Origin of the sequence: Flavobacterium sp. (assembly GCF_965277525.1) — a bacterium.
GTDB lineage: Bacteria > Bacteroidota > Bacteroidia > Flavobacteriales > Flavobacteriaceae > Flavobacterium.
The window spans coordinates 1-57,671 of sequence record NZ_CBDIDC010000009.1 but is presented as its reverse complement, the minus strand read 5'-3'; the positions used below and the strand labels follow the sequence as shown (position 1 = coordinate 57,671).

Genomic DNA, 57,671 nt, shown 5'->3' with positions numbered 1-57,671 from the left:
GCAACATAGCGATGTCTATTGCGTACCTACGGCACGCCTAATTAACTTCAACATGTATTTTCTACCAACATTTAGTGCCTAATGGCACATTGCATATATTTTTCCTTTTGATTTTTACAAAACCTTACAAGAAATTTTAATTTAGAAGAAAAGGTTTCATATTTTCCTCCGGAATAAACTCTACGCGATAAGGTGGAATTTCAGATTCTAATGCCCAGATTAAAACACCTTTTTTATTGGTTAAAACTGTGATATGTCGTTTTGAGCAACAGACTAAAATATTTTCTTTGTCAATCCTATAAGCGCTTCCCATTCTGTCATTGTAAATATCTTTTGGTAATTTTATATGGAAATCCAGTGTTACTGATTTTTCTTTTTCATTTACTTTTAATGCAAAGACAGAAGATTGTTTTTTGTCAACACCATTATCAAAAAATAAAAGACTTCCTTCTGTGTTAATATGTGCGGCATGGGCTTGCGAGAAATTACTATCATCAGACATTTTCATGTTTCCTCCTTTTCCTAATTTCCAAAGCGCTTTTCCGGTTTTGGCATCAATTTTCCAGATTTGACCGTTGTTGTAAAAAGAGAGTAAAAAATTGCCGTCTTTATCATAATTAAGGCTGTTGGCATGCGTCCAGTCCTTTTTGTTTTTCAGTAAATTCTTATCTTTCATTGGATCTAGATCATCAAAAACGCTCCATTTCCAGAGTTGTTTTCCTTTTTTATCTAAAATAAGAATCCCGTCTCCGTTGATCGTATCGTTCTTTTTTCCTCCAATAGAAGTTAAATCCATTATCTTTTGATCAACAGTGATGGTGACAATTTCGTTAGCCGATTTTTTGATGATTTCGTGATGAATCACTTGTTTAAAATCGCCTTGTCCTTTTTTAATGTGAGTTAAAGTATCTCCTTGCAAATTGATTTCAAGAATCTCGGTGCCGTAACTTGTAGGTTCATCATTTTTCCCCAGAATAGCAATAATACTTTGTTCTTTGGTAAAATGAGTCACTTTAAATCCTGTTCCTTCTACAGTATGATACCATCTTAAATTGCCTTTATAATCAACAATATAAGCCACTCCCGGAGTTTCTCTTTTCGCCAAAAGCATAAAACCTTTTTTGAAATTTTGAGGTAATAGTTCCGGTTTTGGGCAATTTGCTTTGAATTGCTTTTGCAGCCATTCTGGTAATTGTCTGGACTTAAATGTGTATACTTTACTGGTAACTTTTTCTTTGTTTTGAACAGTAACCAATTGATAGCTATAACTGGTTTCAGGAATAATATTGCAAAGTACCAAAGAGTGGGAGTGACCTGTTTTTGATACCGGAGAAGTTATTTTGTTTTTGATTCCATCTTTATCAGACCAATATTCAGCATATACCTGTACCTCTTCATTCGTAGTAACATCGATCTGAATCTTCAATTCGTTGTTGCTATGAGTTCCAATAATGATATTTGTGATAGTATTATCTTGATTTTTGGAACAGCTTACGAATGCAAGCAATGCCAAAATAAAACTTCCGTTTATTATTAATTTTTTGATCATCTGAAAGGCTTCTTTTATGAAACAGAAAGTACTTCTTTTGTATAAAAATCAGGAATAGACATTGTAAAAAGCCTGTCTATTCCTGATTGAACTTCTTTATTGCCTGTCGGCATTGCTTAATTTAGGGTTAAGATCAACCTGACTTTGCGGATAAGTGTAATATTTGTTTTGTGGCATCTTGACTTGTGCAGCTTCACCCACTCTCAAGTGATAGGCATTGACAAGAACATCGTATTTGTTCATCCTGATTAAATCCTGACGACGTTTTCCTTCAAAGAAAAATTCCCATCCTCTTTCCTGCAAAATAGCATCTCTTAAAGAAGATTGCGTGTAATCTGATAACACTAATAGTTTAGCATGTGATCTTGCTTTTACTTTATTGATAAGATCTATCGCTTCAGTTGTTGGACCGCTAATTTCGTTCAGAGCTTCGGCTCTGCTTAATAAGACATCTGCATAACGCAATATGTTTACACTATGACCATCATAATAAGTAGTCGTTTCATCATCTGCGTATTTTCTGGTCGATACATCCGGCATATAAAGTTCTCCTTTTGGTGGTTGAGCACCTAAAGACGGAGCTTGTTTGTGCAATAAACCATCGCTGCCCATAAACTCAGGAAAAAAGCATTCTTTTCTTTCGTCTTCATCACCAAATGTATTGTAGAAATCCCAGTTTACCGTATAATACTGCCATCTGTTCTGTACAACAGGATGATCCGTTGGACCAAAGTGATTCAGTAATTCTGTTCCGTTTGTATTGGCGTCACTCAAAGAAGAAAAGATATTTTCACTGCACCATTTGTTGCTTTCTTTGAACAATCCTAAGTAGGTGGGGAAAAGACTGTACTCATTTAGACTCATTACTTGCTGAGTCAAAGTAGCTACTTTTTGCCAATCGTGACTGCGCAGGTATAATTTTGCCAATAAAGTAAGTGCAGCACCTTTTGTAGCACGTCCCACATCATTAGTTTCATAAATAGGATTTGCTTTGTAATTAACAGGAAGTACATTAGCTGCTTCATTTAATTCTTTAATGATAAAAGTGTCAATTTCTTCAACTGACGACGGAGGTGTCTGTTCTAAATAATTAGGATTTCCCAAATTAGCTTCGGTAATTAAGATTACAGGTCCCCAGGCATCCGTTAAATCCATATAGGCAGAAGCTCTTAAAAATTTGGCTTCGGCTATAAATTGTGCTTTTTCTGCCGCTGTAATTCCACCCATTTGGGCAATATTGAAGATCGCAAAGTTAGCATTTGCAATTAGTTTGTACATGGCATTCCAATCTTCTTTAAGCAATCCGTTTGTCGAGCTCCAGGTTCCCAGAGACAATTGTCCCGGATCTCCCCCAAATTGACAATGCCCGAGATCTGTTGCAATATCTGTCAAAGCAAAGTGTCTTGTTGCCCAGTACGAAAAGTTATCTCCCACAGATGGCCCTTTTAATCTGCCATAAATAGAATTAACGGACGCTATGGCATCTGATTTTGTCTGAAATCCATTGGTATTGGTCAGATTACTGTAAACCGTAGGCTCAAGATCCTGATTGCACGAAAATTGTGTACCGGCGGTAAGTAAAAGGAATAGTATTGTATATTTTTTCATTTTAATAAATTTAATGTTACTAAAAAAGCTCTTTAGACTAGTGGATTGCTACTTTAATACCCAGAATGAATGTTCGTGAAGCCGGGAATGAGTTAAAATCGATTCCTCCACCCAGGTTTTGTGATGTAACACTAGAGGTATGGGCATTTACTTCGGGATCATTTCCGGAATAATTAGTGATCGTCAGCAAATTTTGTCCTATAGCATACAGCCTTATACTGTCAATAAATTTAGCTTGCTTTAATACGCTTTCCGGAATAGAATATCCAATAGAAACATTTTTTAAACGGATATAAGAAGCGTCTTCAACAAATTTTGAGTTTACATAACTTCCGTATTTACTTTTGTAATAGCCGTCTCTGGGAATGTCTGTGTTTTCATTGACACCGGCCACCCAACGATTCAAAGCATCTGTACTTGTAGACGATTCGCCAACCATTTTAGTCATATTATAAACTGAATAATCGAAAGCTCCCTGAAAGAAAATATTCAAATCAAAATTTCCGTATTTAAAATCATTGTTTAATCCTGCAATATAATGTGGAGTAGAATTTCCTAAATACGTTCTGTCGTCAGCATTAATAACTCCATCACCATTAACATCCACATATTTTGGATCTCCGGCCACAGAAAGAGGCTGTGCGGCATAAGTTTCTCCGGTTTTGATTACTCCGGCATATTTATAACCGTATAATTCTCCCATCTCTTTTCCTGGAACCAGTCTTGTGAATTCCTGACCCGAGACAGTTCCGCTTGGGTTAGAAGTGTTGGTACTAATAATTTTGACATTGTCAGCAAGTGATATTATTTCTTGTTTATTATAAGCAACATTTAAGGATGTGGTCCAGGAAAATTTATCGTTTCTGAAATTGGTACTGCTGATACCTAATTCGATTCCTCGGTTTTGAATTACTCCCGAGTTCACTCTTTGCACATCAAATCCCCACCATCCTCCAACAGGAACATTCAAAAGGGCATCTGTCGTTCTTTTTTCGTAAACATCTATTGTAGCAGTCAGTTTATCGTTGAAGAATCCCATATCCAGACCCAAGTTGGTTTGAGCGGTTTGTTCCCATTTTAAATCCGGGTTGGCTAAGTTGTTTGGTTCTGTACCACCCACAAAACTTCCCGGAGCAATTGTTACTCCCCATGAAGTTAGTCTGTTCATGTAGGCATAGTCTCCAATACCGTCATTTCCGGTAATACCATAACTGGCTCTTAGTTTTAGTTCAGAAAAAGTAGTTTGGTTTTGCATAAAAGATTCGTTAGATATTTTCCAGGCAATGGCTCCGGAAGGGAAAATCCCGAATTTATTGTTTGGACCAAAACGAGATGAACCATCTTTTCTGATGGTAAACGAAACCAGATATTTATCATCAAAAGCATAATTTAATCTACTAAAATAAGACGTTAGTTTAGTCTCCGTTTTTTCAGTTTCCGGTTTCAAATAAACCGCAGCACCCTGAAGGTTGTAGTACGTCAATAAATCGTTAGAAAAACCGGAACCTGAAGCTTTCATTCTTTCGTAACTATCTTTTTGATTGGAGGTTCCTATCATTACAGAAAACGAATTTTTCTCTTTGATATTGAATTTATAAGTTAAATATTGTTCTGTACTCCACCTAAAATAGGTTTTGTTTTCCTCAGATCCTGTTCCGTTCAGGGCAGCTCCTGCAACCAGTGTTCTTGGAGTGTATTTTCCCTGAATGTTTTCCTGCCATTCAGCACCTGCTCCAAAATGATAGGTAAGACCTTTGATGATTTCATAATCTAAAAACATATTTCCGTTGACCAATCTATTGATCGTGTGGTCTGTTGGTTCCAATAAAAGTGCTAAAGCATTGTCTTTTCCCTGATATTTATAATACGATCCGTCAGCATTATAAATAGGAAGATTAGGGGCAGCGGTTTGAATAGAATACATTGGAGATAAAATATTGTCTCCAAAATCACTATTATGTCCGTCGCTTGAAGCACCATACACATTGGTTCCCATATTTAATTTTTCATTAAATCTTTTCTCACCACCCATTCTCACCGTATATCGGGTAAAATCAGTATTCTCTAATGCTCCGGTTTGTTTTAGATAATTTCCGGAAAGAAAAAATTTAGATGTTTTATCGCTTCCGCTAAAAGTAATTGTTCTGTTGATTACTTCTCCGGGACGCGTTGCCGCCTTAAACCAGTTGGTATTTGCAACAGGAAAACTGGATGGAAAAACCGGAGGTCTGCCGTTTTCAATGGCAATTGCATTCTGGATATTGGCATATTGTTGTCCGTTTAATAAAGAAGGCTCTTTGATTATATTCTGAAAACCATCTGAAATTTCAGCTTCAACCTGCATTTTACCGGATTTTCCTTTTTTGGTTGTAATCAAAATTACCCCGTTTCCTCCTCTGGCACCATAAATAGCAGTAGAAGAAGCATCTTTTAGAATCTGAATATTCTCAATATCATTTGGGCTAATCTGGGCACCGGTACTGGTAATAAATCCGTCAACCACATACAATGGCGCGTTAGAAGTGTTCAGTGAGTTTCCTCCTCTAATCACAATCGACGGGCTGCTTCCCGGGGCATAACTGTTTTGTTGTACCTGAACTCCGGAGGCACGTCCTTGCAAAGCCTGACCAACGTTAGATATAGTTCCGCCTAAGTTAAGGTTGTCCTTACCAATAGAACTTACGGAACCGGTAAGATCTTTTTTCTTGGCTTTACCATAACCTACAACCACTTCTTCTAATTTTTGTCCAACCTCTTTCATGACAATTTTTAGAGAAGCACTTCCAATGGTTACTTCCTGATCTTCCATACCAATGTAAGTCACGATAAGTTTGGTAGCATTATCAGCGACTGTAATGGCAAAACTTCCATCAACATCAGTTTGTACACCATTAGGGCTGCCTTTTACAATAACATTTGCACCAGCTATAGGAAGTCCTTTTTGATCGGTTACTTTTCCTTTTACGATTTTCTCAAAAAATATCGAAGTACTGTTTTTGTATGATGTATTTATGGATGAAGCCGCTGAAGCCTGAAATGTAAAAACTAACAAGGAAAGAATGGTGAGTTTAATTTCTTTACTGGATAAATTGTTAATCCGAAAATCTCTAGGTTTTTTTTGGGTTAATAATTTCATACTTTAAATGGTTTTGGTTAATGATTAATTTGTTTTTTTTCGTTTGTAGGTTTTAGATTTCTTTTTTGATTGGGAAATTCATGTTGTGTATTATTTGGTTTTTAATTGGGTTGTTTTTCTTTAGAAAAAAGTGACTTCATTTTTGATTCAATTGGGTACTATTTATTCTTTTTTTGTTTGTTTTTGAAGCACTACATAAGCTTAAAAATTTCCTTAATTAACTTAGTTTTAAGATTAATACCTGACGAAACTATTGATTATATTTTTATTAAACAAGAAAAAACACGAAAAATGTGCTCGAACACACAATATTAATGTTCTCGAGCACATAAAATTACTCAAAACGTTTTTTTTGACTTAAAATCGTGAGATTCGTTTAAAATATTTTAGAAATAAATGACTTACTTTATTTGAGTTTTTTTTATGCTAAATTGTCATTTGGTTTGATTATAATTGAATTTTATGTAAAATGTTGTGAATTTATCAGTGGTAAGATTGAATTATTTATAATTAAGCAGGTTTTTCTTATGGGTTTATTTAACAGCAAAAGGACTTTTAATAGATTTTATTTAAGAGATTGAAAAGCTTAATTTTCATTAACACGAAACCTCCTAAAAACAGATGGGAAACAGGACTGTTTTTTAAGCCATTTTGAAATTTAGAGAATTAAGAAATAAGACTCAAAATAAGGCAGAACCATAAAGTTATTTTAGTAGAAAAATAATTTCGAAATTCTAAATTGATTTTTGGAATATGAAGTAAATTATTAATGGATTTTTTTGTTTTTATTTCATTTAAAAAAAAGTGATATTTAAAAGCTTCTTTATTCTTTAAATCAAAAAGACGCATTCAAAAAAAGGGAAAGGATACTAATTTAAGTATCCTTTCCCTGCATTAACTAACCAATAAAATATTTACTCTGAAAACTCTAATTTTTTTAATTTGTTCCATCCACCACGAGTGAAATCAGGAATTTCTACAGGAGAAGAATTATTGTCAAGAGAGATTTCTGTCAATGGACCTAAACAAGACCATTCGGCTAAATCGTAAACATCCATATCCAGCGGAAGCCCTTTTTGCAGACAGTGAATCAAACGATAATCCATTACGAAATCCATTCCGCCGTGACCACCCACTTTTTTAGCCTGCTCTTCAATATCTTTTACAATGGGGTGTTTGTATTTTGCCATCAAGGCTTTTTTAACATCCTCAGGAACAAAAGAATGCGCACTTAATTTTTCGTGATTTGGTTTTACATCATCGCCTAATTCTTTACCGTCTAAGGCATAACCTTCTAACGGATATTTGTTAGCAAAACCTTTTGTACCGCTCAACTGATACATTCTGCTGTAGGGACGGGGAGAAGTAACATCGTGCTGAATCTGGATTGTTTTTCCGTTTTCGGTACGAATCATAGTCATGGTATGATCTCCGTTTCTAAAATCTTTAATTTCCTGACCTGATTTTTCTTTAATATAAGCCGGATTTCCAACCGCCTTTGTATCCATAGAAACTAAGAAATTCATTTTGTCACCACGGTGAATATTCAAAGCCTGACAAGCCGGTCCCATACCGTGAGTTGCATAGACATCACCACGATGTTTGATGTTGTAATCCATTCTCCAGTTGTTCCAGTACTCACCCCAAAATGGTTGAAGTCCGTGAATATAAGATCCTTCGGCATGGAGAATTTCACCAAACAAACCTTGTTGGGCCATATTTAAGGTTGTCAATTCGAAGAAATCATATACACAATTTTCGAGTTGCATACAGTGTTTGCGTGTTTTTTCAGAAGTATCAATAAGATCCCAGATTTCTTTCATGGTCAAAGCTCCCGGAACTTCGATTGCCACATGCTTTCCGTCTTTCATCGCCTGAACGCCAATGATAGCATGGTGTTTCCAGTCCGTTGCGATATAAACTAAATCGACATTTGGCAACGCAGTAACTTTTTTCCATGCATTTTCATCACCAAAAAATTCCTGCGCTTTAGGAAGCCCTTGTTTCGTTAAAATCTCATTAGCCGATTGTGTGTTTTTTTCCAGCATATCGCAAAGTGCTACGATTTCTACACCAGGAATATGTGTCATACGTTCTACTGCTCCCGGGCCACGCATTCCTAAACCAATAAAAGCAACACGAACGGTTGGAATTGGATCAGTTGCCAAACGCAAAACATCCTGCTGTCCTTTTGCACGGGTTGGTGTTTTGGTTTTGATCATTTGTGCCGATGCAATGGTTCCTCCAAACAGAAGACAGGCGACTAAGATGAATTTTAAAATACTAGTTTTCATAATTTAATTAATTTAATTTGAAATGAGGTTAATCAAAATGCTGATTATCCGGAATTATTGTTTGCTGTAATTGTTTTCTTAAGTGCCTTTTTTAAGGTAATGTATCGAAATTTATTTCTGGTTTTTTATTTTTTAAAGGCCTTGTAAAAGTGGTTTTGGGTATTGTGTAGTTGTTGAAAAAACCTCCGTTTTTTAGATAAAAAGAAGTATTGTCAAGTCCGCCTGCAAAATCCATTCGGTATTCTTTTACTCCTGTGTTATCAGTAGTAAAACGTGCTGAATCTATTTCTGTCCAAATCCCTTTATCATCGCAAATCCATTGATTATCGAATAAAACCTTGCGGGATAAGTCGCCTTGTTCCGGAATAAAATTCTCTAGAAAGGAATGAAATCTTTTTAGATAGGTATTGGTTTCAGGACGATTAAAACTAGCGATCAGGAGCCATTTGTTCAGTTCTGGTGCATAAAAATAGGCCGTATAAGTGGTGGTATTATTGTTTAAAGGGAAACCCTGTAGTAAAAACTTATAAGTAGTTCCGGTTTTCCAATTGTATTTAAGGTAGCTTTGGCCACCGGATCCTTCATTTCCAAATTCGCCTGTATGTACATTTTCGCCCTTTTTGAGCATTTTGATTTTATGGGATTCCGGAATACTGGCAGGATCATCTGTGTTAAACGGACTCCATACTGAAAACAAAACTCTTCTTTCAGTTGATGAGTTGACCTGAATACCAAAGTAGCCCTCTCCAAAACCATTTGCCATAAAATAAGAACCAATTTTGTCTTCATTTTCAGGAACAGTAAGTTCGTTATAATACCATCTGGCATTTACGCTTTCAGGAACGATATAGTTTAAATGTACTGATGGTCCGCGGCGTCCCCAATGATAAAAGCTGCCTTCGTTATTGGGAACATATCCTATTTTTGCATCATAATCTTCACTGGAAATCGTTAGACGATCAATAGACGGGAAACGATCTCCTGTTTTACTGATTGCTTTTATTTTTAGCGCAACATAACCTTCCTTATTTATTTTCCAGGTTCCAATGGTGATTGGCTTTTTTGAAGTATCAAATTTTATTTTTTTGGCTTCATTATTAATCGAAAATTCCAATTCTGATTTTCCAAAAACCTGCACAGATTCTTCTATAGTAATTTGAAATGTTCCTGCTTTATAAACTCTAAAATAAACGGTGAAAAATTCTTCAGGACTTGTCCAGTTTTCGATACCGTTATCAGTAATTGTATGGCTTTCTTCGGTATGCTTAGAACTAAAAGCATTTCCGGCCAATGGCAGCGAAATTTTGGTTTTAGGATTTTGTACTGGATCTTTTTCAGTATTTGATTCGCTATTTTTCGCACAGGAAAAAGAGACTAATAACGAAGCAAAAAACAGGTAAAATAATTTTTTCATTTTATGAGGAATTAGGTTGCTTACTTGAAATTTTCTCTCTAATTGATTTAACCAGAGAGGTTTTAAAAACAAAATACTTCCAGGTAACTATGGGTTTTGTGTCAGGGTTCCCGGATAAGCGTTAATTTCAGACTGCGGAATGTATTGTACAACTCTTAAGTTTGAAGCGGGCCAATCGATCATTGGCAGGTGCGGACCAGGGTAATGACGTGTCATAGTCTGGCCATTTCGATATACATCATAACCGCGATGTGCTTCAAAAGCTAATTCTAACTGACGTTCTTCATCAATACGTTGTACAGCATTTGTACTGTTTAATGATGTGTAACCTCCTCCAATAATAGCTCTTTCGCGAATAATGTTCAGGTTGGTCAGGGCATTGTTGTAATCTCCTTTTTTAGCATAAGCTTCGGCCATATTCAGGTACATTTCGGCCAATCTGGAAATAGTAGGCGAGTGCAGGTGAGAATCATTGTTCTGTAAAGAACACTTGGTGATATAATACATTGGATATACACGATTTAATAGCATCATATAATCTTTTTCACCCGTGTAGGTTTTGCCTTCGTATACAATCGAATATTGATTTTCGGCTGCATTTACTGCCGTTAAATTGTAATCTGTAGTTCCTATTGTGATATAAAATGAGCCATTAGAATTGGTTTTGATTGGCTGTTGCATATAGTTGTATCCTGTTTGTGTACCACCTGTATTGTAAACATCATAAACAAAACGGAAAGCCTGAGTTTTGTTACCGGCGGCATCTGTCGTGTATTGCGGATCAATAAAAGCCCAACGGGCATCTTTCTTCAAACCGGATTTTCTTAGTAGATCCAGGTATTTGGCACTGGCATACATTTCGCCCCAGCCCTGACCCTGAATATTGGCATACATACCACCAATTCCGTAATAATGGTCATAACCTGAAAACTCTGATGCGACTTGTTTTACGGCAAAAATAGTTTCTGTTTGCTCATTAGAATCAGGGGCATAAGTATTGAATTTCATAAAACTATCTCTGCTCAACAAACTGTATCTTCCGCTTGCAACTACTTTATTTGCATATTCTATCGAGAGTGTTGCATTTTCCTGATTGGGAGTTTCATAAGTTCCGCTCATGTACAAATATACTCTTGAAAGCATGGCCTGAGCAGCTTCTTTTGTAGCATAAGCTGCTGGTCTGTCAGCTGTCATTAGAGATTCTGCTTTTTTCAAATCGCTGATGGCTTGTGCATAAGTGTCTTTTACAGTTGCTCTGTCCGGAAGAGCAAGATTATTTAAATCTGCCGGTAAACCATTTACAATGGGTACACCTAAATTAGTTTCAGGTGATTGTGCGTAAGGTCTTCCGTAGGTGCGGCAGAGGTAAAAATATATCATACCTCTTAAATAATAGGCTTCACCAAGCTGCTGGTTAACAGCAGGACTTTCCCCTTCTGAAATCATTTTGATCAAATCACTGGATTGCGAAATAATTTTGTAGCTGTTGTTCCAAAAAACAGACAATCTATCGTTGTTCGGAATATGTTGATAGGAAATAAAAGAGTAAAAGGAGTCTGTAGAAGTTCCTCTAATCATGATGTTATCACCCGGATATTCTCCAACTCTGTGCATCACATCAGACCAGGCTTTTAATTGGGCATAACATCCGTTTAATAGAACCTCTACTGCAGCTTCTTTATCTTCTTGAATTTTGTCTTGTGTGTAGGCATTAAAAGGCTCTCTGTCTAAATCACATGAGGACAGGAAACTAATTGCCAGGCATACTATAAATATCTTTTTCATGATTTTACTTTAAAGAGTTAAGTTAAGTCCCAATACAATTTTTCGGGTTGAAGGATACACTTGTGTGGCAACACCTGAAATAATGTATTGCTGAGTTGTACTGTTATAAATAGGAGGCAACTCGGGATCAACCCCCGAATAATGACTGATGGTAAACAGATTTTCTCCGGCGATGTACAATCTTAAATTTGAAATATGCAGGCGTTCAATTGGTACATTATACCCTAAAGTAATGCTTCGCATTTTTAAGTATGTTCCGGTTTCTAAAAAGCGTGATGATGCTTTGTTAGACTGACTATTGTTATCATAAAGTGCCTGCGGATGTGTTGCAATATCCCCCGGTTTCTCCCAACGGCTCCATCCGTTATGAAGTTTCATTTGGTTTCTGTCGTTATAAGCACCATCTGAATCGAATTCTGCTCTGGCATAATTGTAGATTTCACCTCCAACAGAGTAGCTGAAAATTGCAGCAAAATCAAAATTCTTATAATTTAAGCTTGTAGAGAATCCTCCAAAAAAATCAGGAGTATAAGATCCTATAACTTTTTGATTTTTAGAAGCATCGCCATAATCACTTGTTTTTACGCGCTCACCGGCTGCATTTGTAGTAAACCATTGTGGTTTTCCGTTTTCAGGATTAACACCGGCCCATTCTGTCAAATACCAGCTATCAACATCTTTTCCCGGAGTTAGTAGTTTTGATGCAGATCCCGCAACACCGCTGCCATCTCCCACAATAATTCTTTGTTTATCTCCGTAAAGACTGGTTACTTTATTTTTATTGGTACCAATATTTGCGTCTACAGACCATTGCAGTTTTTCATTTTTAATGATATCTACATTAACAGAAGCTTCAAAACCTCTATTGTTTACCGCTCCAACATTTCTCCAGATACTGGTGACTCCAATAACACCCGGAAGAGGTACCTGATATAATAAATCAGAAGTATTTTTATTGTAATAATCTAAAGTAATATTAACTCGTTTAAAAAAACTAACATCCAGACCAACGCCACCTGTAAAAGTTTTTTCCCAGCTTAAATCAGGGTTAGCCAATTGCGAAATCAATGCCCCCGGATTCTCATTGTAACTTTGCGAGAAAGAGTATAGCGGAAGGTGAGGGTACAAGCTGTTTGGTCGGTTACCTACTGAACCATAACTAGCCCTAAGTTTTAAGTTGTTGATATAATCTGCATGAAAAAACGCTTCATTATGAACATTCCAGCCTGCACTTAGAGAGAAGAAATTTCCGTATTGCGAGTTTTTACCAAAATTTGATGCTCCGTCACGACGAAAAGAAACTTGTGCCAAATAACGGTTATCATAGGAATAATTTATATTGGATAATAAGGATTGTACCGCCCATTGTTGTCTGCCACCGCCAACTTTTTCAGGAACTGCTGCAGCATCAGGAGCGACAATTCCAGGAGGAATTCCGGTTGCAATTCCCTGACCAAATTTTCGGTTGTATTCATTCCACTCATAACCGGCAACAGCATTAAAAGCATGATTACCAAATGATTTATTAAATTTTAATAACTGGTTGGTATAGATTCTATTATAGGAATCAGTGTTATCTTCGATTCTGCCTTTTACAGCTAATCCGCTAGAAGATCTTGGATCTGTGTAATAGGTTGAATTTGAATTGCCAAAAATGTAATTGTTTACAGAGGAGAAAGTCAGCCAATTTGTAAGTCTAACATCAAAATCAAGATTAGCTCTCACCGTATAGGATTCAGACTCGCCATAATTCCATTGCAAATCATATAAATAATTAGAACCTGTTGTATTTACCCAAGTTGGGTTTGGAGCATTTCCTACCAGGGATCCGTCTTCCAGATAAGGGCTGTCCCAAGGCATATTTCCGTAAAGAGCACCAACAGAATGTTGTCTGTCGTAGGTAGATTCCCTGGTCAAATTTACTTGTGGTCGTAACGTAAACCAACTGCTTGGTTTGTATTCAAACTTCATGAGACCATTGTATTTTTTGTAATCGTACCCTTTAATAGCTCCGGTTTCTGTATAAACGCCAACAGAAACATAACTTTTAAAGTTTTCCCCACCACCGCTGATCGATAAATTATAATCCTCAGCAATACCTGTTTGAGTTGCGTTATCCCACCAGTCAAAGTTTTTGTTTCTTAATTCAGGATTCCACCACCAAACGTTTTCAAAATTTTGTTTGTTTGCAAAGGAATCATATAGATCATATAATTCGGCACCATTCATAATTTTAAAGTTCCCGTTGTTGACAGTAGTCATGGCAGTTTTTGCAGAAAAGCTAATAACCGACTTTCCGGCTTTTCCACTTTTTGTTGTAACTACAATTACACCATTTGCACCTTGAGAACCATAAACTGCTGTAGAAGCAGCATCTTTAAGAACCGTCAGCGTTTCGATATCAGATGGATTCATGTTGGCAGAACTATTCCCCACAATAACTCCGTCAATTACCCACAAAGGATCTGTACTTCCGTTGACGGTTGTTCTTCCTCTAATGATTATTTTTGCCACTGCTCCCGGTTGGCCGCCACCTGTATTGACATATACTCCGGATGCCTTACCAGCTAACATATTTTCGACAGAAGGAGTAGTTACATCAACAATTTTTTTACTGTCTAAGGTTTGCAATGATCCGGTTAAACTTTCTTTTTTAATTTTACTATAACCCACTACTACAACCTCATTCATTTGTTCGCCGGCTTCCTTCATTACAATATTAAGATGGCCTTTTCCAGCTGGTACTTCCTGATTTTCCATCCCTATAAAGGAAAAGATCAGCAGTGCGCTTTCACTTAGAGCTTCAATAGCAAAACTTCCGTCCATATCAGTTTGTACTCCTTTTGTTGTGCCTTTTATGATAACATTTACTCCGGGAATCGGAATGCCTTTTTGATCTACAACCTTACCCTTTACTATTTTTTGAAATACAGATAAATTGGTTTCGTTTACCGGAATTTCATTAGATGGGGCAGCCGTTGTAATTTGAAAACTTAAAGACAACATTGAAAGTAATGTTACCTTAAAACTCTTTTCAAATACAACATGTAACCTAAAGTTTCCGTTTTTTTTTGAGAATGCTTTTTTCATACTCTTTGTTTGGTTTTGGTTAATGAATGTGTTTTAGTTTGGTTTCTTTTAAAAATATTTTTTTGCATTTTTTACCTGTAATTTTCTTCTGTTGTAAAGTCTAAAAATGAGATTAATAGGGTTAAAATAAGGAAAATGAAAGCGAAGAATATTTTTATAATGAGACGAAACTATTGATTATATTTTTATTAACCAAGAAAAAAACATAAAAATGTGCTCGAACACATAAAATTAATGTTCTCGAGCACATAAAATTATACATCTTATATTTTTAAACATAAATGTATGATATTCTTTCTAAAACAGGGCACAAAAAGCACACCGCTGTATTTATGCTTAATGACAGGTATGTTGATTTATTTTTAAATAATGAAAATTACTTGTTTAAAATTATAGGAATATCGCAATTGCATTTTGATTTATTTGATAATAAATCAAAGTTTCTAATTTTTAAATAATAGGTTTTTTCTTATTTTAAATGTTTTTGAAAAAATAAAAAGACAATAAAAAAAGGGATTATTCTTTTACTAAAGTTTATCTTATATTAGCACTTAAAAAAAGAATAAAAAGAGACATGATTTTTCCGGTTTTTTAAATTTTAAAAATGATCTATTGTCTATTTTTACACAATTAAATTTTTATAAAAATTATGGGCTTAATTTCTAAAAATTATCTGGTACGTTTCATCACTATAAACGAAAAAAATAATACCGATTTTTCTAATTTGTCTTTTTGGAAAGATGCAAATTGTTTGACCGATTTTTCATCACCCTGGAAAAATAATCCGGTTTTAAAAATTGAATTTAGGGCACTTTATGATCATGAAAATTTCTATTTTAAATTCAGGGTTTTCGATACGGATATTTATAGGGATCAAAAAGACAATAGTTTTGAGAGTATCGGAAACTCAGATCGGGTAGAATTATTTTTTAGAACTAATGAATCACTAGATCCCTATTATTGCCTAGAAATCGATACGGCCGGGAGAATAATGGATTTTAAAGCACGTCCAGGCAAGAATTTTGATTTTAACTGGAAATGGCCCAAAAAAGATATAGCAGTACAAACTTCTAAAGATGAAACTTCCTTTGTTGTTTCAGGACGTATTAGTATCCAATCTTTAAAAGATTTAAATTTAATTCACAACAATACTATTGAAGCCGGGGTTTTTAGGGCTAAATTTTCTCTGGTTGAAAATCTGCAATATGAACCCACCTGGATTTCCTGGGTAGATCCGAATACTGAAACACCTAATTTTCACATCGCTTCTTCGTTTGGGAAGTTTGTTTTGTTGTAAGAATGAATGAAATTAATCTCGCAAAGATGCATAGGTTTATGCACAATGTTGTCATTTCGAGGAACGGGAAATCACACGCATAGATCGACAAAGATTAGTGAATTGCTTGCGAAGTTTCGAGTGTGATTTCTCCTTACGTCGAAATGACAAACTAGTCTTAAAACATAAAAAATTGCGCCTTTGCGAGAAATAAAAAACAGAAAGATCTTAGTGCTTTCGTAGCAAATCTTTACGATACATAAAACGAAGCATTTTCCACATTGATAATGTCAATAGGCAACATAATCGTTTCAGGGATATCCTTGCGGAATAAAAAATGCTCGACTAAAGTACTGACACCTAAATAGGCTTGTCTTTTCTGATTTTGATGAATTAGGAAATGAACCAATCCCTGATTTAAGAAATTGACGTTCTTTTCGATCAAATCATACCCAATAAGCGCAACTTTTTTATTTTTAAGGGGAGCCAAAATAGAAGCAATTTGATATGCTTTAGAAGTCGTTATGAAAATCCCTTTTAGATTTGGATTTTCTTCTAAAAAAATAGAAAACTTAGTTTCAACATTAGGATGCTTTAATTTTAAAGTGGTCATAGAAAAACCTATAATCTTTTTTTCATCAAAATAATTTCTAAAACCTTTTTCCTTCTCCTGCATGTGAACCGCATTTTTAAGGCTCTCGTCAATATGGATAATGGCAATTTGTCCGTCAGTTAGAATAAGATTCATAAGGCTTGCAGCTACACGACCGCTTTTGTACAAATCCTGCCCAACGAACCCTTTAATAGATGCTGTTTCGATTTGATTGTTAAAAGTGTTCACTATAATACCTAATTCATCGTATTGCTTTACGATTTCTAGTGTTTCTTTATGAAATAACGGGGCAATTAAGACAGCATCAGGCGATTGATTGATTACAGTTTCATTTGTGCTCAAAAACGATTTGGTACTTTCAGGATTAAAATAATGTGTTTCAATAACGACACTATAGGCTTTAAATTCTGTTATTGCTTCCTGAATTCCGTTGACACAAGGAAGCCAGTAAGGATCAATTTCCGGATCCGGGAGTAAAACACAGATGCGATAAACCTTGGTGTTTTTTAAGTTTCTGGCAATTAAATTGGGTTCATAATCAATAACGTTTAAAACTTCATTGATTTTATCTAATGCCGCTGGAGAAACTTTTCCTCTATTATGCAAAACCCGGTCTACAGTTCCTTTAGAAACTCCGGCCATTTTTGCTATATCCTTAATGGTGTACTTTTTATCCATACGAGCAAATATAGAAACTTTGATTTAATATTTTGAAAATCTTGTAAGAATTGTTAAGTGTGCTCGAGAACATTTTTATAGTGTGTTCGAGCACATTTTTATTTTTTTTCTTGTTTTATAAAAATATAATATATAGTTTCGTAGAATCAAAACCAAAAAAACAGAATAAATTCTTAACCAATTAATGTTGTAATTGTTTGTTTTACAATGTTTTATTATAAAATTTTTAAGTGAAAAAAATTACTTCATTAGCCCCTGGCCGGACATGTCTCTTTGGAGATCACCAGGATTATTTAGGATTGCCGGTTATCGCCTGTGCAATTGATCGAAATATAAAACTAACCGCAGAACAAAATGATACCCGGACATTTGTTCTAAATATGATTGATATCGATGAAATCCGGATCATTGCCATTGATGCTACTTTTGATGCATTAGAACCTCGGGATTATTTTGCTTCTTCATTAAGAGTATTGCGCAGGTATGGTTGTGTTCCTAATGTGGGTTATACGATCACAATTACAGGAGATATTCCAATTAATTCAGGAACATCAAGTTCGTCAGCTTTATTAATGGCGTGGATTCGTTTTTTAATTTCAGCTTTTGGAGTTGATCAAGAAGTTACTCCTGAATTTATAGCAAAAGTGGGATATGAATCTGAGGTTTTAGAACACGGAGAACCTGGCGGAATGATGGATCATTTTAGCATTGGAGTAGGAAATGTGGTCTATATTAATACCAAAGAACCTTTCTCGTTTAAAATAATCAGAACTGATTTAAAAGGTTTAATTACGGGAGTTTCAGGAGTTCCCAAAGAGACAATTGGTTTAATAGGTGAAATAAAAGGAAATGCACTAATGTCTATTGGCATTGTAAAACAAAATTTCCCTGATTTTGATTTGAATACATCTGAGATAGAAGATTTAGATCGCTACAGAAATTGTTTACCGGATCGCCTGATTCCGTTTTTTGAAGCCGCTTTAAAAAATTTCCATTATACCAAAGAAGCTTTAAAAGAATTTGAAAAACCAGTTCTAGATCTTCAAAAAATAGGTGCATTAATGAATCAGCACCATGAAGTTTTGCGTGATTTATTAAAAATTACAGTTCCGCGGATTGATGACATGATCAATGCGGCATTACGCGCAGGAGCTTACGGAGCTAAAATTGTAGGTTCCGGAGGTGGCGGCAGTATTGTTGTTATTGCAAATCCTGAAAAAGAGGATTTGATCATCCAAGCTATTTTAAAAGCCGGAGCCGAAGAAGCTTATGCAGTTTCTGTAGATCCGGGCGTGAGAATTATTGAAAATATTGAAATTTAAAAAATAAATATGCACAACAATTTAATTATTCTTGCGGGCGGAGCATCTTCCCGAATGAAAAAAGAAGCCGTTCTTGATAATTTATCGCCGGAAGAAATCGCGCAGGCAAACGAAAGAAGCAAAGGTTTAATTGGCGTTGGAGCAAGCGGAAGGCCTTTGTTAGATTATCTTTTATTGAATGCTAAAAAAGCAGGATATAAAAATATCTATATTATTATAGGAGAGCAGGGAGAGTTGTTTAAGGAATTTTACGGAAATCAAAATACGAATAATGATTTTCACGGACTCAGCATTTCCTTCGCTATACAATATATTCCGGCAGGAAGAATAAAACCTTTTGGTACAGCAGATGCGTTGTTTCAGGCTGTAGAACAATTTCCGGAATTAAACCAACAGCAATATTCGGTTTGTAATAGTGATAATTTATATTCGGCTGCAGCTTTATTGGCATTAAGAGAAACCGATAGTCCAAATGCTTTTATTGCTTACGATCGGGATGCATTAGAATTTCCTTCTGAAAGAATCTCGCGTTTTGCCATTGCCAAATTGGATAAAAACAATCAATTGCTTGATATATTAGAAAAACCATCTGCTGATGTTTTACAGGATTATAAAGATGTTGAAGGTAAGATAAGAGTAAGTATGAATGCTTTTAAATTCAATGGAAGGGCTTTATATAGCCATCTTAAAAATTGTCCCGTTCATCCCGAAAGAGACGAAAAAGAACTCCCAACAGTACTTTTAAATGCGGTAAAAAAACATCCAAATACAACTTTGGGAATTCCGTTTTCAGAACATGTTCCTGATTTAACTGCCAAGGAAGATATTGCTGATGTAAAACGATATTTGCAGCAATTTTACCCGGTTTTAGACTGGGGTATCTAATAAAATTAACAAAAAATTGATATCTAATTTACGAATAAGTACAACTTATTAGACTACTTTTGTTTTAAAATTGCAAAAAAAATGCATTTAATTGTGTTTTAATTGCAATATATTTGCAAAAAAAGTTGATGTTATTTTAGATAGAAAAAATAACTAATCTATTAACAATCAACCAAAAGTATTATGTCAAACATTGAAAGTGTATTACAAATAGAAAAAAGGAGTACCATTATTCCGATGGTCATTTTAACCGCATTATTTTTTATTTTGGGTTTTGTTACCTGGCTTAACGGACCTTTGATTCCATTTTTTCAACTGGCGTGTGAGTTGACTTCTTCACAAGCTTATTTTGTAACTTTTGCTTTTTACATTGCTTATTTTGTAATGGCTATTCCGTCATCGTGGGTGATCGAAAAAGTAGGATATAAAAACGGTATTTCGTTAGGATTATTAATCATTGCTGCCGGGGCATTTATGTTTTATCCGGCTGCTGAAACTCGAACTTTTCTATTGTTTTTAATGGCATTATTTGTAATGGGAACCGGTTTGGCAATTTTGCAAACAGCATCAAATCCTTATGTAGTCGTAATTGGTCCAAGAGAAAGTGCCGCAGCCAGAATCAGTGTTTTGGGAATTGCAAATAAACTAGCCGGATTCGTGGCACCATTGCTATTGACAGCTTTGGTTTTGTCTAATATGCAGGAGTTTACAGCAGATAAAATCGCAATGTTAGATTCGGTTTCAAAATCAAATGCTTTAAATTCTCTTGCATTGCAATTGCAAAGACCTTACCTTTATATGGGATTGATTATAATGGTTTTGGCGCTTTTAGTAAAGCTGTCACCATTGCCTGAAATTGATTTGGATGAAGATGGAAATGTGACGCATTTGAGTATTTTTAAGCAAATCAGAAATGCATTCAGACGTCCTCAATTGGTTTTAGGAGTGATCACGTTAATGCTGTATTTGGCTGCCGAAGTTCTGGCGGGAGATTCTATCGGAGCTTTCGGAAAAGAATTAGGAGTGTATGGAACGGATGGAAATTTTTATCTAAAATTAACTTCTTTTACCATGTCGGCAATGGTTGTGGGGTATATATTAGGTATCACATTAATCCCTAAATATCTTTCGCAGGTAACGGCGTTAAAAGCATCAGGAGTTTTGGGTTTAATTTTAGTAATGATAATCGTATTGATTTCGCCTAAGATAATGATCCAATTACCCGGAATTCCAAATTTGCCTGTAGTGATACTTTTAGTCGCATTATTGGGTTTAGCAAATGCATTGTGTTGGCCGGCGATTTGGCCGATGGCACTGGAGGATTTGGGCGGATATACTAAAATAGGAAGTGCTATTTTGATTATGGGGATCATTGGGGGAGCCATCTTTCCTTTATTATACGGATTGATCACAGAAAATATAAATGCATCAAATATGGCAAACGGAACCGCAAACGTATCAAAAAGCGGCAATCAGATTGCCTATTTAATGCTGTTGCCATCTTATTTAATGATTCTTTTTTATGCAATAAAAGGTCATAAATATCGAAGTTGGAAAATGTAACGAGAGGAATTAAAAAAAACTATATCATGTTAAAAAGTAAAATAGACAAAGCGACAGGTTTCGAAAAACGATTTGAAAATATCAATACGGTTGTTTTCGAAAATTCTGGCGATGCATCAAAAGCAGTAGCACAGGAAATTGCAGCTTTAATTCAATCCAAAGAAAAAGAAAATAAGCCTTGTATTTTAGGTCTTGCAACAGGATCTTCTCCAAAAGGATTATATGCCGAGTTAGTGCGTTTGCATAAAGAGGAAGGCTTGAGTTTTAAAAATGTAATTAGTTTTAATCTGGATGAATATTATCCGATGGAACCCAACTCAATCAACAGCTATGTTCGCTTTATGAAAGAATTGTTGTTTGATCATGTCGATATTTTACCTGAAAACGCTCATGTACCGGACGGACTTTTGACAAAAGAACAAATCGCAGATTATTGCCATAATTACGAAGCTAAAATTGAAGCTTTAGGTGGAATCGATTTGCAAATCCTTGGAATTGGAGGTAACGGACATATTGGTTTTAATGAATCGGGTTCACTGCAAAACTCTAAAACACGTTTGGTCGCTTTAGATCATATTACAAGAGTAGCAGCAAGTAAAGATTTCTTCGGATTGAGTAATACACCAAGAACAGCAATCACGCTTGGAGTAAAAAAAATCATGGAAGCTAAAAGAGTCATCTTATTGGCTTGGGGAGAAGGAAAAGCAAATGTGGTAAAAAGATCCGTAGAAGATGAGGTTACCAATAGAGTACCCGCTTCATTTTTGCAGGAGCATAACAATGCTGTTTTTGTTTTAGACAAAGAAGCGTCTTCAAAACTGACCAGAATCAACAAACCGTGGTTGGTAGAAAAAGTGATCTGGACAGACAAATTGACCCGTAAAGCGGTTTTAGGATTGGCACTTCAGCTTAAAAAACCAATTTTAATGTTGACTGATGCTGATTATATCGAACACGGAATGAGCGATTTATTAGCGGATTCTGGTCCTGCATACGACATCAATATAAAGATATTCAATAAATTACAAAATACAATTACAGGCTGGCCAGGCGGAAAACCAAATGCTGATGATTCTAATCGTCCCGAAAGAGCTGAACCGGCCAGAAAACGTGTATTGATTTTTAGTCCACACCCTGATGATGATATCATAAGTATGGGAGGAACTTTCATGCGTTTACAAGAGCAGGGACATGAGGTGCATGTGGCCTACCAAACTTCTGGAAATATTGCTGTTGCTGATGATGAAGCGTTGCGTTTTGCAAGATTTGTTATTGACTACAATGAAAAATTCGGGATAAAAAGCCCGGAAGCAGATGATATTTACAAAAAAGCACAAACTTTCCTGGAGAATAAAAAGAACAGTGAAATTGATATTCCTGAAGTTCGATACATCAAAGGATTAATTAGAAAAGGAGAAGCGAGAGCAACAAGTCATTTTGTTGGTTTAACAGACGATCAGATTCATTTTATGGAATTACCATTTTATGAAACCGGAACAATCGAGAAAAAACCAATCGGACAAGAAGACATCCAATTAACAATGGATTTAATCGAAAAAATTAAACCACATCAAATATATGCAGCAGGAGATTTAGCAGATCCACACGGAACGCACAAAGTATGTCTGGATGCTATTTTTGAAGCAGTAAAAGCGTTAAAACCAAAATCATTTATGGATGATTGCTGGTTATGGTTGTACCGCGGAGCATGGCAGGAATGGGGAATTGACGAAGTTGAAATGGCAGTACCAATGAGTCCTGATCAGGTATTGGCAAAACGTCACGGAATCTTCAAACACCAATCGCAAAAAGACGGTGTTGTTTTTCAGGGAACAGATGCCAGGGAATTTTGGCAGAGAGCCGAAGACAGAAATGCAGAAACAGCAGCTTTGTACCAGGAATTAGGTCTGGCAACTTACGCAGCGATGGAAGCTTTTGTGAGATGGCATTACTAAGTTGCTAAGGTTCTGAGTTGCTATCCCGATAGCTATCGGGACTAAGTTTTTTAGGGCTTTAAAAATATTCGCCACGAATTCACGAATTATATTAAAACTAATTCGTGAATTCGTGGCGAAGTCATTTTAATTTTATATTCTTTGGCAAAAAAAACAAACAGATAAGAAAATCATTTTAATCCTTTTATCCCGATAGCTATCGGGAGTGGCAAAAAAAGAATAGCTTTGTACCAACAAGAAGCAAGAAAGAGAATGAATCTGTATTCTCTTCTCTTGCTTCTTTCTTCTTAAAAAAAAATGGAACCAGACAAAAAACTTCTCATAAAATTAGCACATACCAAAATGCCTTTCGGAAAATACGAAGGAAGATTTTTAATCGACTTACCGGAATATTATGTGGTTTGGTATCATAATAAAGGATTTCCTAATGGCGAATTGGGGCAGCAATTAGCGCTTGTTTACGAATTAAAATTAAATGGATTGGAGGAATTAATCAGGAATATTAAAAAACAATATCCCAAACCGATAAAATAGTAAGAAAAATCTTTTGCTATTTCATTTTTTTTATTTAAGTTTGGTATATAAAAATATTACAATTTTTAAAAACTAATTGATACCACAGAATTCCAGACTGAATTTGCAAATGTGTACAAGTCAATATTTTGAAATTATAATATTTGATACATAAAAATATTATAATTTTTAAAAACAATTGATACCACAGAATTCAAGACTGAATTTGTAAATGTGTACAAGTCGATGTTTTAAAATTATAATATTTTTTTTTATGTCAAAACTTTACTTAACAAGCTGGTACTACAGCAGGTTTTATAGTCACCTTTTTTATAGGATCCCAAAACTTAAATAACAAGAAATCCCTTTTTAATTTATTTGTTAATAACTTTGAACTATTCTCTGTTGTTCGCGTAAGTGTTTTTATATTTTTGTAATAATTAACATAAAACACGATATGGAAAACAATTTACAACCGTCAAATGCTGGTCAGGGAATGGGTATTGCAGCCCTGGTATTAGGAATAGTAGGTGCTATCGCTGCATTTATTCCTTGCTTTGGTTTAGTTGCAGTAATTTTTGGAGTACTTGCAATAATTTTTGGAGCAATTGGTTTATCTCAGGCAAAAAGAGAAAATGCTCCTACCACAATGCCCAAAGCAGGTTTGATATTAGGAATCGTTGCAACAGCCTTTGTTCTGATATGGGTATTGGTTTTTGTTGGATCAGTAGGGTCCGCTGTATTGTCTCATAAAGATGAAATAACGAAAGCTATAGATTCAGCAAATGCAGATTCAGTAAAAATACAGGATTCTTTAGACGCTGTCGAAATAACAACTGATACTGTAAAAGTTGAAGTAAAAAAATAATAAATCTTTTTTGTGGAAATAAAATCCTCTTACGAAATTGATTCTTATAAAAAGATAAACATGATTTTTATTGCAATAATTATGTTTATCTTTTTTTATTGCTTTATAGTTCCATATTTAAATTTTGGTTTTAGCTCCTCTTGCGAAGGAATGCCTTTGGCCTATTGTAAAAGCAGAGGTCTAACGAGAGCTTTTGCTCAAATACTGAGATTCAACTTTGATGAAGCTATTCTTTATAATCCGTATAGTATAAAAGTTTTTTCTTTTTTTTTAATTCAATTGATAGTTCGTTTCCTTATCAATAAGATAGTTCGTCTATCGAATTTAAAAACAGTATTGACTACTGATATTATTTTTAGCTCAGTATTCTTTATTTTTTCATTTTATAATTTGGTAATAATTGGAACATAATTAGGGGAATATTCAAAAAAACATCTAATTAAAAGTTAAAATTATCGATTACGGAAACATGTAATCGTTCTATTTAAAAATTTGCAAATTATCTCATTCTCTAATTGATAAATTATCTAATTAAATTTGTACTTTTGCCAAGTTTTTTACACAACTACAATACAAACAACAACAGAATGAATCAAACAAAATATATTTTTGTTACAGGCGGTGTGACTTCTTCATTAGGAAAAGGGATTATCGCAGCATCTTTAGCAAAATTGTTACAAGGAAGAGGGTATCGTACAACAATTCAAAAATTTGATCCCTACATCAATGTGGATCCTGGTACGTTGAATCCATACGAACATGGAGAATGTTATGTAACAGATGACGGTGCAGAAACAGATTTAGATTTAGGTCACTACGAGCGTTTCCTGAATGTTCCTACTTCTCAGGCGAATAATGTTACCACAGGAAGAGTTTATCTTTCTGTTATTGAAAAAGAAAGAAGAGGAGAGTTTTTAGGAAAAACGGTTCAGGTTGTTCCTCATATTACAAACGAAATCAAAGACAGAATGCAATTGCTGGGAAAATCCGGCGATTATGATATTGTCATTACTGAAATTGGTGGAACTGTTGGTGATATAGAATCCTTACCTTATATAGAGTCTGTTCGTCAATTGGTTTGGGAATTAGGAGAAAATAACGGAATTGTTATTCACTTGACATTAGTTCCTTATTTGGCCGCTGCAGGTGAGTTAAAAACAAAACCTACACAACACTCTGTAAAAACATTGATGGAAAGTGGTATCAAAGCTGATATTTTGGTTTGCAGAACTGAACATGAGCTTTCTGATGAATTGCGTAATAAATTAGCATTATTTTGTAATGTAAAAAGAGAAGCAGTTATTCAGTCTATTGATGCTTCAACAATATATGAAGTTCCAAATTTAATGCTTGAAGAAGGATTAGATGTTGTGGCTTTAAAGAAATTAGATTTACCTAAAAAAGCAGCTCCGGATTTAAAAAACTGGAATACTTTTTTACGCAGATTAAAAAATCCAAAGCATACCATAAATATTGGTTTGATTGGAAAGTATGTAGAAATGCAGGATTGTTACAAATCTATTTTAGAAGCGTTTATTCATGCAGGCGCTTCGAACGAAACTAAAGTAAATGTTATTTCGATACACTCAGAACACATCAATAGTGATAATGTTGAGGAGAAATTAGGCCCTCTTGACGGAGTTTTAGTGGCTCCGGGTTTTGGAGAAAGAGGTATTGAAGGAAAAATCGAAGCAGTTCGTTTTGCACGTGAAAATGATATCCCGTTTTTCGGAATTTGTTTAGGAATGCAAATGTCTGTTATTGAGTATTCAAGGAATATTTTAGGTTATGCGGATGCCAATTCTACTGAGATGAACGAGAAAACGCCTCATCCGGTTGTAGATTTAATGGAAGAGCAAAAAACGATTACAGATAAAGGTGGTACAATGCGTCTTGGAGCTTGGAAATGTGATATTAAACCAAACACTTTAGCGCATAAAATTTACGGACAAAAGACAATTTCAGAGCGTCACCGTCACCGTTATGAGTACAATAATAAATATGCCGATGAACTACAAAAAGCTGGATTAATTGCTTCAGGAGTAAATCCGGATACAGGTTTGGTTGAAATTGTAGAACTTGAAAATCATCCGTTTTTTATTGGAGTACAATACCATCCTGAATATAAAAGTACAGTTGCAAACCCACATCCAATTTTTGTAAACTTTGTGGCTGCAGCAGTAAATAAGCATGTAAATACGCATAAAAAATAATAATTAATATTCTGGAGGATGTAACTTTTGAGTCAAACTCATTACTAATAGCCTTAATGAATAACCTTTTTTAAATTATAATGGAAGAAAAAAAATTTGATCTTAATTCAATCATTGGTTTTGTATTGATATTTGGAATTTTGATTTGGATTATGTACCAAAATCAACCTTCTGAGAAAGAGATTGCTGCTGAAAAAGCCAAGAAAGAATTAGTTGCTAAGCAAGAAGCACAAGCTCAGGCTGATAAAACTAAAACAGCTGTTTTACCAGTTACTGCTGCAACTCCAGGCGACACGGTTCAATTAGCGCAATTACAAAAAACATTAGGTGGTTTTGCTTATTCAGCGACACTTCCTACTGCTAAAGAAGGTTTTACAACTCTTGAAAACGATAAGATAAAACTTAAAATCGCTAATAAAGGAGGTTATATTGTTGAAGCTACTTTGAAAGAATTCAAAAGATTTGAAAAAAATTCAGGACAATTAGTAGAATTGATTAAAGACAATAATTCTAATTTAAACATTCAGTTACAAACAACGGATAACAGGACTTTAAACTCTAAAGATTTGTTTTTTGAACCAACGTTAACTAAAAACGGTTCAGATCAGATATTGACCATGCGTTTGAAAGCGGGTGCTAACGAATTTTTAGAATACAAATATGTATTAAAATCAAATGAATATTTAGTTGGTTTTGATATTCGTTCCCAAGGATTGAATAAAGTTTTAAATTCTTCTAAACCATTGGATTTAGTTTGGGATTTAAAAACTTACAGAAACGAAAAAAGTATTTCTTATGAAAACCGTTATGCTCAAATTGAGTATGAATATGGGGATAAAAAATATAGTTCTGTAAGTCAAACTGGTCAGGGAAAGGAAGAAACTCCTGAAAAAGTTAGTTATGTAGCTTTTAAGCAACACTTTTTTACCACTATTTTATCGACAGAGAAACCGTTTGAAAAGTCTAGATTACAATCAGATGATTTGGTTAAAGATGAAAAAATTGATACCGTTTTTACTAAACAATTCAAAGCAACTGTTCCTTTAGCTTTTTCTAATGGTGAAGTTGATTATAAAATGAGTTTGTATTTTGGACCGGCTGATTATAAAATTTTAAAGTCATACGATAAAAACTTCGAAAAAATTATTCCACTAGGTTGGGGGATTTTTGGTTGGATCAACAAATGGATTTTTATTCCATTATTCGGATTTTTAGCTTCATTTATTCCTTACGGAATTGCGATTATCATCTTTACGATAATTATCAAAATAGCGATGTCACCAATTACTTATAAGTCGTTCTTATCTCAGGCTAAAATGAAAGTATTGCGTCCGGAGATTACAGAGTTGGGAGAAAAGTTCAAAAAAGACCCAATGAAGAAACAACAAGAAACGATGAAATTGTACAACAAAGCAGGGGTGAACCCAATGGCAGGATGTATTCCGGCATTGATTCAGCTTCCGTTTATGTATGCGTCATTCCAGTTTTTCCCTTCGGCTTTTGAGTTAAGACAAAAAAGTTTCCTTTGGGCAGACGATTTATCCTCTTTTGATGCTGTTGTAAAATTACCATTCCATATTCCGCTGTATGGAGATCATATCAGTTTGTTTCCGATTTTGGCAGCAGTTGCGATTTTCTTCTATATGAAAATGACTTCTGGAGATCAACAAATGGCAGCGCCTCAGCAAGAAGGTATGCCGGATATGGCAAAAATGATGAAAATCATGATTTATGTTTCACCATTAATGATGTTAATTTTCTTCAATAGTTATGGTGCTGGTTTGAGTTTGTATAACTTTATCTCTAACTTAATTACAATTGGAATTATGTTTGTAATTAAAAACTACATAGTAGATACAGATAAAATTCATGCTCAGATTCAGGAAAATAAATTAAAGGAGCCTAAAAAACAAAGTAAGTTTCAACAACGTCTTCAGGAAGTGATGGAACAACAAGAGGCTACTAAAAAGCAGAATAAAAAATAATAACAATATAAAAAAAATCTCGATTTATCGGGATTTTTTTTTATCTAAAATATACTTTATAAGAGTCATTTTCGTTAAACTTTAAAATTGAATAGCAATGATTTGTAAAAAAATAATAATCGGATTATTTTTCCTAAACGCAGTTTTGGTATCGGCACAAGATTTTAATAAATCGGATGCAAACGGAAAAAAAGACGGGGTTTGGAAAGGAATTTATGAAGTATCTAAAAGGCCTCGTTATGAAGGAACTTTTAATCACGGAAAAGAAACAGGTGTCTTTAAGTTTTTTGATGATACAAAGAAGGGAGATGTCATTGCAACTCGTGATTTTACTGCAAATGATGGAAGTTCGTATACGATTTTTTATGATCAGAATAAAAACAAAGTAAGTGAAGGAAAAGAAGTTGGTAAAGCCCGTGAAGGCGAATGGAAATATTATCACAAAGCTTCTAAAGTAGTTATGACGCTGGAAAATTATAAAAATGGTAAGTTAGAAGGATTAAGAACAGTTTATTATCCAAACGCTAAAATTGCCGAAGAAATCAATTATATAAATGGTCTAAAAGATGGAATCTATAAGAAATACGGACAAAACGGTACTCTTTTAGAGCAAACTACTTATAAAGACAATGAATACAACGGTGAGGCTGTTTTTTATGATGCAGATGGTGTCGTAGCCTCAAAAGGAAAATTCGTAAACGGAAAAAAAGCGAATATGTGGCAATTTTACTTAAAAGGTAAATTGACCAAAGAAGTCAATATGAGCGATCCAAAAAGCAGTTATCAGGTAGATTCAAAACCGAAGATGAATTAATAAAGCCATTTAAAATCAAAAACATTTTTCATACCATAAGTTTTATCTACTAAGGCATTATATAAACTAATCAAAACTACCACAATTATCAAAAATAGGACTTATCTTTGCACCCTTGTAAAAATATAAACAATTTAGAATGAAACGTGTAGTTGTTGGACTTTCCGGTGGAGTAGATTCGAGTGTTGCTGCTTATTTATTGCAACAGCAGGGATACGAAGTTATTGGCCTTTTTATGAAAAACTGGCATGATGATTCGGTTACTATTTCTAATGAATGTCCTTGGTTAGAGGATAGTAATGACGCTTTATTAGTAGCTGAAAAACTCGGAATACCGTTTCAAACTGTTGATTTAAGTGAAGAGTACAAAGAGAAAATTGTTGATTATATGTTCAACGAATATGAAAAAGGGAGAACTCCAAATCCTGACGTGCTTTGTAATCGCGAGATCAAATTTGATGTTTTCATGAAAATTGCTTTAAGTCTTGGTGCTGATTATGTAGCAACAGGTCATTATTGTCAAAAAAATGAAATTGAAGTGGATGGAAAACCAGTATATCAACTGATTGCCGGTGCTGATAACAACAAAGATCAATCGTATTTTTTATGTCAATTATCACAAGATCAATTAGTGAAATCTTTATTCCCAATTGGAGCTTTAACCAAACCTGAAGTGCGTGAAATCGCTGCCGAAATGGATTTGGTAACAGCTGAAAAGAAAGATTCACAAGGATTATGTTTCATCGGGAAAGTACGTTTACCGGAATTTCTGCAACAAAAATTGCAACCAAAAGAAGGTAAAATTGTTCAGATTGATAAAAACGATCCAATTTATACTATCGAAAAACCTGTTGAAGTATCATTAATAGAAGAATTGAAATCAGAAGCTAAAAAGCGTGATTATCTTCCAACAATGGGAAAAGTGGTGGGCAAACATCAGGGAGCTCATTATTTTACTACAGGACAACGAAAAGGACTGAATGTAGGAGGAACAACAGATCCGTTATTTATTATTGCTACAGACGTTGAAACCAATACGATTTATACCGGTTTAACAAGTCAGCATCCTGGTTTGTTTAAAAAAGCTTTATTTATCGAAAAATCTGAAGTACACTGGATTCGTACAGATTTGAGTTTGAAAGTAGGTGAAACAATGCAGGTAATGGCTAGAATTCGTTACCGTCAGCCTTTGCAGGCAGCAACTCTGCATCAGTTCGAAGACGGAATGTATGTTCATTTTGATGAGCCTCAATCAGCAATAACGGAAGGTCAGTTTGTGGCCTGGTATTTAGATAATGAATTAGTTGGTTCGGGAGTAATTTCTTAGCTTTATACTTTTTTACAAAGGTTTTTTACCTTTAAAAAAAGTAAACTATGAGGTACTATTTTACATTTCTTTTACTGGTGTTTTCTTCTGTTGTGTTTTCACAGGAAGATGCGTGGGTATATTTTAAAGATAAACCAAATGCGCAAGCCTATTTGGACCATCCTTTAACAATGCTTTCGCAGCGTGCTCTCGATCGAAGAGCCAATCAGAATATTGCCTTAGATCTTACTGATGTTCCTGTAGGGGAATCCTATATTAATCAGGTGAAAATTAGTGTGGGGATTACAGTAATGGCACAATCCAAATGGTTAAATGCACTTCATATTCGAGGAACTCAAACGGATATTTTATCGCTAAAATCATTATCATTTGTAGACAAAGTAGTTTTTGCGAATAAAAATTTAAATGGAACTTCAAAAAAGGTTTCAGAGCACAAGGTTTCTAAAATCAACGACAAGCTTAAAACGACTGTTGATTACGCTTACGGATCTTCTGCAAATCAAATTCAGATGCTTAATGGTCAGATTTTGCATCAACAGAATTATACAGGATCAGGTAAAATAATTGCTGTTTTAGATGCTGGTTTTCCGGGTGTCAACACCGCTCAGCCTTTTAAAAAACTGATCGATAACAATCAAATCTTAGGAGGTTATGATTTTGTCAACAGAAATGAAAATTTCTATACAGGTGACGATCACGGAACTATGGTACTTTCTACAATGGGCGGCTATAAGGAAAGTGCTCTTATAGGCACTGCTCCCGATGCTTTTTATTATTTGTTCATTACAGAATATGATCCTACTGAGAATCCTGTCGAAGAATCCTATTGGGTAGAGGCAGCGGAAAAAGCAGATAATTTAGGAGTTGACATTATCACCACTTCCCTTGGTTATTTTGATTTTGATAATGCCAATTATAGTCACACCTATAGTGATATGAATGGTTCTACTAATTTTATTTCGCGTGGCGCTGAAATCGCTTTTAGTAAAGGAATAATCGTGGTAGCCTCAGCAGGAAATGAAGGAAGCACCTCAGAGCCTCATATTGGAGGGCCGGCGGATGCTGTTTCTGTTATTACTGTTGGTTCTGTAACAGCTTCAAAGGTAAAAGCAGGTAGTAGTTCAATTGGTCCAAGTTTCGACAATCGTATAAAACCGGATGTTATGGCTCAGGGAGCTTCAGCAGTAGTTTCAAATACTTCCGGAACTATTACAACAGCCAGCGGAACTTCATTTTCTTGTCCGATCATGGCAGGAATGATTGCATGTTTGTGGCAGGCTTTTCCGTCTAAAACCAATAAAGAAATCAGGCAAATGGTACTTCAGTCCTCAGATAGATATGCTGCTCCAAATAATAATTATGGTTACGGAATTCCAAATTTTGGGTCAACTTTAGGTATTGATACTTTTCAATCGTCTTCTTCTGATTTTTCAGTGTTTCCAAATCCTGCTAATACGACAGTTTCATTCTTGTTTAAAAGTGATAAAGCTTCTGTTTCAGTTTATTCTGTTTTAGGACAGAAAATAATAGAGCAACAAATAACGAATCAAAATCCGGTTCTTTCTGTTGAAGCTTTGAAAAGCGGACTCTATTTTTATACTTTTGATACTGATGATTTGCACAAAACAGGAAAGATAATCAAACAATAATAGCCTTTTTGAATGAATAAAATTACACAACTTTTTAATATAAAATATCCTATTGTTCAGGGCGGAATGATCTGGAATAGCGGTTATAAATTAGCTTCGGCTGTAAGTAATGCGGGAGGTTTGGGACTTATTGGAGCAGGTTCAATGTATCCTGAAGTATTACGTGAACATATCCGGAAATGCAAAAAAGCAACCGATAAACCTTTTGGGGTCAACATTCCGATGTTGTATCCTAATATCGAAGAAATCATGAATATTGTGATCGAAGAAGGCGTGAAAATCGTATTTACTTCTGCGGGAAATCCTAAAACCTGGACTTCTTTTTTGAAAGAGAAAGGAATTACGGTTGTGCATGTGGTAAGTAGTAGTGTTTTTGCTCTAAAAGCACAAGAAGCCGGAGTGGATGCCATTGTTGCTGAAGGTTTTGAAGCAGGCGGGCATAACGGCCGTGATGAAACGACAACACTGACTTTGATTCCAATGGTGAAAGAAAAAATCAATATCCCGATTATAGCTGCCGGTGGAATTGCAACCGGACGCGGAATGCTTGCCACAATGATTCTTGGTGCAGATGGTGTTCAGGTAGGAAGCCGTTTTGCTGCATCGATAGAATCTTCTTCACACAATAATTTTAAAGAAACGATAGTTAAAGTTAAAGAAGGTGATACACAATTGACATTGAAAGAATTAGCTCCTGTACGATTGATTAAAAATAAATTCTACAATGATGTTCAGGAATTGTATGAAAAATGTCCATCCAAAGAAGATTTAGTACAGCTTTTAGGCAGGGCGAGGGCCAAAAAAGGAATGTTCGAAGGTGATCTTGAAGAGGGCGAGCTCGAAATTGGGCAAATTGCGGGATTAATTCATGAGATTTTGCCTGTACAACAAATTGTTCAAGAAATGATAGCTGAATTTGAAGTTGCTTGCCAAGAAAAAGCTAAATTTGAGTTCTAATTATCTGCATTACATATTATATGAATTCTATCCGCACTTATATATTACTACTATTTTTAGGACTTTGTCTGCAACAAGCTTATAGCCAGACTTATCAATTTAAAACTTCTGGGTTTAGTGTTTTAGAAAAGAATGAAAAAGGGAAATGGGGCGAATGGTCGAATCTTGATTTGGTAAATTTATCATTAGTTCTGGACACCAATAAACATAGAATTGTAGTTTACTCTCAGGAAATACAGCTTTTTAAAATTCTGGATTATATCGAACGAGAAGAAAACGATACTGATATTGTCTATTCTTTCATGTGTAAAGATAATGACGGCCGGGAATGCAAACTTTCTATCATTACCCGAAAAAAGCAAGATTATCGTAAGCAACTTTATATCAACTACGACGATCATATTATTGTTTATAATATTTTTAGTGTGTAAATTTTAGTGGCCACGATTTCAGAAGAATCAGATAGGTTTTAAAATCTGTCGGTTGTATATATTTAGTTTTTTTATTAAAATATAAAATAAGTACTATCTTAGATTGTATTAAATCAATAACTTAAGATATGGCTCACGAAGAAATCAATCTGAAAAGAACAGCCCGAACAGCAGGTGTAATATATCTGTTTATTGTCGTAACAGGTATTTTTGGCATTATGTATGTGCCGATGCAACTGATAGATTCAGGTAATCTGTCTTTTACAATGCGTACAATATTAAAGCATGAGATTTTGTTTCGCGCTGGTATTATGAGCAACTTAATCTGTCAGACTTTATTTGTTTTTTTAGTTTTGCAACTTTACAACTTATTTAAAAATGTAAACAAGCATTTGTCCAGAACTATGTTTGCATTGGTAATTGTGGGCGTACCAATAGCCTTTTTAATTATTTTTAACCAATTGTTTGCCTTATTATTGTTGAAAGCAGATTTCATGAAGTCTTTTAAACCCGCACAATTACAATCCTTAATAATGGCATTTCTTAAAATGTATAATTACGGAAATGTTGTTATAGGCATCTTCTGGGGACTTTGGTTAATTCCTTTTGGACAGCTGGTGTGTAAGTCAGAATTTATTCCTAAGATTTTTGGCGTACTATTAGTTATAGGCGGATCAGCTTATGTAGTTGATGCTTTTACTTTTGTATTATTTCCGGATTATCATTATGCGATAACGGGCACAATTGTTGGTTTAACATCCTCGGTAGCTGAAATTGCAATAGTTTTGTGGTTATTAATTAAGGGATTTAGAAAAGTTGCAGTTTAAGCAGAAAAATAAGAATAGCTACAATTGTTAAAGCAACAAACCCGATAGATTTCTAAAACCTGTCGGGTTTGCTATATAAAAACTCAGAAGCTTAGCATCTGAGAATCTTAGTACCTTTTAAGAATCAATATCTTTAATAAAATCATCATACTCGAGATAAAACATTTCCAAAGCATTCATTTTTTCGAAAAAGAAATCAAAAATAGTATCCCAGTTATTGCGGTTACTAAAACCTACACCTTGTATTTCGATCCAGATTCGGCTGATGGTTTTACCACTTTCCAGCGTGTAGTTTTTTTCGAAAACCAGATCTTTAATAAATTCTTCTTCCAGAATATTTTTTAAAGCCTCCAATTTTTCAAAATAAGCATTTCGTTTTTCATCGCTTCTCTGTTCGATATCAATTAAAACTTGTGCTTTTTTATTGTCTACATAAAATTTAAAAGAGAAATCTTTAATCTTTGTGTCATAAAGGACCCATTTTCGCGGATATTTCTCTGCGAAAGCCACCCAAAATTCTCTTTTTATTTTTTGTGATTCTTCTTTACTGTACATTTTTATGGCTTTGATTTTAGAAAGCTTGTAGGAACCCGTTTTCTAAACTATATTTATATTTTATTTGAAAGTACAAAAATAAACTTTGATTATGGATTTTCAAGATTTTTTGCAATATGTTCCTAATTTAATTCCGGTAGAACTACCGGCAGTGGCTTCTCATATAAAAATGGCTCCCAAAGAAAGAATAGAAGCCCTTAAAAATCTGGACCTTAAAATAGAAAATCCCAGAATAGCAGCTGTAATGATGTTGTTTTATCCAAAAGAAGAGAAAACGCATTTGGTTTTAATTGTCAGGAATGCTTATAATGGAGTTCACTCATCTCAAATTGCTTTTCCGGGAGGGAAATATGAAACTACAGATGCAGATTATCAGGAAACAGCACTAAGGGAAACACATGAAGAAGTTGGAGTAGTACCTGAAAAGGTAGAGATACTCAAACATTTTACACCAATGTATATTCCGCCAAGTAATTTTTTGGTGCACCCTTTTTTAGGAATTTCAAAAGAAGAACTTTCATTTTATCCCGATATTAGAGAAGTAGCCGATATTATAGAGTTGCCGTTGTCTGTTTTTTTAGACGATGAAATTATTGTCGAAGCCACGTTGTCAACTTCTTATGCAAATAATATTGTAGTTCCGGCATTTAATATTCAGAATCATATCGTTTGGGGAGCTACTGCAATGATATTAAGTGAATTGAGAGATGTTTTGAAAATTGTTTTTGAAGGAAACAAGTAAAGAAAGAAAATTAACAATTTGATATTCATTATAATAACAATTTATTTGCGAAATTGCTTTATAGTATTGCTAAAAGAATAATTTTTGTATGTTTGCGTGATAACAAAAAAATACAAAACACAGCTATGGGATTGTTTAAGCGAAATCCTTTTGGACATATATTATTCATCAAGAAATGGTTAATTCGTATTTTGGGTGCCATGACTCATAGGAGATACAGGGGTTTTAACGATTTGCAGATTGAAGGATCTGAGATCATTAAGACTTTGCCAGATACAAATGTGCTTTTTATATCCAATCACCAGACTTATTTTGCTGACGTTGTAGCGATGTTTCATGTGTTTAACGCAAGTTTAAGCGGACGTCAGGATACTATTAAGAATATTGGATATCTATGGCAACCAAAGATGAATATTTATTATGTCGCGGCCAAAGAAACCATGCAGGCAGGTTTATTACCACGAATATTAGCTTACGTTGGTGCTATCACGGTGGAAAGAACCTGGCGTGCAAAAGGAGTTGATGTTACAGAAAAACGTGAAGTTAACCCAAATGATACCGAGAACATTAGAATTGCGCTTGAAGATGGCTGGGTAATTACATTTCCGCAAGGAACTACAAAATCGTTTAAGCCCGTACGCAAAGGAACAGCCCATATTATTAAACAACATAAACCAATTGTAATTCCTATTGTTATTGATGGTTTTCGTCGTTCATTTGATAAAAAGGGATTGCGAATGAAGAAAAAAGGAATTCTACAATCTTTCATTATCAAAGAACCTCTTGATATTGATTATGAAAATGATACCATAGAACAAATTGTTGAAAAAGTAGAATATGCTATTGAGCAGCATCCGTCGTTCCTGAAAGTTATTCCTGCCGAGGTAATCAAAGTAGAGGAAGAACTTAATGAAATGAGAAGATGGAGTTATAAGGCATCAGAAAGCGAACATTAGATCTTATATAAACTGTTAAGTTTGAAAACTTACTAACTTGGTTTTTTTAAGCTGTAACGACTTTAAAAAAAACTTAGAAACTTAGTGTCTCAGCACCTTAGGCGACTTAATCAAAAATCAATTTTCTTCAACTCTTTATAATTTGTATATAAACGTCTTAGTAAAGTTCCGTAAAGTAGTCTGTAAAAACACCAGAACATTCCGAAGAAACCTAATATGATCAGCATTAAAATTCCGGCAGATGCAAGCATTGCTTTGCCGTTAGCGGCTAATTTATCTCGTAAAAAGGCCATGTCAGGATTGTAGACAAAACCAACAAAAAAGCTTAAGATCGTCGAAACGATAATCATTCCTAAATTGTACCATACATAGTATTGAACCGTTTTTCGGGTTCTTAAAATAGCACTCATCAATGATTTTGTTGCAACAGTTGTTGAAATGGTTTGGTAATTTTTATAAAAAATGATTACAAAAATAAGACCCACGATGTAATTGAAATAGGTTAAAAGGTCTAGTGCCAGTACAATTTCAGGATGGTTCATTTTTCGCAATAAATCATCGGTATTGATAAATAAATTGGAGACAGTCCAAAACGAAATTTCCAAAATACTAATGATCAAAATCCACTTCACTATAGAAGATGATTTTTTGTGAATCATTTTATAAATCTCTTTTTCAGAAATTTGTTGAAAAGAATCAGCGTTCTTTTTCCAGTCTTTTTTTAATAAATCCAGTTCTTTCATAATAATTTTTAAGGATTTAGTATTTTTTTAAGTTTCCCTTTAATTCTATTCATTTTCACACGTGCATTCACTTCGCTTATCCCTAAGGTCTCGGCTATTTCCTGATAATCTTTGTCTTCTAAATACATAAAAACTAATGCTTTTTCGATGTCATTGAGCTGATAAACGGCCTTATACATCAATTTAATCTGTTCTTCTTCTTCATAATTGTAATCAACATCTTTTATAAAATGCTGATGACTTTCGTACTCTACCGTTGATACGGTACGTTTGGTTTTCCGGTATAAGGTAATGGCGGTATTCAAGGCGACGCGATATGTCCAGGTAGAAAATTTACTATCGCCTCTAAATTTCGGATAAGCTTTCCATAACTGAATGGTGATTTCCTGAAACAAGTCTTTGTGAGCGTCTTCGCCAGCAGTATATAATCTACAAATCTTGTGGATTATATTCTGATTTGCCTGCAATTGCGCAACAAATGACTGTTCTAGATTTTCGCTCATGTTGTATTAGTAGTACTGAAATCAATTTTGTTACAACGAATTATTTTTTTAGCCACGAATTACACAAAAATTATTGCTTGTCCTTTAGTTATTAAATTCATTTAACTAAGATTGGTTTCTTTTATAAAAATTCGTACCAATTCGTGTAATTCGTGGTGTAGTATCATAATTTTTTTGTTTTATAATAATTCACCATTAAATCTACAAATTTGCTATAGCCTTCCATCCCGTCTTTTTGATTGTTTGTTTTTAAAAAATTATCATAAAAAACATGGAATCCTTTATCAATAAAAGTATCGTATTGCTTCCAGAAATCCTGGCTTTCCTGATAGTTTTTTAAAATTCCAATGTGAACTGTTTTTTTTAATTGTTTGAATATCTTTTCGTTTTTAACCTGCCAGATTCCCAGGCAATAACGCAAGGCAAAGCTGTATCCGGAATACTGATAATATAAATTTTGATTTTTTACAGAAGCTAAAACCCCGATAAAATTACATTCACTTTCGCTGGCATAGCCCATTTGATGTGCCATTTCATGACAAGTCGTAACAGGAAAATTGTACATTGGTAATAAATTATTTACCTGGGCTTCGTTCGTAAAGGGATTCAGATAACCGCCAAAACCCATGTAGGTCAGGGGCAGGCTAAAAAGTGATTTTTTGACGCTTGGTATTTCGTATTTAAAATAAGAATATTCGGTTGCCAGATTTTCATAACCGCTTAAATTCATCTGAAAGGCCTGCTTTTGGGAATATGGAAAAACTATTTTATTGCTGTCTTTTTTAGTAATTTGAAGCTGAATTTCGTTTGTTTTTGCAATTAGTTTTTTGGTAAAAGTTAATAACTCAGCATCAGTATATTCTCTTTCAATCTTCATTTTTTCAAAAAGAGGTTCTCGATAATAGTTTAATGCCCAAAGTAAGTGAAAGAAAAAGTAAAATACAGAAAGGACGCTAAGAGCCTGCAGAAGATTTTCTTTCCATTGTATTTTCCATGTTTTTCTCGTTTTCCAAATCCACCGAATCAAAAACAAAATCAAGATAGAATAAAGACAATCTCCAACTGAAAATGGAATTTTACCCAAAAGGATTCTTGAAAAGTGAGATGTTTTCAAATACAATCCGTTACTATAAAAACGTTCTGTAAATTCCGGAAAGAAGCGCAGAATTTTTAAAGCTATAATTTGTAAAAGCAGCAGTAAAGGTAAAATGTATTTTGATTTCAAAATTTTAATTTTGGATACGTAAATATAAATACAATTTAAAAAAAATAATCAGGAATTCTACGAATTTTCACTAATTAATATTTTTTTTCTAAGGTAGTAAAATAGTTATTAGTAGTGTGATTCAGTTTTATCTACATTTTAATTTGTGCTAATTTGTGAATCCAGATAGCTATCGGGAGTGGCAGAAAAAATTAAATGTTTTTGCCCGTGAATAGCATTTAAACTTTGTAACTTTGGGGCTCTTAATTGTTAAACTTCAAACAAAATATAATGAGTCAAGAAATAAGAAATCTGGAGCCTAAAGCGCTATGGAATAAGTTTGCCGATTTAAACGCAGTTCCTCGTCCGTCAAAGAAAGAAGAACGTGTAATCGAGTTTATGAAAAACTTTGGAAACAGCTTAGGTTTAGAAACTTTTGAAGACGAAATCCGAAATGTAATTATCAGAAAACCTGCAACTCCGGGAATGGAAAACCGTAAAGCAATTGTTATGCAGGGGCATCTTGATATGGTGCATCAAAAAAATGCGGATACTGTTTTTGATTTTGATACTCAGGGAATCGACATGTATGTAGATGGTGACTGGGTTCGCGCCCGTGGTACGACACTAGGTGCTGATAATGGTTTGGGAGTAGCGACAATTATGGCTATTTTAGAAAGCAAAGACATTCCGCATCCTGCAATCGAAGCTTTGTTTACCATTGATGAAGAAACTGGAATGACAGGAGCTTTAAATCTAAAAGGAGGGATTCTTCAAGGTCAGATTCTTTTGAATTTAGATACTGAAGAAGATGATGAAATTGATATAGGTTGCGCTGGAGGAATTGATGTAACCGCTACAAGAACCTACCATGAAGAAGAAGTTCCGGAAGGTTCTGTTGGGCATCTCATTACCGTAAAAGGTCTAAATGGTGGTCATTCAGGAATGGATATTCATAAAGGTTTAGGAAACGCTAATAAAATCATGAACCGTTTGTTGTTTGATGCTTTTGAAAACTTTGGTTTGCAGGTAGCTGAAATTAACGGTGGAAGTTTGAGAAACGCCATTCCAAGAGAAAGTGTTGCGAAAGTCATTATTTCTGAAATGTTTGATGAAGCGTATATTTTTGATATGCAGGAAATCATCAACGATATTAAAGCAGAATATAAAACAACTGAGCCCAATCTGTCTATTGAAATTGTAAAATGCGATACACCTGCAAAAGTGATGGATCTGGGAGTTCAGGAAGGAATTATTCGTGCTATTTATGCAGCTCACAATGGTGTTTACAGAATGAGTGCTGATATGGCTGATTTAGTTGAAACTTCTAATAATATTGCCAGAGTTATAGTAAAAGATGGTGAAATATCTATTGGATGTTTAACACGTTCATCTGTTGAAACTTCAAAATTCGATTTGGCTAATGCATTGCGTTCAGCTTTTGAATTGGTAGGTTGTGAAGTAGAACTTTCAGGTTCTTATCCGGGATGGACTCCAAATGTGAATTCTGAGATATTAGATACTTTGGTTGGAATCTACGAAAAACAAAATAATGAAAAGCCAAAAGTTGTGGCTTGTCACGCTGGTTTAGAATGTGGAATTTTAGGAACTAATTATCCGGATATGGATATGATTTCTTTTGGCCCAACCATTCATGGTGCGCATTCTCCGGATGAGAGAGCGAGTATTTCTTCTGCTCAGAAATATTGGAAATTTGTATTAGAAATTCTTTCGAATATTCCGGTTAAATAATAAGTTGACAGTCGCAGTTTTTGGTAAGCAATTTTAATTAATTACTGAAAACTGCGACTGAATACTAAAAATTAGTCTCTTTTAGGAGCATTTTTCTTTTCTCTCTTTTCTTCTTTTTTCTCTTTAGCCGTTTTTAGCGGTTCTTTTTTTGCTGTTTTTTTAGCATCTTGACTCTTTGCCATAATATTCCGATTTATATAGTTAACTTATTTTAAAGTAAATATAGGTTCTATTTTTGGGTTTGTATTAATTATTTTGTTGATATACCTCAATAGAATCTTTTTCAAGTCTTGTTTTTAGCCACATTTTCATTTTTTGTTTTGTTGCTACATCTACTTTTTTATTGCTTTGAAAAAGTATTACAGGAATAATTTTTGATTTATTCGCCTCATTTTCAATGCTGTAATTTCCAATTTTTAAAGAAGTGAGACTTGGGAAAAGTATTTTGGCTTCATTGCTAATCTGATTTGTATCGAATTGATATTGCGCCAGTTGATTCCGTAAATTATTAATTAAAATATCTTTTTGATCTATCACACTTTGATTGTTGTTGATTTGATTCATGATATCCTTTCGCAGGTTGATGGTGTCTTGCCTGATGATCAATTTTGTATTAGGAAGATCATAATTGATCAGTTTTTTATTCAGATTGATAATTTCAGTATCACTGAACTTTTTGGCTAAAAAGGCAAGTTCGATTCTTTTGGGATCTGTATTGTACCTTATTTTTTTATAAATAATGGGATAATCATTATCAAGGAATTCTTTTTGAATGAAAACTTCTGTTCTGGAATTATAACTTTTTTGAATGTATAACTGATAAGCAAAATAGATGCTTGGTACAATTAAAAGTAAAATGAGAATGGTAACACCGTATTTAACGCGCTTTTGATGCTTTAAATCTAATTGCTGTGTAATGGGATAGTTTAGGTATTTGACAATTACAAAAGTAGCAATGCAAATAAATACGCAATTAATAGTGTACAGATACATGGCACCAAAAAAGTACAGATAATTGCCAAGTGCTAAACCATAACCAGCTGTACAGAGCGGTGGCATTAAGGCAGTTGCAATAGCTACACCGGGAATAGGATTGCCTTTTTCTACCCTTGTTACCGCAATTACACCAACCAAACCTCCAAAAAAGGCAATTAAAATGTCATAAATGTTTGGAGAAGTTCTGGCTAATAATTCTGATTGTGCTTCTTTAAAAGGGCTAATATAGAAGTAGATAGCTGAAGTAGCCAAACTAACCACAGTTGCAATGACTAAATTTTTTAATGATTTCTTTAAAAGCTCAAAATCATACATCCCTAAACCAAAACCGGTGCCAACAATTGGTCCCATCAAAGGAGAAATTAGCATTGCACCGATAATTACAGCTGTTGAATTTACATTTAAACCCACTGAGGCTATAATAATTGCACATGCTAAAATCCAAATATTTGAACCTCTGAAGGAAACGGCACTTGTTATGTTTTCGATTACCGATTTTTTATTTTCTTCGCCTTTATGAAGATCAATAAAATTCAAGACTTTTTTAGTTATATCTGTCATGTGTAAGGGATAGAATTATAGTTCTACTAAAATCTACAGGAAAATTGATGTCTAATTTAATCAAAAAAAAGGACTAAAATCTATATTTATTAGGTAAAAGGATTATAAATGCAGGCAGAAGAGTGTTATTATGTTTTTAATGAATAAAAAAAAATCCCCAATTTTTAAGATTGAGGATTTAAGTATTGATTTTAAGTGTAATGTTTTTAATTACGTTTTAGTACTTTGTATTGTTCATAACAGCCATTAATTGCATCCATAATCTGCAAATCATTTGCTGATTGTATAAAGGATTCAGAGTAGTTGCAACGTTGTAAGATTTCAGGAATCTCGTCTTTGCTAATACCCAAAAGTACTGAGACGGTTTCGCGATCGTATTTGGATTCAAGAAGATTCCGAACCGTATCATCTTTCCTCATTTCTTTTAATTTCTTAAGTTCTTTGGCATTTTTCCCAAAGAAGCCATAGAGTACATCTGCAGGGTTGAAAATAGATCCAAGCACTTTTCCAAAAGCATTTGGAGAGTATTCACCTGCTTCATAACCTTGTGTAAGGCCTGAAATGCTATAACGGTAGTTTTCTTTAGTTGGAATTAATTTTGAATCAACTTCAAGATATCCGGTTAAACTGAAAGGAGCAATAATAACTTCTTCAAGGGCAATTGCTTTTTCGGTCAGCTGAATTCTGGTCACTTTGTTTTTTATCCAGTCATTCGTTACTCTGATTCTCAAAGATTGAAATCCTAAAATTGAAAAGTGAATAGTATCATTTAGCTGTACATCTATCTCAAAATATCCTTTAGCATCAGACTTTGCACCACGAACTTTGTTGGTATTGATGATGTTTACATTGGCAAGCGGTTGTTTCGTATTATCATTGATAATATAACCTGATACCCTTTGTGGTACTGTAGATTCAACATCTTGTGCAAAACTAATAGTAGTAGATAGTAGTGTAAAAAAGAAAACTGCGAAATATTTCATATCCTGATTTAAAGCACTAAAAGTACTAAATAGGGATTAAATATTTCGCAGTCTTCGAATATAATTATCAGAAAATTAACAAAGAGAATTAATCTCTTCTTGGTCTTCTTGGTCTTGGTGAATCACCAAAGCTTTCAGAACGTCTTGGAGCTCTGTCTGAGCCACCTTCTGTTCTTGGAGCTGAATTTCTAAAGCCACCTTCTCTTGGAGCAGAGTTTCTGTCGCTTCTGAAACCACCTTCTCTAGGAGCTGAGTTTCTGTCGCTTCTGAATCCACCACCAGAACCTTCACGTCTTGGAGCAAAACTTCCTTCGCGTCTTGGAGCAGAACTACGTCCACCTCCGCCACCGCTGCGTCCGTTATGGTCACGTCTTCCGCCACCATCATTTTTAGAAATTTCAACATTAATACGACGTCCTTCTAATTGTACGTTGTTTAATACTTCCATTACTTTTTCAGTGTGCTCTGGATCAGTGTTAAAGAAAGAGAATCCCTCTTTTACATCTACTTTGAAAACGTCATCACGACCTAAGTCTAATGTTTCTTTCAGGTAATCTTTAAGAGACATCCAATCGAAATTATCTCTTGAACCGATGTTTACAAAATAACGAACTGCTCCGTTATTATTAAATTCTCTTGGCTCAGAATCTCCTCTTTCGCGTCTTTCAGAACCTGAAGACTGGTTAGAAATATCTCTGTTCTTTTTGTAGTAAGCAATAAAACGGTTAAATTCTACTGAAACCATTTTCTTGATCAACTCTTCTTTAGATAAACCTTCAAGAACGTTATTGATTGCTGGCAAATAGTTGTCAATTTCGTGATCAACTTCAGTATCTTTAATTTTGTTTGCTAAGTGCAATAATTGAATCTCACAAATTTCGATTCCGGACGGAATAGATTTCTCTTCAAACTTTTGTTTGATGATTCTTTCGATAGAAGAAATTTTACGCAACTCACTTTTTGTAACAATTACAATAGAAGTTCCTAATTTTCCAGCTCTACCAGTACGTCCTGAACGGTGGTTGTAAGTTTCGATTTCGTCAGGTAATTGGTAGTTCACTACGTGAGTAATGTTATCTACGTCAATACCACGTGCAGCAACGTCAGTAGCAACAAGCATCTGAATTTGTCTTCCACGGAAAGATTTCATTACACCATCACGTTGCGCCTGAGATAAATCTCCGTGCAATGCAGCAGCGCTGTATCCATCTTCAATTAATTTTTCAGCTACAGCTTGTGTATCTCTTTTAGTACGACAGAAAACCACAGAGAAAATATCTGGATTTGCATCGGCTAAACGTTTCAAAGCTTCATAACGATCACGAGCATTTACTAAGTAAAATTCGTGAGAAACTGTTGCAGAACCTGAGTTTTTAGCTCCAACAGTAATTTCTACAGGATCGCTCATGAATTGTTTTGCAATTCTGGCAACCTCTTGTGGCATAGTTGCAGAGAACAACCATGTACTTTTTTGATCTGGAGTATCTGATAATATAGACACGATATCCTCATAAAACCCCATGTTCAACATTTCGTCAGCCTCATCAAGAATACAGTAATCTATATTTTTAATGTTTACAAGGCCTCTGTTGATCATGTCTTGCATTCTCCCCGGAGTAGCTACAATAATTTGTGCTCCTCTTTTAATGTCCCTAGCTTGCTCTGTAATACTAGCCCCGCCGTAAACTGCTACCACATTAATACCTTTTTCGTATTTTGAGTAGTTTTTAAGTTCGTTGGTAATCTGTAAACAAAGTTCTCGTGTTGGCGATAAAACTAATGCTTGTGTGTTTTTGTTGTCAGCATCAATTTTTTGAATTAGCGGAAAACCGAAAGCTGCCGTTTTCCCTGTCCCTGTCTGAGCCAACGCAACCATATCTGTGTCTTTTTCCAATAATAGGGGAATCGCCTTTTCCTGTACCTCTGACGGATTTTCAAATCCTAGATCTAAAATCGCCTTCAGTAACGATTCATTCAATCCTAATTGTTCAAATTTATTCATATATGTATTTAAAATAGGGTGCAAAATTACAGTTAATTATTCAGATAAACTAATGCTATTTTAAGAATTGTATATTTGTTATGATTTGATTATCAAAAAGTTATGTTTATTGTAAAATGATTTTTGAAAGAAATTACAGAATTGATAAAAAAAATACGTCGTGAAATATCAATTTTGCCTAATAAAATGTTGTATTTTAAACAATTATTTTCTGGAGTTCAGGAAATCAATTAGTTGCTGAGTTGCTTTCGCACGATGGCTGATTTTATTTTTAATTTCTGAAGATAATTCGGCAAAAGTTTCATTGTAATTTTCGGGCTGAAAAATGGGATCGTAACCAAAGCCATGATTTCCTGTTTTCTTTAAAACAATATTCCCTTTTGCAATTCCCGTAAATAAATGTTGTTCTCCTTTTATGTTTAATGCAATAACGGTCTTGAACTGTGCGCTTCGGTCTTCTTTGTCTGACAGGGCATTCAGAAGTTTATTCATATTGTCATCTGAATTTCTTTGCTTTCCGGCATATCGTGCTGAATATACGCCAGGTTCTCCATTTAAGGCTGTAACTTCCAGACCGGAATCATCTGCAAAACAATCGTAACCATATTTTTCAGTTACATAGTTGGCTTTCAAAATAGCATTTCCTTGTATAGTATTGGCAGTTTCTTCTATTTCTTCATGGCAGCCAATATCTTCCAGACTTAATAATTGGATAGATCCTTTTAAGATGCTTTGAATTTCTTTGATTTTATTAAGATTGTTTGAAGCGAAAACCAGTTGCATGAGAGTATGTTTTTATATGTTGCAGAATATCTAAACACAAATTTAGAATTCTTATATTTGATATGTGACGAAAAATTAAAATAAATGAAGATTTCTTTATTGTATAAAAAAATAACCCCTTTTGTCAAGCCTTACAGAAAAATGGTTATTGCGACTTTATTGCTTACTTTTCTGGGATCGTTTGCCGCTCAGGTAAATGCATTAATATTAAAATATACCGTAGATTCCATCAGTGACTTGATGGTAGCTCACGAACCATTGTCAAAAGGGTTTCATTTGTTAGAGATTATTAGTATTGTTTTACTTTCTAAAGAATTGGTTTATTCAGTAGTACAGTTTGGCCAGAAGTTTTATGGAGAAAAACTACGCATATTTATAACCCGTGATATTTCGCAGGCAATAGTTGAAAAAATCCTAAGTTACCGAATGGAATTTTATACATCTAACGAAAATGAAAGCGGAAAACTCCAAACCAGAATCGATTTAGGAATAAGCAGTTTAACAAGATTGGTTCAGAATTTTTTTATTGATATTCTGCCTTTGTTTGCAAATGCTTTTGTGGCTTTGACAATTATGTTTTATGCGAATGTCTATGTAGGTTTGGTGAGTTTATGTATTATTCCGGTTTATTTTTATATCAGTCAGTTACAAGCCGTTAAATTGAGTGGTTTTAGGAGACGAATGCGCAATTACCGTGAAACTAAAAATAACGGAATCATTAGTTTGATTGAATCTATAACTGTTATTAAATCATTTGTTCGGGAACCAATGGAAGCGGATCGGCATAAGGACATTCAGTTTGAAATGACCGAGAATCAGCTGGCCACCAGAAAAACCAGTTTTATCTTTGAAAGTGTAAAAGGTTTTGTAGAACAAATAGGAGTGGTGATTATTATCATTCTAACGGCTTATTTTGTTTTGAATAATACGATGACAATTGGTGCAATAATGTTTCATATCATGTTGTTTAATAATGTATCTGCACCAATTAGACAATTGCATCGTATTTATGATGAAGTAAATGATGCCTTGATTTATTCTGAAGGATTCTTTGATATTTTAGAATCAGATAATGAAAAAGAAACCAGCGGGGATTATATTCCTGAAAAAATTGTGGGACTTATAGAAGTGAAAAATGTTGATTTTGTTTATCCAAACGGAACAAAAGCTCTTTTTGGAATTGATTTTACCATTAAACCAAATGAAACTACTGCTCTGGTAGGATTAAGTGGAGCGGGGAAAAGTACAATTATCAATTTGCTGGATAAGTTTTATTTGCCTTCATCCGGTAAAATATACCTGGACGGAGTTGATTTAAATGATTATGATACTGATTTTCTGCGCAAGAATATTGGATTGGTACTGCAGAAGAATCATATTTTTAAAGGTACAATTGCTGAAAATATTTTATACGGAAAACCGGACGCATCACAATCTGAAATTGTAGATGCTGCTAAACAAGCTTATATACACGAGCAGGTGATGCAATTACCAAAAGGATATGATTCTGACGCACATTTACTTTCGGGAGGACAGCAACAAAGGATAGCTATAGCAAGATTGTTTTTAAAAAATCCACCAATTATATTTCTTGATGAACCAACAGCGAGTTTGGATGCGATAGCGACAGAACAAATAAAAAAATCACTGGATGCGATCAAAAAAGACAGAACTGTAATTATTATTTCCCACAGTATTTCTCAAATTATTGATGCGGCAAACATAATAGTTTTAGAACAAGGCAGATGTGTCGAAAAAGGAACTCATGATGAGTTGTATGATAATAAATCTACCTATTATCAAATCTTTACAGCCATGGCAAACAGTTTAAATCTTGATAAAATTACGCAAACGCTGGATTAGTTAATTGTGGTGTTCGACGCGGTCTTTGTTAAAGTTTAAAAAACAACAATAGTAAAGAAGATTAATTTTATACATTAAAAAAGATTTTAATATTTTACACAACGTCACCACGGCTATTGTCATCCCGAGGAAAACGCAAAGTATTTTTTTTCTAAATTGTAGAGCAGCGTGCGGAGATCTCTCGTTCCTTAGGATGACAAAAAAAGCAGACTAACTTTGAAATGATGTTTTTTTAATTTCTTGTACTTTCTGTTTAAAAACTTTGACAAAAATGACTACTTATAATAATTTACGTTTTAAGGCAATTCTTTCAATTATAAAGGCAACGAAGACTCCACAAGTATAAGCCAGAATATCGCTCCATAAAAAACCTTGTCCTAAAAGATATCTTCCAAATAAAGTAGGTCTAAGTTCGTTAATCCAGGTTGCTTGGCAGAGTTGAGAAAATTCAATTCCGTAGCAAATTAATAACGAGGTAATCATAATTTGGATGCCTTTTTTATCGATCAATACTATCCGAATAAAAACGTACATCATCACGGCATAAAGAAAGTCTCCGGTGCATAGTGGTATTGCCTCAAATTTTCTGGAGAAGATTCCCAGAAAAATAATCAAAAGGAGTAAAATAAAATAATAAGATCTGTATTTTTTCAAGTTTTGATTTTTGATGGCATCATTAGTACTTTTTTGGGTAAACAAAAATACAAAGATTCGGCTACGTCTGCCTTATTTTATAAATTTATCAATTCCGTAAAATAATAAAACAATCTCTCTGTCTAAAATTAAAATAACCACATGAATACAAGATTTACTACTCTGATTTTTACCTTATTTATATTAGGAAATACCGGCTATTCTCAAAAAAGCAATTCGTTTAATGTTAAAAAGCAATTAGAATATTGTGCAGAACAAGCTTCGAAAACTTTAAAAATAATTCCGGATGACGGAACATCGCCAAGAACTGTCTCCAATGGTAGTAAGGACTGGAAGTTTGTAGATTATAAAGACTGGACAAGCGGTTTCTGGCCCGGAGAGTTGTGGTATTTATATGAGGCAACCGGAGATAAGAAATGGAAAAAAGAAGCGGATAAATTCAGTCGGTTTTTAATTCCTTTATCTGTGAGTAAAGCGAATGATCATGATTTAGGCTTCCAGATTTTTAATAGTTTCGGAAACGGATATCGTTTAACAAAAAATGAAGCATATAAAGCTATTATTCTGAAGTCGGCAGATACTTTGGCAACGCTTTTTAATTCAAAAGTGGGAACTATTTTGTCGTGGCCTCATCATAAATATGGCGGTCACAATACGATTATCGATAATATGATGAATCTGGAGCTGCTTTTTTGGGCTTCTAAAAATGGAGGAAATAAAAAGCTCTATGACATTGCCGTAAAACATGCCGAAACTACAATGAACAATCATTTCAGGTCTGATTACAGTTCGTACCATGTTGTCATTTACGATTATGAAACGGGAAAAAAAATAAAAGGAATGACTGCTCAGGGGTATAGTGATGAGAGTATGTGGGCGAGAGGTCAGGCTTGGGCTATTTACGGCTTTACAATGGTGTACAGAGAAACAAAAGATCCTAAATTCCTGGATTTTGCTCATAAATTGGCAAGAGTTTATTTAGACAGATTAACGACTGAAGATTTGATTCCGTATTGGGATTTTAATGCCCCTGGAATCCCAAATGAACCAAGAGATGCGTCGGCTGCAGCCATTGTATCTTCGGCGCTTATTGAGTTAAGTTCATATACCAAAGAGGCAACGGTAAGAAAGGAATATTTGGTAAAGTCTAAAAAGATGATTGTTTCGCTTTCGGATCATTATCAAAGCCATGATGTAAATTCGGCTTTTTTATTGCATTCAACAGGACATAAACCCGCCGGAAGCGAAATAGATTGTTCGATAAATTATGCAGATTATTATTATCTTGAAGCGCTTTTAAGACTTCAGAAACTAAATAAATAAAAATGATGATAAAAAAGATGATCCGGATTTCGTGTATTGCTGTTATGGCAATATTGATGATAAGTTGTAAAAACACCAAGCAGAAACTTCAGGAATACGTGAAGACTTATAATAGTACAGCGGCAAGTTTTAAGGCTGATGATGTTACGCTTACTACTGCCAGAGGTTATATAAATGATAACAAAATTGAATTGCGATTTGAAACCAATTTAGAGAAAAATGCGTCGAACGAATCAGCAGCGAATAAAGAATTCCCTAAGTTGCTTAAAGAAATGATTACTAAAAACCAGATTCCCAAAGAACTTGTTGAAGAAGGGATTCAGTTTGATGCCTATTTTTTAGCCAATGATAATACTGTTCTTGTAAAAGAGATCATAAACAAAGAATCGATTACTGAATTATTGCAGTAGTCTTCTAAATCATGACAGGAAAAAAGCCACTTTAATCGTTTTAAAGTGGCTTTTTACGTTATTTTAATGAACTGATTTTTTTTTAAAAATCTTTCTTCTTTTACTGGTTTTTATGGTTTAGTGTCGGGTAATTAATTTGTATTCAAATAAATACAGTTTTTATTTTATAGGTCTAAATTGTTTTTGTTTAGAAAGTTTATTATGTTTGAGTTAAAAAATAACCTAAAACCTAAAAAATTATGAAAAAAATTACCCAAATCGCATTTGCTTTTATTGTTGTTTTGTTTTTGGTAAGTTGCAAAAATACCAAGCAAAAAATTCAGGAACATGTGAGTACTTATAATAATTCGTCATCAATCAAAGGTAGTGGTATTACCAGTACAAGCGCTAAAGCATTTTTGAATGATAATAAAATTGAAATCAGGATTGAGACCAATTTAGAAGAAAACGATACAAACAAATTGACTTATAAAGAGTCGTTTCCGGATTTATTAAAAGAAATGATTAAAAACGATCAAATTTCTAAAGAGCTCATTGAAGAGGGAGTAAAGTTTGATGTTTATTTTCTAGCCTATAATAATGCCATTCTTGCACAACAAATAGTGGATAAAGAAGAGTTGGCAGTTTTAGAAAATGCAGGTAATTCTAAAGATGAAAAAGTAACTGCTAAACTATAATCTAATAGAATAAAAGAATTTAAAAAAGCCTCTTTGTAATTTTCAAAGAGGCTTTAATTTTTTATCGTTTGGTGACATTGGTTAAAATATCCGGGAAATAAGAATCGGAAAGATGACCAAATTCATCTCCGCGCATAAAGATATTACTATCAACATCAGCAAAGCTTTTCTTGCCGGCTGCGGCCAAAAGTTCATTGGCAGAGTGCAATGTGTTTTTATGAAAATGATATACACGATCTGATTTATCAGTAACAACAAGGCCTTTCATCAGCATTTTGTTTTGAGTAGCAACTCCTGTAGGACATTCGTTATTATGACAACGCAATGCCTGAATACAACCTAATGAGAACATGAATCCGCGAGCGCTGTTGCACATATCCGCGCCTAATGCTATTGCATGCAAAATAGAATAGCCTGAAATAATCTTTCCGCTACCAATAATGCGAATTTTGTCACGAATGTTCAAACCTATAAGGGTTTTGTTTACAAATATTAATGCAGGCTCAAAAGGCATTCCAACACCATCAGCAAATTCTAATGGAGCAGCACCGGTTCCGCCTTCGGCACCATCAATTGTTATAAAGTCAGGATAAATATCCTCGGCAATCATTTCGTGGCAAATAGCTTCAAATTCAGCTGTATTACCAATACATAATTTAAATCCGATTGGTTTTCCATTTGATAATTCGCGCAATTGTGCGATAAAATGGATAAGACCTTTGCTGTCAGAAAAAGCATGATGCCCGGGAGGAGAAAGAATCATAGTGTGTGGTTCAACACCTCTTATCTTAGCGATTTGTTCCGTGTTTTTAGCAGCCGGAAGTACACCACCATGTCCTGGTTTTGCACCTTGTGAAAGCTTAATCTCAATCATTTTAACATTGGGAAGATTTGCTTTTTCTGAGAATTTTTCCGGGCTAAAATTTCCTTCCGGAGTTCGGCAGCCAAAATAGCCGGTACCAATTTGCCAGGTAATGTCGCCGCCACCTGCAAGATGAAACTCGGTTAAACCACCTTCTCCTGTATTCTGATAGAAGTTTCCTTTTTTAGCGCCAATGTTTATGGCGCGAACAGCATTTTCGCTTAAGGAGCCAAAACTCATGGCAGAAACATTAAATAAGGAAGCTAAATAAGGTTGTTTGCAATCTTTTCCGCCCACTAATACACGAGGTAATTCATCGTTAACTTTTGCCGGGAAAATAGAATGTTTTATTCCTTCATAGCTGTCATGATTTAGATTTTGTTGTGTTCCAAACGGTGTACTTGAATCAATATTTTTGGCTCTTTGATACACTAAAGAGCGTTGATTTCGTGAAAAAGGCCTTCCATCAGTAGATCTTTCGATAAAATATTGCTGAATTTCAGGTGCAATCATTTCAAATAAATACCTGAAATAGCCTAAAACAGGAAAATTTCTCAAAATGGCATGCTTTTTTTGAAGCGTATTGTAAACACCAATCACTAATAATATCGGAATAACAATAACAAGTAAAAAACCGCGGCCAGAGTAATAATAAATTGCAGCAACAAGTAGAAACAATAAGAATCCGTAAATAAAGAATTTTTTTCTCATGTTTGTAAAAAATTAAAAGATAATAGTTTAATGATTAATTGAATCGAAGGCGGACATACACATGTTTAATGCCTTTTTTATCCGATTCTCTTTCGTCGATTTCAAGAATATCGGTTAGTGATTTCAGCATGGGAGTAAGTTTAGAAAAACCATAGTTTCTGGGATCAAATTCAGGTTTTTTCTTCACAATTAGGTTTCCAACATCTCCCAAAAAGGCCCATCCATCATCGTCTTCGATATCTTCGATAGTAGCTTCGATAAGTTCAATGGTTTGTTTGTCTATTTTATGCAATGCTTTTTCAGCAGGTTTTTCGACAGTTTTTTTCGTATCTGCTGCATTAGTCGCCGCGGTTGCTTTAGGTTTTTTCTTCTGGATTGCGCCATCCAGAACTTCAATATAAATAAATCGGTCGCAGGCAACAATAAAAGAGTTAGGGGTTTTCTTTTCTCCAATACCAATTACTTTCATTCCGGATTCTCTTAAACGAATAGCAAGGCGGGTAAAATCGCTATCGCTTGACACAATGCAAAAACCGTCCAGTTTTCCGGAATAAAGCAAATCCATAGCGTCGATAATTAAGGCAGAATCTGATGAATTTTTTCCTACGGTATAACTGTATTGCTGAATTGGTGTAATGGCATGCTCTAATAAAACAGCTTTCCAACCATTAGAATTCGGTTTGGTCCAATCCGCATAAATACGTTTTGTAGTTGGTGTGCCAAATTTTGTTATTTCTTCCATCATACCTTTTACATTGCTGTAAGGCACATTATCGGCATCAATAAGAACGGCTAGTTTGAGATCTTTTGAGTTGCTTAAAGCCATCATTTAGGTGTTAGAAAAATTAGTACTTCCAAAGGTAAAACTAAAATTGGTTTTTATTTGAATTGGTCTTGAATAAGTGTTTTGTTTTATATTAATTATTTTGGTTATAAATAAGAGTTTTTTGATAAAAACTAATTTAAAGAGTAAGGTGTCCTTGTATACATTATGTTCAATAAGGAATTAATTTTTGTGAGCTTCCTGATTTATTTTTTCCACTGTTTTAGTATTATCTATACCCAAACCTTCCTGTTGATATACTAATTCACCCTGAGTATTAAATACGCTTATAATATTAGAATGAGAAAATTCCATTGGAGATATTTCTTTGTAATTAACGGCTAAAATCGCTGCAAATTCTCTGGTGTTTTCTTCTGTTGATCGCAAGAAAATCCAAGGTTCCTGATTCATTTTATGGCTTATTGCAAATGTTTTTAATTTCTGCGGAGTATCTGTCACGGGATCAATACTAACTAAAATAAGTTTTACATTCTTTTTGGTTTTTTTATCGAGTTTTGCTTCAATGGTTCTCATGTCTGCAACCAATCTGGGACATGCTGCTTTGCACGAAGTGTAGATCATTACCATAACGAGAACATTTCCTTTCATGCTCTGTAGCTCCATATTTTTGCCATCCTGAGTGGTCCATTTTGAGGGAAGATTATAGATTGATAAATCAGTAATTTTTTCTTTAGCTGTTGTAACTGTATTGTTTTTAGGGTCTTTGCAGCTTAGCAGACCAAAGGCAATTAAAAATACTGCGATGATTATTTTTTTCATTTTAAAATGATTTAGAAATTATTGTTGTCTTGCACCTGCACATCTAAACCCAAGATTTCGTGTTGAGTATTGGGCTTTAAGACTGGCTCTAAAAGCGTAACGCATAAAAGCGGCATAATCCATCAAATCTGTGGCATTAACAGATCCGGCACCACAAAACAGGTTTTTATCTTCACTTTTATCTTTTCGGGACTCTCCGGATAAAAAAGAGCTGTTAAAGTCAAAAGTCCATTCCCATACTAAACCATGCATATCATAAACTCCCCAATAATTTTTGAAAGTTTTTCCAATTTCATTCTCATATGTTTTTGATTTTTCATACCAGGATAAAATATATTTATTAAATTCGGTTTTGGTTCTGGCGTCAATTTTTCTCTCGTTAGCCATTGCTGCATATTCCCATTCGTCTATTGTTGGTAACCGTTTTCCCTGACATTCGCAGTATTTTTTTGCCGCAAACCAAGACACGTTTGTTACCGGGGCTTTTGGATTTACGTTCCCAAAATCAAAATCATTTTTCCAATAAGCCAAATAACTTTTGTCTGCAAAAATTCCTTTTATCTTAGATTTGCTATAGTTTGAATTCTTTTTAATAAATTTCAGATATTCGATATTAGTGACGGGATAAACATCTAGAAAAAATGTTTTTACACTAACTGGGTCTTTTGTTGTGGCTCCGTAAAGAGGCACAAATGATCCCTCTTTTATTGGAACCATTTTATTATGCTGTGCGCTCTCGAATGTTAATTGGGCTAGAAAAATCAAAATAAAAATGCTTTTTTGCATAGTAGTATTTTTTATCGTTGTGCTTTCACCATTTCTGGTGTAACAACTGTTTTATTATTTCCCCAACTGTTATATATATAAGTCAAAACATTGGCAATTTCATCATCAGATAAATTTTGGCTTGGCATAACATTGTTGAATTTTTTGCCGTTTACTGTAATTTCACCCGATAAACCATGCAATATGGTTTTAATTGCTCTTTTTGGATCTGCATTTAGATAATCTGATTGCGCAAGAGGAGGAAAGGTATTTTGAATTCCTTGTCCTTCAGATTGATGACAGGCAAAACAAGTAGTTCCAAAAATTTCTTTTCCAATCTTTATTTTTTCTGCTGTAGTTCTATTTGTCGTAACTGCTTTTGCAGCTGTATTATTGGATATATTTTGTATAGTTCCTCCTTCGGGCAAATAAATTCCTTCCTGAATTGTTCCGGAATAGATGTTTTTATTTTCATCACCTTCTACCTTTAGTATTCCCAAAGCACCTTTGTTGAATGCTCTAAAAATAGAGTGATCTACAAGAATGAAATTGCCCGGAGTTTCGACCTTAAAATCTACAATTGCAGCACCACCGGCAGGAATCAAAGTAGTCTGAACATTTTTGTTAATAAAGGCGCCACCTTCTACATGTACATTATCGAATACTTCGCCAATGACATGAAAAGAAGAAACCAGATTTGGTCCGCCATTTCCAACAAATAAACGGACTGTTTCACCCACTTTTGCCGTAAGTTCATTTCCATTAGTCAATGAACCAACTTTTCCATTAAAAACCACATAATCAGGAGTTTCTTTTACAGCTTTATTCATATCAAAAGCCTGAAGTCCTTTTGTGCCATATTCACCCTGAGTATAAAAATCACCTTGCATTACGTAGTATTCCTTATCAACAGGAGGTAGTCCCCCTTCCGGTTCAACCAGGATTAGACCATACATACCATTTGCAATATGCATTCCTACAGGAGCAGTTGCACAATGATAAACATACAAACCAGGATTAATAACCTTAAAACTAAAAACTTTTTCATGTCCGGGTGCTACCAATGATGATGTTGCGCCTCCTCCGGGACCTGTAACGGCATGTAGATCAATATTGTGCGGCAGTTTGTTGTCAGGATGGTTTTTTAAGTGAAATTCGACTTCATCACCAACACGGGTTCTGATAAAGCTTCCCGGCACAGATCCGCCAAATGTCCAATACGTATATTTTACACCATCGGTCATTGTGCCTTCTTGTTCTTTAATTTCCATATTAACTTTCAGTTTCATAGCCGTTCTGTTTCCAACAGGCTTTGGTGTCATTGGGGGAGAAGTAAGTTCAGCTTCCATTTCTCCTTCAGTCATGATGTCAGAATAATTACTGGATTTTTCTTCTTTTTTGCAACTGCCTAAAAGCGCTATCGCGAATAAAAAACATATAATAGTTTTTGCTTTCATCAAAATATTATAATTCTTTTCCATAATAAATTTGGTTTGATTTTACTATTTAAATTAATATCAAAAGTAAAATACAGCATTCTCTTTTATTATGACAAAAGTCATATTTTACTTATTAATTAAAGATGTAATTGTGTTTTTTTGACCTATTTAACAGGATATAATCCTGTTAAATAGGTTGTAATGATTAAGGTAAGATCTTTTGAAAATTGATATAAAGGATATTTTTTAATAAAAATAATTGCCTGACCCAATTTTAGAATAATAATCATTATTTTTGCACGCTGTATAAATTAAAATTATTACTTCAAAATATATTTATGGTAAAAGATTTATTCGAAAGAATTCAGAACAATAAAGGGCCATTAGGAAAATGGGCTTCACAAGCTGAGGGGTATTTTGTATTCCCTAAATTAGAAGGAGAACTTGGCCCAAGAATGAAATTTGGTGGAAAAGATATTTTAAATTGGAGTTTGAATGACTATTTAGGTCTTGCAAATCATCCTGAAGTTCGTCAGGCAGATATTGATGCTGCGACTGAGTTTGGAGCGGCTTATCCAATGGGAGCCCGTATGATGTCAGGACATACTAAATATCATGAGCAATTAGAAAATGAATTAGCTGAATTTGTAATGAAACCAGCTGCTTATCTATTGAATTTTGGATATCAGGGAATGGTTTCGACTATTGATGCTTTGGTTACTAAAAATGATATTATTGTATATGATGTAGATTCTCATGCTTGTATTATTGATGGTGTTCGTTTGCACATGGGTAAACGTTTTACGTACAAACACAATGATCTTGAAAGTAT

Annotated in this window: 45 protein-coding genes; 23 read left to right on the top strand and 22 right to left on the bottom strand. The window is 34.4% G+C overall.

What is annotated here, in order from left to right:
* Positions 1 to 136: 136 nt before the first annotated feature.
* The 7 genes from ACQY44_RS17380 to ACQY44_RS17350 all read right to left on the bottom strand — a co-directional run bounded on the left by ACQY44_RS17380 (position 137) and on the right by ACQY44_RS17350 (position 14,876).
* Positions 137 to 1,549: an aryl-sulfate sulfotransferase gene (locus ACQY44_RS17380; RefSeq protein ID WP_428231563.1), complete on the bottom strand. Its 1,413-nt coding sequence runs from the start codon at positions 1,547 to 1,549 to the stop codon at positions 137 to 139.
* A 96-nt stretch (positions 1,550 to 1,645) separates the two neighbouring features.
* Positions 1,646 to 3,157 carry a RagB/SusD family nutrient uptake outer membrane protein gene (locus ACQY44_RS17375; protein WP_428231562.1) on the bottom strand — a complete coding sequence of 504 codons (1,512 nt, stop codon included), beginning with the start codon at positions 3,155 to 3,157 and terminating at the stop codon, positions 1,646 to 1,648.
* A 37-nt stretch (positions 3,158 to 3,194) separates the two neighbouring features.
* Positions 3,195 to 6,293 (bottom strand): SusC/RagA family TonB-linked outer membrane protein, encoded by a 3,099-nt coding sequence (locus tag ACQY44_RS17370; RefSeq protein ID WP_428231561.1) that lies wholly within the window; start codon positions 6,291 to 6,293, stop codon positions 3,195 to 3,197.
* A 914-nt stretch (positions 6,294 to 7,207) separates the two neighbouring features.
* On the bottom strand, positions 7,208 to 8,587 hold the full coding sequence (locus ACQY44_RS17365; protein ID WP_428231560.1) for a Gfo/Idh/MocA family protein: 1,380 nt from the start codon (positions 8,585 to 8,587) through the stop codon (positions 7,208 to 7,210).
* Positions 8,588 to 8,678: 91 nt separating this feature from the next.
* Positions 8,679 to 10,001, bottom strand: a complete 1,323-nt coding sequence (locus ACQY44_RS17360) for a DUF3472 domain-containing protein (RefSeq protein ID WP_428231559.1) — start codon at positions 9,999 to 10,001, stop codon at positions 8,679 to 8,681.
* Positions 10,002 to 10,088: 87 nt separating this feature from the next.
* Positions 10,089 to 11,786, bottom strand: coding sequence for a RagB/SusD family nutrient uptake outer membrane protein (locus ACQY44_RS17355; RefSeq protein ID WP_428231558.1), 1,698 nt, complete (start codon positions 11,784 to 11,786; stop codon positions 10,089 to 10,091).
* 9 nt (positions 11,787 to 11,795) lie between these two features.
* Entirely contained in the window at positions 11,796 to 14,876 is a 3,081-nt protein-coding gene (locus ACQY44_RS17350; protein ID WP_428231557.1) for a SusC/RagA family TonB-linked outer membrane protein, read from the bottom strand.
* Between the two features lie 649 nt (positions 14,877 to 15,525).
* Between ACQY44_RS17350 and ACQY44_RS17345 the strand changes: the two genes are divergently transcribed.
* On the top strand, positions 15,526 to 16,173 hold the full coding sequence (locus ACQY44_RS17345) for a carbohydrate-binding family 9-like protein (protein WP_428231556.1): 648 nt from the start codon (positions 15,526 to 15,528) through the stop codon (positions 16,171 to 16,173).
* Positions 16,174 to 16,402: 229 nt separating this feature from the next.
* Here ACQY44_RS17345 and ACQY44_RS17340 read toward each other — a convergent pair whose 3' ends face one another.
* A complete protein-coding gene (locus ACQY44_RS17340; protein WP_428231555.1) occupies positions 16,403 to 17,443 on the bottom strand; it encodes a LacI family DNA-binding transcriptional regulator in 1,041 nt (346 codons plus the stop codon).
* Between the two features lie 230 nt (positions 17,444 to 17,673).
* On the opposite strand from ACQY44_RS17340, the gene ACQY44_RS17335 reads away from it, so the two are divergent.
* The 14 genes from ACQY44_RS17335 to ACQY44_RS17270 all read left to right on the top strand — a co-directional run bounded on the left by ACQY44_RS17335 (position 17,674) and on the right by ACQY44_RS17270 (position 34,752).
* Complete coding sequence (locus ACQY44_RS17335) at positions 17,674 to 18,765, top strand: mevalonate kinase family protein (protein ID WP_428231554.1); 1,092 nt, start codon at positions 17,674 to 17,676, stop codon at positions 18,763 to 18,765.
* A 9-nt stretch (positions 18,766 to 18,774) separates the two neighbouring features.
* Positions 18,775 to 19,650 carry a sugar phosphate nucleotidyltransferase gene (locus tag ACQY44_RS17330; protein WP_428231553.1) on the top strand — a complete coding sequence of 292 codons (876 nt, stop codon included), beginning with the start codon at positions 18,775 to 18,777 and terminating at the stop codon, positions 19,648 to 19,650.
* A gap of 183 nt (positions 19,651 to 19,833) precedes the next feature.
* Positions 19,834 to 21,213 (top strand): sugar MFS transporter, encoded by a 1,380-nt coding sequence (locus ACQY44_RS17325; RefSeq protein ID WP_428231552.1) that lies wholly within the window; start codon positions 19,834 to 19,836, stop codon positions 21,211 to 21,213.
* 26 nt (positions 21,214 to 21,239) lie between these two features.
* Complete coding sequence (gene nagB / locus ACQY44_RS17320; RefSeq protein ID WP_428231551.1) at positions 21,240 to 23,168, top strand: glucosamine-6-phosphate deaminase; 1,929 nt, start codon at positions 21,240 to 21,242, stop codon at positions 23,166 to 23,168.
* Between the two features lie 297 nt (positions 23,169 to 23,465).
* Positions 23,466 to 23,702 carry a DUF3820 family protein gene (locus ACQY44_RS17315; protein ID WP_428231550.1) on the top strand — a complete coding sequence of 79 codons (237 nt, stop codon included), beginning with the start codon at positions 23,466 to 23,468 and terminating at the stop codon, positions 23,700 to 23,702.
* 436 nt (positions 23,703 to 24,138) lie between these two features.
* A complete protein-coding gene (locus ACQY44_RS17310) occupies positions 24,139 to 24,549 on the top strand; it encodes a hypothetical protein (RefSeq protein WP_428231549.1) in 411 nt (136 codons plus the stop codon).
* A 587-nt stretch (positions 24,550 to 25,136) separates the two neighbouring features.
* Positions 25,137 to 26,762 (top strand): CTP synthase, encoded by a 1,626-nt coding sequence (locus tag ACQY44_RS17305; RefSeq protein ID WP_428231548.1) that lies wholly within the window; start codon positions 25,137 to 25,139, stop codon positions 26,760 to 26,762.
* An 80-nt stretch (positions 26,763 to 26,842) separates the two neighbouring features.
* A complete protein-coding gene (gene yidC, locus ACQY44_RS17300; protein WP_428231547.1) occupies positions 26,843 to 28,747 on the top strand; it encodes a membrane protein insertase YidC in 1,905 nt (634 codons plus the stop codon).
* Between the two features lie 97 nt (positions 28,748 to 28,844).
* The gene (locus ACQY44_RS17295; protein ID WP_428231546.1) at positions 28,845 to 29,561 is read left to right on the top strand and encodes a toxin-antitoxin system YwqK family antitoxin; all 717 of its coding nucleotides are present in this window, start codon (positions 28,845 to 28,847) and stop codon (positions 29,559 to 29,561) included.
* Between the two features lie 139 nt (positions 29,562 to 29,700).
* Entirely contained in the window at positions 29,701 to 30,888 is a 1,188-nt protein-coding gene (mnmA, locus tag ACQY44_RS17290) for a tRNA 2-thiouridine(34) synthase MnmA (RefSeq protein WP_428231545.1), read from the top strand.
* Between the two features lie 47 nt (positions 30,889 to 30,935).
* A complete protein-coding gene (locus tag ACQY44_RS17285) occupies positions 30,936 to 32,537 on the top strand; it encodes a S8 family serine peptidase (RefSeq protein ID WP_428231544.1) in 1,602 nt (533 codons plus the stop codon).
* 12 nt (positions 32,538 to 32,549) lie between these two features.
* A complete protein-coding gene (locus tag ACQY44_RS17280; RefSeq protein ID WP_428231543.1) occupies positions 32,550 to 33,494 on the top strand; it encodes an NAD(P)H-dependent flavin oxidoreductase in 945 nt (314 codons plus the stop codon).
* 20 nt (positions 33,495 to 33,514) lie between these two features.
* Positions 33,515 to 33,925, top strand: coding sequence for a hypothetical protein (locus tag ACQY44_RS17275; protein ID WP_428231542.1), 411 nt, complete (start codon positions 33,515 to 33,517; stop codon positions 33,923 to 33,925).
* 128 nt (positions 33,926 to 34,053) lie between these two features.
* On the top strand, positions 34,054 to 34,752 hold the full coding sequence (locus ACQY44_RS17270; protein WP_428231541.1) for a DUF4386 domain-containing protein: 699 nt from the start codon (positions 34,054 to 34,056) through the stop codon (positions 34,750 to 34,752).
* Between the two features lie 117 nt (positions 34,753 to 34,869).
* Here ACQY44_RS17270 and ACQY44_RS17265 read toward each other — a convergent pair whose 3' ends face one another.
* Positions 34,870 to 35,307 (bottom strand): DUF4268 domain-containing protein, encoded by a 438-nt coding sequence (locus tag ACQY44_RS17265; RefSeq protein WP_428231540.1) that lies wholly within the window; start codon positions 35,305 to 35,307, stop codon positions 34,870 to 34,872.
* 91 nt (positions 35,308 to 35,398) lie between these two features.
* On the opposite strand from ACQY44_RS17265, the gene ACQY44_RS17260 reads away from it, so the two are divergent.
* Positions 35,399 to 36,049, top strand: a complete 651-nt coding sequence (locus ACQY44_RS17260; RefSeq protein ID WP_428231539.1) for an NUDIX hydrolase — start codon at positions 35,399 to 35,401, stop codon at positions 36,047 to 36,049.
* Between the two features lie 125 nt (positions 36,050 to 36,174).
* Positions 36,175 to 37,005 (top strand): lysophospholipid acyltransferase family protein, encoded by an 831-nt coding sequence (locus ACQY44_RS17255; RefSeq protein ID WP_428231538.1) that lies wholly within the window; start codon positions 36,175 to 36,177, stop codon positions 37,003 to 37,005.
* Positions 37,006 to 37,115: 110 nt separating this feature from the next.
* Here ACQY44_RS17255 and ACQY44_RS17250 read toward each other — a convergent pair whose 3' ends face one another.
* From ACQY44_RS17250 to ACQY44_RS17240, 3 genes are all read right to left on the bottom strand, one after another.
* Positions 37,116 to 37,748, bottom strand: a complete 633-nt coding sequence (locus ACQY44_RS17250; protein ID WP_428231537.1) for a hypothetical protein — start codon at positions 37,746 to 37,748, stop codon at positions 37,116 to 37,118.
* Positions 37,749 to 37,756: 8 nt separating this feature from the next.
* Entirely contained in the window at positions 37,757 to 38,251 is a 495-nt protein-coding gene (locus ACQY44_RS17245) for an RNA polymerase sigma factor (RefSeq protein ID WP_089481356.1), read from the bottom strand.
* 163 nt (positions 38,252 to 38,414) lie between these two features.
* Positions 38,415 to 39,476 (bottom strand): DUF3810 domain-containing protein, encoded by a 1,062-nt coding sequence (locus ACQY44_RS17240; RefSeq protein ID WP_428231536.1) that lies wholly within the window; start codon positions 39,474 to 39,476, stop codon positions 38,415 to 38,417.
* Between the two features lie 270 nt (positions 39,477 to 39,746).
* Here ACQY44_RS17240 and ACQY44_RS17235 point away from each other — a divergent pair, with 270 nt between their 5' ends.
* Positions 39,747 to 41,207 (top strand): aminoacyl-histidine dipeptidase, encoded by a 1,461-nt coding sequence (locus tag ACQY44_RS17235; protein WP_428231535.1) that lies wholly within the window; start codon positions 39,747 to 39,749, stop codon positions 41,205 to 41,207.
* 246 nt (positions 41,208 to 41,453) lie between these two features.
* Here the strand turns inward: ACQY44_RS17235 and ACQY44_RS17230 are convergent, their stop codons facing one another.
* The 4 genes from ACQY44_RS17230 to ACQY44_RS17215 all read right to left on the bottom strand — a co-directional run bounded on the left by ACQY44_RS17230 (position 41,454) and on the right by ACQY44_RS17215 (position 46,532).
* Positions 41,454 to 42,764, bottom strand: a complete 1,311-nt coding sequence (locus ACQY44_RS17230; protein WP_428231534.1) for a DUF389 domain-containing protein — start codon at positions 42,762 to 42,764, stop codon at positions 41,454 to 41,456.
* A 206-nt stretch (positions 42,765 to 42,970) separates the two neighbouring features.
* On the bottom strand, positions 42,971 to 43,747 hold the full coding sequence (locus ACQY44_RS17225) for a carboxypeptidase-like regulatory domain-containing protein (protein WP_428231533.1): 777 nt from the start codon (positions 43,745 to 43,747) through the stop codon (positions 42,971 to 42,973).
* An 88-nt stretch (positions 43,748 to 43,835) separates the two neighbouring features.
* Complete coding sequence (locus ACQY44_RS17220) at positions 43,836 to 45,749, bottom strand: DEAD/DEAH box helicase (RefSeq protein ID WP_428231532.1); 1,914 nt, start codon at positions 45,747 to 45,749, stop codon at positions 43,836 to 43,838.
* Between the two features lie 204 nt (positions 45,750 to 45,953).
* Complete coding sequence (locus ACQY44_RS17215) at positions 45,954 to 46,532, bottom strand: non-canonical purine NTP diphosphatase (protein ID WP_428231531.1); 579 nt, start codon at positions 46,530 to 46,532, stop codon at positions 45,954 to 45,956.
* A gap of 84 nt (positions 46,533 to 46,616) precedes the next feature.
* Here ACQY44_RS17215 and ACQY44_RS17210 point away from each other — a divergent pair, with 84 nt between their 5' ends.
* Positions 46,617 to 48,395 carry an ABC transporter ATP-binding protein gene (locus ACQY44_RS17210; protein ID WP_428231530.1) on the top strand — a complete coding sequence of 593 codons (1,779 nt, stop codon included), beginning with the start codon at positions 46,617 to 46,619 and terminating at the stop codon, positions 48,393 to 48,395.
* A gap of 279 nt (positions 48,396 to 48,674) precedes the next feature.
* Here ACQY44_RS17210 and ACQY44_RS17205 read toward each other — a convergent pair whose 3' ends face one another.
* Positions 48,675 to 49,049 (bottom strand): DUF2809 domain-containing protein, encoded by a 375-nt coding sequence (locus tag ACQY44_RS17205; protein WP_428231529.1) that lies wholly within the window; start codon positions 49,047 to 49,049, stop codon positions 48,675 to 48,677.
* Positions 49,050 to 49,190: 141 nt separating this feature from the next.
* Here ACQY44_RS17205 and ACQY44_RS17200 point away from each other — a divergent pair, with 141 nt between their 5' ends.
* The 3 genes from ACQY44_RS17200 to ACQY44_RS17190 all read left to right on the top strand — a co-directional run bounded on the left by ACQY44_RS17200 (position 49,191) and on the right by ACQY44_RS17190 (position 51,459).
* On the top strand, positions 49,191 to 50,372 hold the full coding sequence (locus tag ACQY44_RS17200; RefSeq protein WP_428231528.1) for a glycoside hydrolase family 88 protein: 1,182 nt from the start codon (positions 49,191 to 49,193) through the stop codon (positions 50,370 to 50,372).
* A 2-nt stretch (positions 50,373 to 50,374) separates the two neighbouring features.
* Positions 50,375 to 50,782, top strand: a complete 408-nt coding sequence (locus tag ACQY44_RS17195) for a hypothetical protein (protein WP_428231527.1) — start codon at positions 50,375 to 50,377, stop codon at positions 50,780 to 50,782.
* A 239-nt stretch (positions 50,783 to 51,021) separates the two neighbouring features.
* Entirely contained in the window at positions 51,022 to 51,459 is a 438-nt protein-coding gene (locus ACQY44_RS17190) for a hypothetical protein (RefSeq protein WP_428231526.1), read from the top strand.
* Positions 51,460 to 51,520: 61 nt separating this feature from the next.
* Here the strand turns inward: ACQY44_RS17190 and ACQY44_RS17185 are convergent, their stop codons facing one another.
* From ACQY44_RS17185 to nirK, 5 genes are all read right to left on the bottom strand, one after another.
* Positions 51,521 to 53,032 (bottom strand): FMN-binding glutamate synthase family protein, encoded by a 1,512-nt coding sequence (locus ACQY44_RS17185; protein WP_428231525.1) that lies wholly within the window; start codon positions 53,030 to 53,032, stop codon positions 51,521 to 51,523.
* Between the two features lie 34 nt (positions 53,033 to 53,066).
* Complete coding sequence (locus ACQY44_RS17180) at positions 53,067 to 53,858, bottom strand: NYN domain-containing protein (protein WP_428231524.1); 792 nt, start codon at positions 53,856 to 53,858, stop codon at positions 53,067 to 53,069.
* A 180-nt stretch (positions 53,859 to 54,038) separates the two neighbouring features.
* Positions 54,039 to 54,635: an SCO family protein gene (locus tag ACQY44_RS17175; protein WP_428231523.1), complete on the bottom strand. Its 597-nt coding sequence runs from the start codon at positions 54,633 to 54,635 to the stop codon at positions 54,039 to 54,041.
* 18 nt (positions 54,636 to 54,653) lie between these two features.
* The gene (locus tag ACQY44_RS17170) at positions 54,654 to 55,421 is read right to left on the bottom strand and encodes a formylglycine-generating enzyme family protein (RefSeq protein WP_428231522.1); all 768 of its coding nucleotides are present in this window, start codon (positions 55,419 to 55,421) and stop codon (positions 54,654 to 54,656) included.
* Between the two features lie 11 nt (positions 55,422 to 55,432).
* Positions 55,433 to 56,881: a copper-containing nitrite reductase gene (nirK, locus tag ACQY44_RS17165; RefSeq protein ID WP_428231521.1), complete on the bottom strand. Its 1,449-nt coding sequence runs from the start codon at positions 56,879 to 56,881 to the stop codon at positions 55,433 to 55,435.
* A 296-nt stretch (positions 56,882 to 57,177) separates the two neighbouring features.
* On the opposite strand from nirK, the gene ACQY44_RS17160 reads away from it, so the two are divergent.
* On the top strand, positions 57,178 to 57,671 hold a 494-nt coding region (locus ACQY44_RS17160), incomplete at its 3' end, for an aminotransferase class I/II-fold pyridoxal phosphate-dependent enzyme (RefSeq protein WP_428231520.1).

Bases quoted from the DNA above. Each gene is read 5' to 3' on its own strand.
- ACQY44_RS17380 (WP_428231563.1), bottom strand. From the start codon at position 1,549: ATGATCAAAAAATTAATAATAAACGGAAGTTTTATTTTGGCATTGCTT.
- ACQY44_RS17375 (WP_428231562.1), bottom strand. From the start codon at position 3,157: ATGAAAAAATATACAATACTATTCCTTTTACTTACCGCCGGTACACAA.
- ACQY44_RS17370 (WP_428231561.1), bottom strand. From the start codon at position 6,293: ATGAAATTATTAACCCAAAAAAAACCTAGAGATTTTCGGATTAACAAT.
- ACQY44_RS17365 (WP_428231560.1), bottom strand. From the start codon at position 8,587: ATGAAAACTAGTATTTTAAAATTCATCTTAGTCGCCTGTCTTCTGTTT.
- ACQY44_RS17360 (WP_428231559.1), bottom strand. From the start codon at position 10,001: ATGAAAAAATTATTTTACCTGTTTTTTGCTTCGTTATTAGTCTCTTTT.
- ACQY44_RS17355 (WP_428231558.1), bottom strand. From the start codon at position 11,786: ATGAAAAAGATATTTATAGTATGCCTGGCAATTAGTTTCCTGTCCTCA.
- ACQY44_RS17350 (WP_428231557.1), bottom strand. From the start codon at position 14,876: ATGAAAAAAGCATTCTCAAAAAAAAACGGAAACTTTAGGTTACATGTT.
- ACQY44_RS17345 (WP_428231556.1), top strand. From the start codon at position 15,526: ATGGGCTTAATTTCTAAAAATTATCTGGTACGTTTCATCACTATAAAC.
- ACQY44_RS17340 (WP_428231555.1), bottom strand. From the start codon at position 17,443: ATGGATAAAAAGTACACCATTAAGGATATAGCAAAAATGGCCGGAGTT.
- ACQY44_RS17330 (WP_428231553.1), top strand. From the start codon at position 18,775: ATGCACAACAATTTAATTATTCTTGCGGGCGGAGCATCTTCCCGAATG.
- ACQY44_RS17325 (WP_428231552.1), top strand. From the start codon at position 19,834: ATGTCAAACATTGAAAGTGTATTACAAATAGAAAAAAGGAGTACCATT.
- nagB (WP_428231551.1), top strand. From the start codon at position 21,240: ATGTTAAAAAGTAAAATAGACAAAGCGACAGGTTTCGAAAAACGATTT.
- ACQY44_RS17315 (WP_428231550.1), top strand. From the start codon at position 23,466: ATGGAACCAGACAAAAAACTTCTCATAAAATTAGCACATACCAAAATG.
- ACQY44_RS17310 (WP_428231549.1), top strand. From the start codon at position 24,139: ATGGAAAACAATTTACAACCGTCAAATGCTGGTCAGGGAATGGGTATT.
- ACQY44_RS17305 (WP_428231548.1), top strand. From the start codon at position 25,137: ATGAATCAAACAAAATATATTTTTGTTACAGGCGGTGTGACTTCTTCA.
- yidC (WP_428231547.1), top strand. From the start codon at position 26,843: ATGGAAGAAAAAAAATTTGATCTTAATTCAATCATTGGTTTTGTATTG.
- ACQY44_RS17295 (WP_428231546.1), top strand. From the start codon at position 28,845: ATGATTTGTAAAAAAATAATAATCGGATTATTTTTCCTAAACGCAGTT.
- mnmA (WP_428231545.1), top strand. From the start codon at position 29,701: ATGAAACGTGTAGTTGTTGGACTTTCCGGTGGAGTAGATTCGAGTGTT.
- ACQY44_RS17285 (WP_428231544.1), top strand. From the start codon at position 30,936: ATGAGGTACTATTTTACATTTCTTTTACTGGTGTTTTCTTCTGTTGTG.
- ACQY44_RS17280 (WP_428231543.1), top strand. From the start codon at position 32,550: ATGAATAAAATTACACAACTTTTTAATATAAAATATCCTATTGTTCAG.
- ACQY44_RS17275 (WP_428231542.1), top strand. From the start codon at position 33,515: ATGAATTCTATCCGCACTTATATATTACTACTATTTTTAGGACTTTGT.
- ACQY44_RS17270 (WP_428231541.1), top strand. From the start codon at position 34,054: ATGGCTCACGAAGAAATCAATCTGAAAAGAACAGCCCGAACAGCAGGT.
- ACQY44_RS17265 (WP_428231540.1), bottom strand. From the start codon at position 35,307: ATGTACAGTAAAGAAGAATCACAAAAAATAAAAAGAGAATTTTGGGTG.
- ACQY44_RS17260 (WP_428231539.1), top strand. From the start codon at position 35,399: ATGGATTTTCAAGATTTTTTGCAATATGTTCCTAATTTAATTCCGGTA.
- ACQY44_RS17255 (WP_428231538.1), top strand. From the start codon at position 36,175: ATGGGATTGTTTAAGCGAAATCCTTTTGGACATATATTATTCATCAAG.
- ACQY44_RS17250 (WP_428231537.1), bottom strand. From the start codon at position 37,748: ATGAAAGAACTGGATTTATTAAAAAAAGACTGGAAAAAGAACGCTGAT.
- ACQY44_RS17245 (WP_089481356.1), bottom strand. From the start codon at position 38,251: ATGAGCGAAAATCTAGAACAGTCATTTGTTGCGCAATTGCAGGCAAAT.
- ACQY44_RS17235 (WP_428231535.1), top strand. From the start codon at position 39,747: ATGAGTCAAGAAATAAGAAATCTGGAGCCTAAAGCGCTATGGAATAAG.
- ACQY44_RS17230 (WP_428231534.1), bottom strand. From the start codon at position 42,764: ATGACAGATATAACTAAAAAAGTCTTGAATTTTATTGATCTTCATAAA.
- ACQY44_RS17225 (WP_428231533.1), bottom strand. From the start codon at position 43,747: ATGAAATATTTCGCAGTTTTCTTTTTTACACTACTATCTACTACTATT.
- ACQY44_RS17220 (WP_428231532.1), bottom strand. From the start codon at position 45,749: ATGAATAAATTTGAACAATTAGGATTGAATGAATCGTTACTGAAGGCG.
- ACQY44_RS17215 (WP_428231531.1), bottom strand. From the start codon at position 46,532: ATGCAACTGGTTTTCGCTTCAAACAATCTTAATAAAATCAAAGAAATT.
- ACQY44_RS17210 (WP_428231530.1), top strand. From the start codon at position 46,617: ATGAAGATTTCTTTATTGTATAAAAAAATAACCCCTTTTGTCAAGCCT.
- ACQY44_RS17200 (WP_428231528.1), top strand. From the start codon at position 49,191: ATGAATACAAGATTTACTACTCTGATTTTTACCTTATTTATATTAGGA.
- ACQY44_RS17195 (WP_428231527.1), top strand. From the start codon at position 50,375: ATGATGATAAAAAAGATGATCCGGATTTCGTGTATTGCTGTTATGGCA.
- ACQY44_RS17190 (WP_428231526.1), top strand. From the start codon at position 51,022: ATGAAAAAAATTACCCAAATCGCATTTGCTTTTATTGTTGTTTTGTTT.
- ACQY44_RS17185 (WP_428231525.1), bottom strand. From the start codon at position 53,032: ATGAGAAAAAAATTCTTTATTTACGGATTCTTATTGTTTCTACTTGTT.
- ACQY44_RS17180 (WP_428231524.1), bottom strand. From the start codon at position 53,858: ATGGCTTTAAGCAACTCAAAAGATCTCAAACTAGCCGTTCTTATTGAT.
- ACQY44_RS17175 (WP_428231523.1), bottom strand. From the start codon at position 54,635: ATGAAAAAAATAATCATCGCAGTATTTTTAATTGCCTTTGGTCTGCTA.
- ACQY44_RS17170 (WP_428231522.1), bottom strand. From the start codon at position 55,421: ATGCAAAAAAGCATTTTTATTTTGATTTTTCTAGCCCAATTAACATTC.
- nirK (WP_428231521.1), bottom strand. From the start codon at position 56,881: ATGGAAAAGAATTATAATATTTTGATGAAAGCAAAAACTATTATATGT.